Annotated in this window: 51 protein-coding genes, 1 pseudogene and 1 other annotated feature (1 of these 53 cut by a window edge); of the genes and pseudogenes, 22 read left to right on the forward strand and 30 right to left on the reverse strand. The window is 54.2% G+C overall.

Annotated elements, in window-relative coordinates:
* Positions 1 to 1,942, forward strand: the 3' portion of a protein-coding gene (gene mscK, locus OGV38_RS04845) for a mechanosensitive channel MscK (RefSeq protein WP_286472999.1). 1,424 nt of this gene lie to the left of the window's left edge; only the last 1,942 of its 3,366 coding nucleotides appear in the window; its start codon lies beyond the left edge, outside the window; it ends in the stop codon at positions 1,940 to 1,942.
* Between the two features lie 74 nt (positions 1,943 to 2,016).
* Here mscK and rsmS read toward each other — a convergent pair whose 3' ends face one another.
* On the reverse strand, positions 2,017 to 2,178 hold the full coding sequence (gene rsmS / locus OGV38_RS04850) for a pleiotropic regulatory protein RsmS (protein WP_019076177.1): 162 nt from the start codon (positions 2,176 to 2,178) through the stop codon (positions 2,017 to 2,019).
* Between the two features lie 14 nt (positions 2,179 to 2,192).
* Positions 2,193 to 2,720 (reverse strand): primosomal replication protein N'', encoded by a 528-nt coding sequence (priC, locus tag OGV38_RS04855; protein ID WP_103283557.1) that lies wholly within the window; start codon positions 2,718 to 2,720, stop codon positions 2,193 to 2,195.
* Between the two features lie 69 nt (positions 2,721 to 2,789).
* Between priC and OGV38_RS04860 the strand changes: the two genes are divergently transcribed.
* The 8 genes from OGV38_RS04860 to hemH all read left to right on the forward strand — a co-directional run bounded on the left by OGV38_RS04860 (position 2,790) and on the right by hemH (position 10,957).
* Positions 2,790 to 3,167, forward strand: a complete 378-nt coding sequence (locus OGV38_RS04860) for a DUF454 family protein (RefSeq protein WP_029139439.1) — start codon at positions 2,790 to 2,792, stop codon at positions 3,165 to 3,167.
* Between the two features lie 193 nt (positions 3,168 to 3,360).
* Entirely contained in the window at positions 3,361 to 3,912 is a 552-nt protein-coding gene (apt, locus tag OGV38_RS04865; protein WP_006685676.1) for an adenine phosphoribosyltransferase, read from the forward strand.
* Positions 3,913 to 4,030: 118 nt separating this feature from the next.
* The gene (dnaX, locus tag OGV38_RS04870; RefSeq protein ID WP_019076181.1) at positions 4,031 to 5,959 is read left to right on the forward strand and encodes a DNA polymerase III subunit gamma/tau; all 1,929 of its coding nucleotides are present in this window, start codon (positions 4,031 to 4,033) and stop codon (positions 5,957 to 5,959) included.
* Positions 5,292 to 5,356, forward strand: a sequence feature (DnaX frameshifting element). It overlaps the preceding gene by 65 nt.
* Before the next feature lie 58 nt (positions 5,960 to 6,017).
* A complete protein-coding gene (locus tag OGV38_RS04875; RefSeq protein WP_003021764.1) occupies positions 6,018 to 6,347 on the forward strand; it encodes a YbaB/EbfC family nucleoid-associated protein in 330 nt (109 codons plus the stop codon).
* Positions 6,347 to 6,952: a recombination mediator RecR gene (recR, locus tag OGV38_RS04880; RefSeq protein WP_286473000.1), complete on the forward strand. Its 606-nt coding sequence runs from the start codon at positions 6,347 to 6,349 to the stop codon at positions 6,950 to 6,952. Before OGV38_RS04875 ends, recR begins: the two co-directional genes overlap by 1 nt.
* A 110-nt stretch (positions 6,953 to 7,062) precedes the next feature.
* On the forward strand, positions 7,063 to 8,937 hold the full coding sequence (htpG, locus tag OGV38_RS04885; protein WP_016155877.1) for a molecular chaperone HtpG: 1,875 nt from the start codon (positions 7,063 to 7,065) through the stop codon (positions 8,935 to 8,937).
* Positions 8,938 to 9,169: 232 nt separating this feature from the next.
* Complete coding sequence (adk, locus tag OGV38_RS04890) at positions 9,170 to 9,814, forward strand: adenylate kinase (RefSeq protein ID WP_003021773.1); 645 nt, start codon at positions 9,170 to 9,172, stop codon at positions 9,812 to 9,814.
* Positions 9,815 to 9,994: 180 nt separating this feature from the next.
* A complete protein-coding gene (hemH, locus tag OGV38_RS04895; RefSeq protein WP_016152084.1) occupies positions 9,995 to 10,957 on the forward strand; it encodes a ferrochelatase in 963 nt (320 codons plus the stop codon).
* Here hemH and aes read toward each other — a convergent pair.
* A complete protein-coding gene (gene aes / locus OGV38_RS04900; protein WP_269518659.1) occupies positions 10,954 to 11,913 on the reverse strand; it encodes an acetyl esterase in 960 nt (319 codons plus the stop codon). The genes hemH and aes overlap by 4 nt on opposite strands.
* A gap of 152 nt (positions 11,914 to 12,065) precedes the next feature.
* On the opposite strand from aes, the gene gsk reads away from it, so the two are divergent.
* Positions 12,066 to 13,370, forward strand: coding sequence for an inosine/guanosine kinase (gsk, locus tag OGV38_RS04905; RefSeq protein WP_016152086.1), 1,305 nt, complete (start codon positions 12,066 to 12,068; stop codon positions 13,368 to 13,370).
* Between the two features lie 45 nt (positions 13,371 to 13,415).
* On the opposite strand, the gene ybaL is transcribed toward gsk, so the two are convergent.
* Positions 13,416 to 15,095 carry a YbaL family putative K(+) efflux transporter gene (ybaL, locus tag OGV38_RS04910; protein WP_016152087.1) on the reverse strand — a complete coding sequence of 560 codons (1,680 nt, stop codon included), beginning with the start codon at positions 15,093 to 15,095 and terminating at the stop codon, positions 13,416 to 13,418.
* A gap of 224 nt (positions 15,096 to 15,319) precedes the next feature.
* The gene (gene fsr / locus OGV38_RS04915; protein ID WP_016155879.1) at positions 15,320 to 16,540 is read right to left on the reverse strand and encodes a fosmidomycin MFS transporter; all 1,221 of its coding nucleotides are present in this window, start codon (positions 16,538 to 16,540) and stop codon (positions 15,320 to 15,322) included.
* Between the two features lie 297 nt (positions 16,541 to 16,837).
* Between fsr and ushA the strand changes: the two genes are divergently transcribed.
* Positions 16,838 to 18,490, forward strand: a complete 1,653-nt coding sequence (gene ushA / locus OGV38_RS04920) for a bifunctional UDP-sugar hydrolase/5'-nucleotidase UshA (RefSeq protein WP_286473002.1) — start codon at positions 16,838 to 16,840, stop codon at positions 18,488 to 18,490.
* Between the two features lie 181 nt (positions 18,491 to 18,671).
* Here ushA and ybaK read toward each other — a convergent pair whose 3' ends face one another.
* The 10 genes from ybaK to OGV38_RS04970 form a co-directional block, all read right to left on the reverse strand.
* A complete protein-coding gene (ybaK, locus tag OGV38_RS04925; RefSeq protein WP_286473003.1) occupies positions 18,672 to 19,151 on the reverse strand; it encodes a Cys-tRNA(Pro)/Cys-tRNA(Cys) deacylase YbaK in 480 nt (159 codons plus the stop codon).
* Between the two features lie 200 nt (positions 19,152 to 19,351).
* Entirely contained in the window at positions 19,352 to 20,146 is a 795-nt protein-coding gene (locus OGV38_RS04930) for a TraB/GumN family protein (protein ID WP_016155882.1), read from the reverse strand.
* A gap of 202 nt (positions 20,147 to 20,348) precedes the next feature.
* Positions 20,349 to 22,850: a copper-exporting P-type ATPase CopA gene (copA, locus tag OGV38_RS04935; RefSeq protein ID WP_016155883.1), complete on the reverse strand. Its 2,502-nt coding sequence runs from the start codon at positions 22,848 to 22,850 to the stop codon at positions 20,349 to 20,351.
* A gap of 146 nt (positions 22,851 to 22,996) precedes the next feature.
* Positions 22,997 to 23,767: a heme ABC transporter ATP-binding protein gene (locus tag OGV38_RS04940; RefSeq protein WP_019076187.1), complete on the reverse strand. Its 771-nt coding sequence runs from the start codon at positions 23,765 to 23,767 to the stop codon at positions 22,997 to 22,999.
* Positions 23,764 to 24,756 carry a FecCD family ABC transporter permease gene (locus OGV38_RS04945; protein WP_210590623.1) on the reverse strand — a complete coding sequence of 331 codons (993 nt, stop codon included), beginning with the start codon at positions 24,754 to 24,756 and terminating at the stop codon, positions 23,764 to 23,766. Before OGV38_RS04945 ends, OGV38_RS04940 begins: the two co-directional genes overlap by 4 nt.
* Before the next feature lie 51 nt (positions 24,757 to 24,807).
* The gene (gene chuY, locus OGV38_RS04950) at positions 24,808 to 25,431 is read right to left on the reverse strand and encodes an anaerobilin reductase (protein WP_049282505.1); all 624 of its coding nucleotides are present in this window, start codon (positions 25,429 to 25,431) and stop codon (positions 24,808 to 24,810) included.
* Positions 25,431 to 25,925: a heme utilization cystosolic carrier protein HutX gene (gene hutX / locus OGV38_RS04955; RefSeq protein WP_016155886.1), complete on the reverse strand. Its 495-nt coding sequence runs from the start codon at positions 25,923 to 25,925 to the stop codon at positions 25,431 to 25,433. The genes chuY and hutX overlap by 1 nt, the downstream gene beginning before the upstream one ends.
* 3 nt (positions 25,926 to 25,928) lie before the next feature.
* Positions 25,929 to 27,275 (reverse strand): heme anaerobic degradation radical SAM methyltransferase ChuW/HutW, encoded by a 1,347-nt coding sequence (hutW, locus tag OGV38_RS04960; RefSeq protein ID WP_019076190.1) that lies wholly within the window; start codon positions 27,273 to 27,275, stop codon positions 25,929 to 25,931.
* A gap of 18 nt (positions 27,276 to 27,293) precedes the next feature.
* Positions 27,294 to 28,118, reverse strand: a complete 825-nt coding sequence (locus tag OGV38_RS04965) for a heme/hemin ABC transporter substrate-binding protein (RefSeq protein WP_016155888.1) — start codon at positions 28,116 to 28,118, stop codon at positions 27,294 to 27,296.
* Positions 28,119 to 28,120: 2 nt separating this feature from the next.
* The gene (locus tag OGV38_RS04970; RefSeq protein ID WP_016155889.1) at positions 28,121 to 30,265 is read right to left on the reverse strand and encodes a TonB-dependent receptor plug domain-containing protein; all 2,145 of its coding nucleotides are present in this window, start codon (positions 30,263 to 30,265) and stop codon (positions 28,121 to 28,123) included.
* Positions 30,266 to 30,556: 291 nt separating this feature from the next.
* Here OGV38_RS04970 and cueR point away from each other — a divergent pair, with 291 nt between their 5' ends.
* Positions 30,557 to 30,967: a Cu(I)-responsive transcriptional regulator gene (gene cueR, locus OGV38_RS04975; protein WP_029139441.1), complete on the forward strand. Its 411-nt coding sequence runs from the start codon at positions 30,557 to 30,559 to the stop codon at positions 30,965 to 30,967.
* Here the strand turns inward: cueR and OGV38_RS04980 are convergent.
* The 4 genes from OGV38_RS04980 to OGV38_RS04995 are packed head-to-tail and all read right to left on the reverse strand — an operon-like array spanning position 30,964 to position 35,186.
* Positions 30,964 to 31,680 carry a DUF3142 domain-containing protein gene (locus tag OGV38_RS04980; protein ID WP_047416837.1) on the reverse strand — a complete coding sequence of 239 codons (717 nt, stop codon included), beginning with the start codon at positions 31,678 to 31,680 and terminating at the stop codon, positions 30,964 to 30,966. The two genes, cueR and OGV38_RS04980, sit on opposite strands and share 4 nt — an antisense overlap.
* The gene (locus tag OGV38_RS04985) at positions 31,650 to 33,794 is read right to left on the reverse strand and encodes a PA5441 family protein (RefSeq protein ID WP_269518647.1); all 2,145 of its coding nucleotides are present in this window, start codon (positions 33,792 to 33,794) and stop codon (positions 31,650 to 31,652) included. Before OGV38_RS04985 ends, OGV38_RS04980 begins: the two co-directional genes overlap by 31 nt.
* Positions 33,795 to 33,813: 19 nt before the next feature.
* Entirely contained in the window at positions 33,814 to 34,272 is a 459-nt protein-coding gene (locus tag OGV38_RS04990) for an NfeD family protein (protein WP_016152105.1), read from the reverse strand.
* Complete coding sequence (locus OGV38_RS04995; RefSeq protein WP_016152106.1) at positions 34,269 to 35,186, reverse strand: SPFH domain-containing protein; 918 nt, start codon at positions 35,184 to 35,186, stop codon at positions 34,269 to 34,271. The genes OGV38_RS04990 and OGV38_RS04995 overlap by 4 nt, the downstream gene beginning before the upstream one ends.
* Positions 35,187 to 35,320: 134 nt before the next feature.
* Between OGV38_RS04995 and fetA the strand changes: the two genes are divergently transcribed.
* Positions 35,321 to 35,998, forward strand: a complete 678-nt coding sequence (gene fetA, locus OGV38_RS05000) for an iron efflux ABC transporter ATP-binding subunit FetA (RefSeq protein ID WP_019076194.1) — start codon at positions 35,321 to 35,323, stop codon at positions 35,996 to 35,998.
* Positions 35,985 to 36,764, forward strand: coding sequence for an iron efflux ABC transporter permease subunit FetB (gene fetB, locus OGV38_RS05005; protein ID WP_016155894.1), 780 nt, complete (start codon positions 35,985 to 35,987; stop codon positions 36,762 to 36,764). The genes fetA and fetB overlap by 14 nt, the downstream gene beginning before the upstream one ends.
* 78 nt (positions 36,765 to 36,842) lie before the next feature.
* Here fetB and OGV38_RS05010 read toward each other — a convergent pair whose 3' ends face one another.
* The 3 genes from OGV38_RS05010 to tesA are packed head-to-tail and all read right to left on the reverse strand — an operon-like array spanning position 36,843 to position 39,178.
* On the reverse strand, positions 36,843 to 37,697 hold the full coding sequence (locus OGV38_RS05010; RefSeq protein ID WP_155574033.1) for a co-chaperone YbbN: 855 nt from the start codon (positions 37,695 to 37,697) through the stop codon (positions 36,843 to 36,845).
* Positions 37,698 to 37,755: 58 nt separating this feature from the next.
* Entirely contained in the window at positions 37,756 to 38,526 is a 771-nt protein-coding gene (locus tag OGV38_RS05015) for an SDR family oxidoreductase (RefSeq protein WP_286473005.1), read from the reverse strand.
* Between the two features lie 28 nt (positions 38,527 to 38,554).
* On the reverse strand, positions 38,555 to 39,178 hold the full coding sequence (gene tesA, locus OGV38_RS05020; RefSeq protein WP_029139446.1) for a multifunctional acyl-CoA thioesterase I/protease I/lysophospholipase L1: 624 nt from the start codon (positions 39,176 to 39,178) through the stop codon (positions 38,555 to 38,557).
* Between tesA and ybbA the strand changes: the two genes are divergently transcribed.
* From ybbA to OGV38_RS05050, 6 genes are all read left to right on the forward strand, one after another.
* Positions 39,149 to 39,835 carry a putative ABC transporter ATP-binding protein YbbA gene (gene ybbA / locus OGV38_RS05025; protein WP_016152113.1) on the forward strand — a complete coding sequence of 229 codons (687 nt, stop codon included), beginning with the start codon at positions 39,149 to 39,151 and terminating at the stop codon, positions 39,833 to 39,835. The genes tesA and ybbA overlap by 30 nt on opposite strands.
* Positions 39,832 to 42,246 carry a putative ABC transporter permease subunit YbbP gene (ybbP, locus tag OGV38_RS05030; RefSeq protein WP_269518640.1) on the forward strand — a complete coding sequence of 805 codons (2,415 nt, stop codon included), beginning with the start codon at positions 39,832 to 39,834 and terminating at the stop codon, positions 42,244 to 42,246. The genes ybbA and ybbP overlap by 4 nt, the downstream gene beginning before the upstream one ends.
* Positions 42,247 to 42,433: 187 nt before the next feature.
* Positions 42,434 to 43,567 carry a porin gene (locus OGV38_RS05035; RefSeq protein WP_016152115.1) on the forward strand — a complete coding sequence of 378 codons (1,134 nt, stop codon included), beginning with the start codon at positions 42,434 to 42,436 and terminating at the stop codon, positions 43,565 to 43,567.
* A 245-nt stretch (positions 43,568 to 43,812) separates the two neighbouring features.
* Positions 43,813 to 44,643, forward strand: coding sequence for a MetQ/NlpA family ABC transporter substrate-binding protein (locus OGV38_RS05040; RefSeq protein ID WP_016155899.1), 831 nt, complete (start codon positions 43,813 to 43,815; stop codon positions 44,641 to 44,643).
* Between the two features lie 62 nt (positions 44,644 to 44,705).
* Positions 44,706 to 45,722, forward strand: coding sequence for a virulence-associated ABC transporter ATP-binding protein SfbB (sfbB, locus tag OGV38_RS05045; RefSeq protein WP_269518637.1), 1,017 nt, complete (start codon positions 44,706 to 44,708; stop codon positions 45,720 to 45,722).
* The gene (locus OGV38_RS05050) at positions 45,715 to 46,374 is read left to right on the forward strand and encodes a methionine ABC transporter permease (RefSeq protein WP_003831085.1); all 660 of its coding nucleotides are present in this window, start codon (positions 45,715 to 45,717) and stop codon (positions 46,372 to 46,374) included. The genes sfbB and OGV38_RS05050 overlap by 8 nt, the downstream gene beginning before the upstream one ends.
* On the opposite strand, the gene mnmH is transcribed toward OGV38_RS05050, so the two are convergent.
* From mnmH to ppiB, 5 genes are all read right to left on the reverse strand, one after another.
* Positions 46,375 to 47,460 carry a tRNA 2-selenouridine(34) synthase MnmH gene (gene mnmH, locus OGV38_RS05055; RefSeq protein ID WP_016155901.1) on the reverse strand — a complete coding sequence of 362 codons (1,086 nt, stop codon included), beginning with the start codon at positions 47,458 to 47,460 and terminating at the stop codon, positions 46,375 to 46,377.
* Between the two features lie 97 nt (positions 47,461 to 47,557).
* Complete coding sequence (purK, locus tag OGV38_RS05060) at positions 47,558 to 48,625, reverse strand: 5-(carboxyamino)imidazole ribonucleotide synthase (RefSeq protein WP_016155902.1); 1,068 nt, start codon at positions 48,623 to 48,625, stop codon at positions 47,558 to 47,560.
* The gene (gene purE, locus OGV38_RS05065; RefSeq protein WP_075846830.1) at positions 48,622 to 49,131 is read right to left on the reverse strand and encodes a 5-(carboxyamino)imidazole ribonucleotide mutase; all 510 of its coding nucleotides are present in this window, start codon (positions 49,129 to 49,131) and stop codon (positions 48,622 to 48,624) included. Before purE ends, purK begins: the two co-directional genes overlap by 4 nt.
* A 173-nt stretch (positions 49,132 to 49,304) precedes the next feature.
* Positions 49,305 to 50,027 carry a UDP-2,3-diacylglucosamine diphosphatase gene (lpxH, locus tag OGV38_RS05070; protein ID WP_103283569.1) on the reverse strand — a complete coding sequence of 241 codons (723 nt, stop codon included), beginning with the start codon at positions 50,025 to 50,027 and terminating at the stop codon, positions 49,305 to 49,307.
* A gap of 2 nt (positions 50,028 to 50,029) precedes the next feature.
* Complete coding sequence (gene ppiB, locus OGV38_RS05075) at positions 50,030 to 50,524, reverse strand: peptidylprolyl isomerase B (protein ID WP_003021875.1); 495 nt, start codon at positions 50,522 to 50,524, stop codon at positions 50,030 to 50,032.
* Between the two features lie 173 nt (positions 50,525 to 50,697).
* Here ppiB and cysS point away from each other — a divergent pair, with 173 nt between their 5' ends.
* Positions 50,698 to 52,083 carry a cysteine--tRNA ligase gene (gene cysS / locus OGV38_RS05080; RefSeq protein WP_075846834.1) on the forward strand — a complete coding sequence of 462 codons (1,386 nt, stop codon included), beginning with the start codon at positions 50,698 to 50,700 and terminating at the stop codon, positions 52,081 to 52,083.
* Positions 52,084 to 52,173: 90 nt separating this feature from the next.
* Here cysS and OGV38_RS05085 read toward each other — a convergent pair whose 3' ends face one another.
* The 3 genes from OGV38_RS05085 to folD all read right to left on the reverse strand — a co-directional run bounded on the left by OGV38_RS05085 (position 52,174) and on the right by folD (position 53,902).
* Positions 52,174 to 52,698: a metal-dependent hydrolase gene (locus OGV38_RS05085; protein ID WP_019076201.1), complete on the reverse strand. Its 525-nt coding sequence runs from the start codon at positions 52,696 to 52,698 to the stop codon at positions 52,174 to 52,176.
* 123 nt (positions 52,699 to 52,821) lie between these two features.
* Positions 52,822 to 53,034 carry a ribosome-associated protein YbcJ gene (ybcJ, locus tag OGV38_RS05090; protein ID WP_016152124.1) on the reverse strand — a complete coding sequence of 71 codons (213 nt, stop codon included), beginning with the start codon at positions 53,032 to 53,034 and terminating at the stop codon, positions 52,822 to 52,824.
* 1 nt (position 53,035) lies between these two features.
* Complete coding sequence (folD, locus tag OGV38_RS05095) at positions 53,036 to 53,902, reverse strand: bifunctional methylenetetrahydrofolate dehydrogenase/methenyltetrahydrofolate cyclohydrolase FolD (protein WP_003021887.1); 867 nt, start codon at positions 53,900 to 53,902, stop codon at positions 53,036 to 53,038.
* A 516-nt stretch (positions 53,903 to 54,418) separates the two neighbouring features.
* Here folD and OGV38_RS05100 point away from each other — a divergent pair.
* Positions 54,419 to 54,753: pseudogene (locus OGV38_RS05100) on the forward strand (IS1-like element IS1B family transposase); the annotation flags it as partial.

The following is a 54,753-nucleotide window of genomic DNA, read 5'->3' on the forward strand; positions in this document are numbered from 1 at the left end:
GATCAAAGCCTTCCCGCAAACCCTAAAAGACCAGTTTAAGTCGATGAAAATCACGGTGAACTGGGAAAAAGCCTGGCCCGCCGTATTTATTGCGTTCCTGGCAGGGCTGCCGCTGCTGCTTATCGCCGGGTTAATCCGCTGGCGTTTGAAGTGGCTGAAGGATTATCAGGCAACATTAGCCGCCGCGGTGGGGAACCTGCGCAATGACAGTCAGCTTAATACGCCAAAAGCGATTCTGATCGATCTCATCAGAGCCTTGCCGGCGTGTCTGATTATCCTCGCGGTGGGTCTGATTCTGCTGACTATGCAACTGAATATTAGCGACCTGCTGTGGGCGTTCAGTAAGAAGATGACCATCTTCTGGCTGGTGTTTGGTCTGTGCTGGAAGGTGCTGGAAAAAGATGGCGTGGCGATACGTCATTTTGGCATGCCAGCGAAGCAGACCAGCCACTGGCGTCGCCAGATTGTGCGTATTAGCCTTGCGCTGTTGCCGCTTAACTTCTGGTCGGTCATTGCTGAGCTGTCGCCGCTTAATTTGATGGACGATGTGCTTGGCCAGGTGGTCATTTTCCTCAACCTGCTGCTGATCGCCTTCTTGGTATGGCCAATGTGCCGCGAAAGCTGGCGTGACAAAGAGTCGCATGGTCTGCGTCTGGTCACTATTACCGTGTTGTCTATTATTCCGATTGCATTAATGGTGCTGACGGCGACAGGGTATTTCTACACCACGCTGCGCCTGGCGGGCCGCTGGATTGAAACGGTTTATCTGGTTATCCTCTGGAATCTGCTGTACCAGACGGTGCTGCGAGGGTTGAGCGTAGCGGCTCGTCGTATCGCCTGGCGTCGTGCGTTAGCGCGTCGTCAAAACCTGGTGAAAGAAGGGGCCGAAGGCGCAGAGCCGCAGGAAGAACCGACTATTGCGCTGGAGCAGGTTAACCAGCAAACGCTGCGTATAACCATGCTGGTGATGGTTGCCCTGTTTGGTGTTCTGTTCTGGGCCATTTGGTCTGATTTGATCACCGTGTTCAGCTATCTCGACAGCATAACGCTCTGGCATTACAACGGCACCGAAGCGGGTGCGGCAGTGGTGAAAGACGTCACCATGGGCAGCCTGTTGTTTGCGATTATTGCGTCAATGGTCGCGTGGGCGCTGATCCGCAACTTACCCGGCCTGCTGGAAGTGCTGGTGCTCTCGCGACTGAAGATGCGCCAGGGGGCTTCTTATGCGATCACCACGATCCTGAATTACGCCATCATCGCCATCGGTGCGATGACGGTCTTCGGATCGCTCGGCCTTTCGTGGGATAAGCTACAGTGGCTGGCCGCTGCTCTCTCGGTTGGTCTTGGTTTCGGCTTGCAGGAAATTTTCGGTAACTTTGTTTCCGGTCTGATTATTCTGTTTGAACGCCCGGTACGCATCGGCGATACCGTGACCATCGGTACGTTCTCCGGAACGGTCAGCAAGATCCGTATCCGTGCCACCACCATTACTGACTTCGATCGTAAAGAGGTGATCATCCCGAACAAAGCATTCGTGACGGAGCGTTTGATCAACTGGTCGCTCTCCGATACCACCACGCGTCTGGTGATCCGCATTGGCGTGGCCTATGGTTCGGATCTGGACAAAGTGAAGAAGGTGCTGTTGCAGGCGGCGACAGAACACCCGAAAGTGATGCACGATCCGGAGCCTGCAGTGTTCTTTACCGCCTTCGGCGCCAGCACGCTGGATCATGAGCTGCGTTTATACGTGCGTGAATTGCGCGATCGTAGCCACACGGTTGATGAACTTAACCGGGCGGTCGATCGTTTGTGCCGTGAAAATGACATTGATATCGCCTTTAACCAGCTCGAAGTTCATCTGCATAACGCGAAAGGTGACACCGTGACCGAGGTTAAGCGTGACATCATTAAAGGTGATGATCCGACGCCTTCGGTAGGTTAACAGAAATAATCATCAGGCCTGCGAGCTTCGATTCATTCGTAGGCCTGATAAGTGCAACGCCATCAGGTTTTCAGTTACCGCTCTTTTTTAGATAAAGAGAGCAGTTTCTTCTCGTAATCCTGCTTCACAATCTCCAGTGCTTTCAGAACTGTTTCAGGCTCCATCTGATTCTCTTCAAGCAGGACAATCAAATCGACGGCCAGTTTGACTTCATCTGGGGCGTTCTCTAATGACATAAATTCTCCGGGGATTAGCGGGTTAAACGCGCCAGCATGTTATCTATTCTTGCCAGTGCATGACGACAGCGTGCCAGTCGTGCTTCGAATGCCTCTACTTCGCGATGCAGTTTTTGCTGTTCTTCAAAGCCCGTAACCTGTGCCAGGCGTTCTTTACGTTCACGCGTCATTTCAACCAGGCGGCGCTCAAACTCCTGGTGTTGAACTCGCTTACGCTGCCAGCGCGCCAGACCAGGAGAGGCGCAGTCCCACTCCCGGAGCGACCAACTGGCGGTTTCACGTGAAATCGCCTCTAACTGTGAGGCAAGGTGTTCCGTAAGCCAGGTAATTTGTGGTAGTTGTTGCTGTTCAACTGCGCGACGTAGAGCAGTGAGATTATCATCAGCTTCATCCAGACAGGCCTGTAGCAACGTGCTGCGGGTGTGAAACAGATGCCTGTCAAAGCGGGCGCTAAGCGTGGCATGGTGTGCCAGTGGGGCACAACGCTGCCGCAAGCGGTTAAGCTGGTTTTCGAGCGTCTGAAGCAGCATGACGGTTTTCACGACAACACTCCGATGAAAATGAGAACTGTTATGATAAAGTAGCGATTCTCTGTGTTAAGTATTCATATTATGCAACGCATTATTCTAATCATCATAGGCTGGATAGCGGTAGTGTTAGGAACGCTGGGCGTTGTATTGCCTCTGTTGCCGACAACGCCGTTTATCTTGCTGGCCGCCTGGTGTTTTGCTCGCTCGTCGCCGCGTTTTCACGACTGGTTGCTGTACCGTTCGTGGTTCGGCGGGTATCTGCGCCACTGGCAAAAACACCGCGCGATGCCGCCGGGAGCAAAGCCGCGCGCTATTTTGTTGATCCTGGTAACGTTTAGTATTTCACTGTGGCTGGTCAATATGATGTGGGTACGCGGCCTGCTGCTGGTTATTCTCGCCTGTTTACTGATTTTTATGTGGCGGATCCCGGTGATTGATGAAAAACAACAAAAGCAGTAAAGCGCAATAAACGCTGTTGCAATTGTCTCTCACAGCCAGTAAATTCGACCGTTTTCGAGCACAGGCGCAGGTGGTCAAAGGTTAAGCAAATATAACCTTGGCTCTTATACAGACACAAAATCATTCAAGATACGTCGAGGATGAAGTGTATAGTGCGCCGTGAAGTAATACTGTATTAATCAGGCACAAACTTATGACCGCGACTGCACAGCAGCTTGAGTTTCTCAAAAATAGCATCAAAAGCATCCACGATTACCCAAAACCGGGCATTCTTTTTCGTGATGTCACCAGTTTACTGGAAGACCCGAAAGCCTACGCCCTCAGTATTGAATTGCTGGTTGAACGCTACAAAAATGCGGGTATCACTAAAGTGGTTGGTACCGAAGCGCGTGGCTTCCTGTTTGGCGCGCCGGTAGCGTTGGGTCTGGGCGTTGGTTTTGTTCCGGTACGTAAACCCCGTAAGCTTCCGCGTGAAGTTATTGCTGAGAGCTATGAGCTGGAATACGGCACCGATCAACTGGAAATCCACGTTGATGCCATCAAACCTGGCGATAAAGTCCTGGTTGTGGACGACCTGCTGGCAACCGGCGGCACGATTGAAGCGACCGTGAAACTGATCCGCCGTCTGGGTGGCGAAGTGACCGATGCTGCATTTATCATTAACCTGTTTGATCTGGGTGGCGAGCAGCGTCTGGAAAAGCAGGGACTGACCTGTTATAGCCTGGTTCCATTCCCGGGCCACTAATTTCGGGATATCTTATCTCGGCAGATTAATACCGAGACACACAACCTCGCCGTCGCTGCGAGGTTGTGTTAGCATTATCCCCCTGTGAATCCACCCTCCAGCCTTTCAGAGCCTGCCAATGAGTTATCAGGTCTTAGCCCGAAAATGGCGCCCACAAACCTTTGCTGACGTCGTCGGCCAGGAACATGTGCTGACGGCACTGGCGAACGGCTTGTCGTTAGGGCGTATTCATCATGCTTATTTGTTTTCCGGCACCCGTGGCGTCGGGAAAACGTCAATCGCCCGTTTGCTGGCGAAGGGATTAAACTGTGAAACCGGCATCACCGCTACGCCGTGCGGCGTGTGTGATAACTGCCGTGAAATCGAGCAGGGGCGCTTTGTCGATTTGATTGAAATCGACGCCGCCTCACGCACCAAAGTCGAAGACACCCGTGACCTGCTGGATAACGTCCAGTACGCGCCAGCGCGCGGTCGCTTTAAGGTCTATTTGATTGACGAAGTGCACATGCTGTCGCGCCACAGTTTTAACGCCTTGCTGAAAACGCTCGAAGAGCCGCCCGCACACGTTAAGTTCCTGCTGGCGACCACCGATCCGCAGAAGCTGCCGGTGACTATCCTGTCGCGCTGTCTGCAATTCCATCTTAAAGCGTTGGATGTCGAACAGATTCGCCATCAGCTTGAGCATATCCTCAAAGAAGAGCATATCGCCCATGAGCCACGTGCGTTGCAACTGCTGGCTCGCGCCGCGGACGGCAGCCTGCGCGATGCGCTGAGCCTGACCGATCAAGCGATCGCCAGCGGCGATGGTCAGGTCTCGACCGACGCGGTCAGCACCATGCTTGGTACGCTGGACGACGACCAGGCGCTTTCGCTGGTTGAAGCGGTTGTGGCTGCGGACGGCGAACGCGTTATGACGCTGGTGAACGATGCCGCCGCGCGCGGTATTGAATGGGAAGCGCTACTGGTTGAGATGTCGGCTCTGCTGCATCGTATTGCCATGGTTCAGCTTTCACCTGCCGCGCTCGGCAGCGATATGGCCGCCATTGAACAGCGTATGCGCGAACTGGCGCGAATCGTCCCGCCAACCGATGTGCAGCTTTACTACCAGACCCTGTTAATCGGGCGCAAAGAACTGCCGTATGCGCCGGACAGGCGAATGGGCGTTGAAATGACGCTGCTACGTGCGCTGGCTTTTCATCCGCGCATGCCGCTCCCGGAACCTGAAGCCCCGCGACAGTCTTTTGCCCCGGTCGCCCCCACTGCGGTGATGAACCCGACGCAGGTGCCGCAGCAGCCTGCGGCAGCGCAACAGCAACAGAATGTACCGCTCTCCGATGCTACCAGCCAGGTGCTGGCGGCACGCAGCCAGCTGCAACGCGCTCAGGGAGCAACCAAACCAAAAAAGAGTGAACCGGCAGCCGCTTCCCGCGCGCGGCCGGTGAATAATGCTGCGCTGGAAAGACTGGCTTCGGTGTCGGAACGTGTTCAGGCGCGTCCAGCGGTCTCTGCGCTGGAAAAAGCGCCAGCGAAGAAAGAAGCGTATCGCTGGAAAGCGACCAATCCTGTTGCAGAAGTCAAAGAGGTCGTCGCTACGCCGAAAGCGCTGAAAAAAGCGCTTGAGCATGAAAAAACGCCAGAACTGGCGGCAAAGCTGGCGGCTGAGGCCATCGAACGCGACCCGTGGGCTGCACAGGTAAGCCAGCTCTCGCTGCCTAAACTGGTGGAGCAGGTGGCGCTTAATGCCTGGAAAGAAGAGAATGGCAACGTGGTTTGCCTGCACCTGCGTTCCACGCAGCGACACCTTAACTCCAGCGGCGCGCAGCAAAAACTGGCCGAAGCATTGAGTTCCTTAACGGGGTCAACGGTTGAATTGACCATCGTTGAAGATGATAATCCAGCGGTGCGCACGCCGCTGGAGTGGCGTCAGGCCATTTATGAAGAGAAACTCGCGCAGGCGCGTGAGTCGATTATTGCGGATAATAACATTCAGACGCTGCGTCGTTTTTTCGATGCGGACCTGGACGAAGAGAGTATTCGCCCCATTTGATCGTCAGCCATTACGGTTTGACGGTCGTCATCCCTTAACGTGATTGAGAGAGAAGCCTATGTTTGGTAAAGGCGGTCTGGGTAACCTGATGAAACAGGCCCAGCAGATGCAAGAAAAAATGCAGCAGATGCAGGAAGAAGTCGCCAAGCTGGAAGTGACCGGCGAATCTGGCGCGGGTCTGGTAAAAGTAACCATCAACGGCGCGCATAACTGCCGTCGTGTGGAGATCGATCCAAGCCTGCTGGAAGACGACAAAGAGATGCTGGAAGACTTGGTTGCTGCGGCATTCAACGACGCCGCGCGCCGTATTGAAGAGACGCAGAAAGAGAAGATGGCCTCTGTTTCCTCCGGAATGCAGCTGCCGCCTGGCTTTAAGATGCCGTTCTGATGCAAACCAGCCCGCTGTTAACTCAGCTTATGGAAGCGCTGCGCTGTCTGCCGGGCGTTGGCCCGAAGTCTGCGCAGCGCATGGCGTTCACGCTGCTTCAGCGCGATCGCAGCGGCGGGATGCGTCTGGCGCAGGCGTTAACGAAGGCGATGTCGGAAATCGGCCACTGTGCCGATTGCCGCACATTCACAGAACAGGACGTCTGCAACATCTGCTCGAACCCGTGTCGCCAGGAAAACGGTCAGATTTGCGTGGTGGAGAGTCCGGCGGACATCTACGCCATTGAGCAAACCGGGCAATTTTCCGGACGTTACTTCGTGCTGATGGGACACCTGTCGCCGCTGGACGGTATTGGTCCTGATGATATCGGGCTGGATCGTCTTGAGCAGCGGCTGGCATCTGAGCAAATCAGCGAACTGATCCTGGCGACCAATCCCACGGTCGAAGGAGAGGCGACCGCCAACTATATTGCTGAGCTTTGCATGCAATATGACGTTGAGGCCAGCCGTATCGCCCATGGCGTTCCGGTTGGTGGCGAGCTGGAAATGGTCGATGGCACCACGCTGTCGCACTCTCTGGCAGGACGACACAAGATTAAATTCTGAACAAACGGAGGCCGCGACGGCGGCTTCCGCTTGAAATCCTTTCCGCTTGTCCCCATTTCACCCTCAACCTGTTTTTACCATTGAAAATGGCATTGTTGAGGTAGACCTACATGAAAGGACAAGAAACTCGTGGTTTTCAGTCAGAAGTAAAACAGCTTCTGCACCTGATGATCCATTCTCTGTATTCCAATAAAGAAATCTTCCTGCGTGAGCTTATCTCTAACGCCTCGGATGCGGCAGACAAGCTGCGTTTTCGCGCACTGTCTAACCCGGACCTGTATGAAGGTGACGGTGAGCTGCGTGTGCGTGTTTCCTTCGATAAAGATAAGCGTACGTTGACCATTGCCGATAACGGCGTGGGGATGAACCGTGATGACGTTATCGATCATCTGGGGACCATTGCGAAATCCGGTACTAAATCTTTCCTTGAATCCATGGGATCCGATCAGGCAAAAGACAGCCAGTTGATCGGCCAGTTCGGGGTTGGCTTCTACTCTGCGTTCATCGTGGCGGATAAAGTCACCGTGCGTACCCGCGCAGCGGGCGATAAACCGGAAAACGGCGTGTTCTGGGAATCTGCGGGTGAAGGTGAGTACACCGTTGCCGACATCACCAAAGACGATCGCGGCACCGAAATCACGCTGCATCTGCGCGAAGGCGAAGACGAGTTCCTTGATGACTGGCGCGTACGTTCCATCATCAGCAAATATTCCGACCATATCGCGCTGCCGGTAGAGATCGAAAAATCCGAAGAGAAAGACGGCGAGACCGTAGTTTCCTGGGAAAAGATCAACAAGGCGCAGGCGCTGTGGACCCGTAACAAGTCGGAAATCAAAGACGACGAGTACAACGAATTCTACAAACATATCGCGCACGACTTCACTGATCCGCTGACCTGGAGTCATAACCGTGTGGAAGGTAAGCAGGAGTACACCAGCCTGCTGTACATCCCGTCTCAGGCTCCGTGGGATATGTGGAACCGCGATCACAAGCATGGTCTGAAACTGTACGTTCAGCGCGTGTTCATTATGGACGACGCCGAGCAGTTCATGCCGAATTACCTGCGCTTTGTGCGTGGCCTGATAGATTCTAACGATCTGCCGCTGAACGTTTCTCGTGAGATCCTGCAGGACAGCACCGTCACCCGTAACCTGCGTAGCGCGCTGACCAAACGCGTACTGCAGATGCTGGAAAAACTGGCGAAAGACGACGCGGAAAAATACCAGACCTTCTGGAAACAGTTCGGCCTGGTGCTGAAAGAAGGCCCGGCGGAAGACAACGCTAACCAGGAAACGATCGCTAAGCTGATGCGCTTCGCGTCCACGCACACTGACTCCTCCGCACAAACCGTGTCGCTGGAAGACTACGTGTCGCGTATGAAAGAAGGGCAGGAGAAAATCTACTACATCACCGCAGACAGCTATGCGGCGGCGAAGAGCAGCCCGCACCTGGAACTGTTGCGTAAGAAAGGCATCGAAGTGCTGCTGCTTTCTGACCGTATCGATGAGTGGATGATGAACTACCTGACCGAGTTCGACGGTAAGGCATTCCAGTCCGTAGCCAAAGCTGACGAGTCCATCGACAAGCTGGCGGATGACGTTGACGAATCGGCAAAAGAAGCGGAAAAAGCGCTGACGCCGTTCGTTGAGCGCGTGAAAATCCTGCTGGGCGATCGCGTAAAAGAAGTGCGTCTGACTCACCGTCTGACCGACACGCCGGCCATCGTTACCACCGATGCGGACGAAATGAGCACCCAGATGGCGAAACTGTTCGCAGCTGCTGGCCAGGCCGTACCGGAAGTGAAATATATCTTTGAACTCAACCCGGACCACGTGCTGGTCAAACGCACAGCGGATACCCAGGACGAAGCGCAGTTCAAAGAGTGGGTTGAACTGCTGCTGGATCAGGCGCTGTTTGCTGAACGCGGCACGCTGGAAGATCCAAACCAGTTCATTCGTCGTATGAACCAGTTGCTGGTGTCCTGATAGCCGTAAGGTAATGCCGGATGATGCTAACGCGTGTCCGGCTTACACCATCTCGTCGATCCCTGGCCGGATACGGTGTTTACACCGCGATCCGGCATTTTCTCTCCTCATTTTTAATTTTCCCATCGTTAACCGTTTCAGCGTCGGGCGTCTTCCTTGAGCCAATTGCGTGATGGTGGTATCGTTTAGCGCTTTTTAAAAAATATCGACAACCTTTAAGGGGATTTTCGTAATGCGTATCATTCTGCTTGGCGCTCCGGGCGCGGGTAAAGGAACTCAGGCTCAGTTCATCATGGAGAAGTATGGTATTCCGCAAATCTCCACCGGTGATATGCTGCGTGCTGCCGTGAAATCTGGCTCCGAGCTGGGCAAACAAGCGAAAGACATCATGGACGCCGGTAAGCTGGTGACTGATGAGCTGGTGATCGCGCTGGTAAAAGAGCGTATTGCTCAGGAAGACTGCCGTAATGGTTTCCTGCTTGATGGCTTCCCGCGTACTATTCCGCAGGCTGATGCCATGAAAGAAGCAGGTATCAACGTGGACTACGTTCTTGAATTCGACGTTCCGGACGAGCTGATCGTTGACCGTATCGTGGGTCGTCGCGTACACGCTGCTTCTGGCCGCGTTTACCACATCAAATTCAACCCGCCTAAGGTTGAAGGCAAAGACGACGTGACCGGCGAAGAGCTGACCACCCGTAAAGACGATCAGGAAGAGACCGTACGTAAGCGCCTGGTGGAATACCATCAGATGACCGCTCCGCTGATCGGCTACTACTCTAAAGAAGCGCAGGCGGGTAACACCAAATACGCGAAAGTTGACGGCACCCAGGCTGTGGCTGACGTTCGCGCAGCGCTGGAAAAAATCCTCGGTTAAGTTTTAGCGCAGTCAATGCCGGATGGCGGTGTAAACACCTTATCCGGCCTACGATTTTATGTAGGCCTGATAAGCGCAGCGCCATCAGGCAAATTCTCGTCTTACCTTTCACAGCAATTAGTTCTTCTTTATCGCTTTTCCGCTACAATTATCAACAATTTGAATCGATAAGAGGCGGTAATGCGTCAGACGAAAACCGGTATCCTGCTGGCAAACCTCGGCACTCCCGATGCCCCAACCCCCGAAGCCGTTAAGCGCTACCTGCGCCAGTTTTTAAGCGATCAACGCGTAGTCGATACGTCACCTGCGCTGTGGTGGCCGCTGCTGCGTGGTGTGATTTTGCCGCTGCGTGCGCCACGCGTGGCGAAGCTGTACCAGTCAATCTGGATGGAAGACGGTTCCCCGCTGATGGTCTACAGCAAGGCGCAACAGCAGGCGCTGGCACAACGTCTGCCAAATACGCCTGTCGCGCTGGGGATGAGCTACGGTTCACCGTCGCTTGAAAGCGCGGTCGATGAACTGCTGGCAAGCGGAGTTGAACACATGGTGGTGTTACCGCTGTACCCGCAATATTCCTGTTCTACCGTGGCGGCAGTCTGGGATGAACTGGCGCGAATCTTAGCGCGTAAACGCAGTATTCCTGGTATCTCATTTATTCGTGATTACGCTGATGACAGCAGCTACATTGATGCGCTGGCCAAGAGCGCCCGTGATTCGTTTGCTCAACATGGTGAACCCGATTTGCTGCTGCTTTCCTATCACGGCATTCCGCAGCGCTACGCCGATGAAGGCGATGACTACCCGCAGCGTTGTCGCGATACGACTCGTGAGCTGGTTTCAGCGCTTGGCTTGCCGCCGGAAAAAGTGATGATGACCTTCCAGTCTCGTTTTGGCCGTGAACCGTGGTTGACGCCATATACCGATGAAACGTTAAAAATGCTGGCGGAGAAAGGGACCCGACATATCCAGGTCATGTGTCCGGGCTTCGCGGCTGATTGTCTCGAAACGCTGGAAGAGATAGCGGTGCAAAACCGGGAGATTTTCCTTGAGGCAGGCGGTAAGCAATATGAGTATATTCCGGCGCTGAATGCCACACCGGAACATATCGAAATGATGGTTAAACTGACCGCAGCCTACCGTTAAAGCTGCGCTCTGAAGTAACGCGCGCCCTCCCGCAACGCATCGTCGGCGGTTTTCATCATCCGCGAATAGTGCAGGAAGGCGTGCAACGTACCGGGGTACATTTTGTACTGGCAGGGCTGCTGATGCGCCTGTAGCGTCTGGAACAATAAGCGGCTGTCGTCAATCAGCGGATCAAACTCCGCACCGGCGATAAAGCACGGCGGCACGTCGCGCGTCAGGTCGTTATTAAACAGGCAATAGTATGGTGATTCACGATCGTCGGCGCTACGCAGGTACGCCTTTTCGTACATCTGCAGATCCTCGCGGGTTAAACCATCCCAGGCGCCGCCCATTAGCCGTCGGCTCAGTGAATCCTGCAGGCCGTAAAGCCCATACCACAACAGCACGCCAGCCACCTTGCCGCAGGCAATTTGTTTATCCCGCAACCACAACGCGCTGGCAAGCGCCAGCATGGCCCCGGCGGAATCGCCCGCAAAACCAATATGATTCACATTAAGGGAATAATCGCCAGCGTGCTGATAAAAGTACTGACAGACGGCGACAATCTCTTCGATGGCTTGCGGGTAGCGGGCCTCTGGCGCAAGCGAATAGTCGATGCCAATTATCGTGCACTGCGTATAGCGCGCCAGTAAACGCATAATGCGATCGTGGGTATCCAGATTACCGAGAATAAAACCGCCGCCGTGCAGGTAATATAGCGTCGCCTGGCTATGGGGCAGCGGAGCGTAAATTCGTGTGGCAACGGGGCCGCATGCGGTGGAAATAACGCATTCTCGGGTATTCATCTGTGGGGCATCAGCATTCCACAACTGCCGTTCATGAATGTAGTGTTTACGCTGGGCCACAAAGTCATCGGCAGCGGGCCACGGTGGCAAATCTTCGCGATGAAAATTCACCACACTTTTCATTTCATCCGAAATGTTGTCGAGTACGGGGATCTTGTTTTCCGGCTTCATAAAGCGCTCCTTGTGAAGGTGAGTTATTGTAGAAATTCATCCCGGATAAACTGCGATCTCACCGTCCGATATTGAAACTCAGCGCCGCATCGCATGCGCAGCGGGGAATGTGCTACCATGCATCGCTCAGCTAACCACCCGTAAAATCGACCATGAAATTTCCCGGTAAACGTAAATCCAAACACTATTTCCCCGTCAGCGCGCGCGATCCGTTGCTGCAACAAATTCAGCCAGAAAATGAAACCAGCGCAGCCTGGGTGGTGGGTATTGACCAGACGCTGGTGGATATTGAAGCCAAAGTTGATGATAACTTTGTAAAACGTTATGGATTAAGCGCCGGGCACTCTCTGGTGATTGCAGATGATGTCGCTGAAGCGCTCTACCAGGAACTGGTACGTGAAAATTTGATCACCCATCAGTTTGCGGGCGGTACTATCGGTAATACGATGCACAACTACTCCGTGCTGGCGGATGACCGCTCGGTGCTGCTGGGTGTGATGTGCAGCAATATCGAGATTGGCAGCTATGCGTACCGCTATTTATGCAATACCTCCAGTCGTACCGATCTGAACTACCTGCAGGGCGTAGATGGACCGATTGGTCGCTGCTTTACGCTGATTGGCGAGTCCGGTGAGCGTACCTTTGCAATCAGCCCAGGGCATATGAACAAGCTGCGGGCGGATAGCATCCCTGAATCGGTGATTGCCGGAGCGTCCGCGCTGGTGCTGACGTCCTATCTGGTGCGCTGCGAGCCGGGCGAGCCAATGCCGGAAGCGACCATGAAGGCGATCGAATTTGCTAAAAAACACAATGTACCGGTGGTACTGACGCTGGGCACCAAATTTGTCATTGCCGATAATCCGCAGTGGTGGCAGGCATTCCTGAAAGAGCATGTCTCAATTCTGGCGATGAATGAAGAAGAGGCCGAAGCGCTGACCGGCGAAAACGATCCGCTGCTGGCGTCCGACAAGGCGCTGGATTGGGTGGATCTGGTGCTGTGCACAGCGGGTCCGGCGGGTCTTTATATGGCGGGCTTTACGGAAGAAGAAGTCAAACGTAAAACCCAGCATCCGCTGCTGCCTGGGGCCATTGCCGAATTCAACCAGTACGAGTTTAGCCGCGCCATGCGCCATAAAGATTGTACCAATCCGCTGCGTGTGTATTCGCACATCGCACCGTATATGGGCGGTCCAGAGAAGATCATGAATACCAACGGCGCTGGCGACGGCGCGCTGGCGGCATTGCTGCATGATATTACCGCTAACAGCTATCACCGCAGCAACGTGCCTAACTCCAGCAAGCACAAGTTCACCTGGCTGACCTATTCGTCGTTAGCCCAGGTGTGTAAATATGCGAATCGCGTGAGTTATCAGGTGCTGAACCAGCATTCCCCGCGCCTGACGCGCGGTTTGCCGGAACGCGAAGATAGCCTCGAAGAGTCGTACTGGGATCGTTAAATCATGCACATGCCGGATAAGCGATAGCGTCATCCGGCAACGACATCAGCCTGTAACGACCACCTCACCAGCAGGCGGCGTTTCAATCAGTTCCAGCATGGTACGGGCGATTTCACGCTCACCCATGACGACCTGATTGGCGCCGCGTTCGGTAATGTATTCCACCTCGTCGTCATAATGCGCGCGGGCGATAATTTCAATCGACGGGCACTTCTCGCGTGCTGAAGCGACAATTTCACCCGCTTCATAGCCATTGGGAATAGTCAGCAGCAGCCAGCGTGCGCAATCCAGATGCGCCAGATTCATAATTTCTTCGTTGGCGGCATTCCCCAGCACCGCGCGGATCCCGCGCTCGCGCAGTTCATCCACTCGGGTGCGTGAGGTTTCGATAACTACCAGCGGGATCCCCGCAGCCATCAATTTCTCGCCCAGCAGGCTACCGACGCGCCCAAAGCCAACCAGCAGGGCGTGATTGCAGATATCCACCGGAATTTGCTTCTCTTCTTCAATAGCCTCTTCCAGCGTCTGTTCTTCCAGCGTTTCTGTTTTGGCGAGATATTTTTCTAACACCGCGAACAGCACCGGGTTAAGCATGATGGACAGGATCGCCCCCGCCAGCACCAGATTCTGTCCGGCCTGCGGCAGCAGGTTTAACGCCATGCCCAGACCCGCCAGGATAAAGGCAAATTCACCAATCTGCGCCAGGCTGGTGGCAATGGTGAGCGCTGTGCGTTGGGAGTGACCAAACAGGCGCACCAGGAAATAGGCGGCAAGGGATTTACCAAAGATGATAATCGCCAGCGTGCCCAGTACCGCCAGCGGCTGCTGAATCAGAATCATGGGATCAAAGAGCATCCCGACGGAAACGAAGAACAGTACGGCGAACGCATCGCGCAGCGGCAGGGTGTCATGCGCCGCACGGTGACTCAGTTCAGATTCGTTCAGCACCATGCCGGCGAAGAATGCCCCCAGTGCAAAGGAGACATCGAACAGCTCCACTGCGCCAAATGCGATACCTAATGCGAGGGCGAGGACTGACAGGGTAAACAGTTCGCGTGAGCCGGTTGCGGCGCTACGGGCCATAATCCACGGTACCAGGCGACGACCGACCAGCATCATAATTGCGATAAACGCCACCACCTTACCGATGGTAATGCCCATATCTACGGCCAGCGAGGCAAAGCCGACATCTTCTTTTTCCAGCATTCCAGCGACGGCTGGCAGGAGAACCAGCGTCAGCACCATCATCAGGTCTTCGACAATCAGCCAGCCAATGGCGATTTGCCCGCGCTGACTGTCAATGAGCTGCCTTTCTTCAAGTGCACGCAATAGCACCACGGTACTGGCGGTTGAAAGACACAGACCAAACACGATCCCAACCATCAGCGACCAGCCCATCACCGCTGAAAGCGCCATGCCCAGCAGCGTTGCCACCGCTATCTGGGCAATCGCGCCGGGAATGGCGATAGACTTTACCGCCATCAAATCCTTCAGCGAAAAGTGCAGCCCCACGCCGAACATCAGCAGGATTACGCCAAGCTCGGCCAGTTCAGGCGCTAACTTGGTATCAGCAACAAAACCAGGTGTAAATGGACCGGCCAGAACGCCCGCTAACAGATATCCCACCAGAGGAGAAATACGTAGTTTATTGGCAATCATGCCTAATATAAAAGCGAGCACAAGGCCGCCGACAATGGTGGTGATAAGCGGGGTGGCGTGATGCATTCCGTCTCCTTTGGTTGCTGTGATAATCCTGAAAACTCAAACGACGAGTAATAGTTTATGACAATTTTGATGTTTTTGTTTGTGAATAATTATTGAATTTTGATGAAAATAGGATTTTAGACGTAAAAAAGCACGGATCGGAAAAGTACAGCGGTATGTGAGAGGCAAAGGCTGATGGCTACTGTAAGTCTGACGGCCAAAATTTACTTTTGGCCGTCAGGAAATCACGCTTTATGTCGGTTATCAGGTAAGAATATGGTCAGTATCCCCAGTAGTGGCAGGAAAGCACATATTTTGTAGACCAAATCGATGCTGGTATGGTCGGCAATCAGCCCTAACACCGCGGCTCCCAAGCCGCCCATGCCGAAGGCAAAACCGAAAAATAGCCCAGAAACCATGCCGATACGGCCAGGAAGCAGCTCCTGCGCGTAGACCAGAATGGCAGAAAACGCCGATGCGAGGATAAAACCAATGATCACGGTTAAAATCCCGGTCCATTCCAGCGTTGCGTAGGGTAAAAAGAGGGTAAAGGGTGCTACGCCGAGGATAGAGCCCCAAATAACATATTTTCTGCCAATTTTATCGCCCAATGGTCCACCAATCACCGTCCCGGCTGCGACGGCAAACAGGAAGGCAAACAGGTGAAACTGGGCATTTTGTACCGATAATCCGAATTTTTGCATCAGATAAAAGGTGTAATAGCTGCTGATGCTCGCCATATAGAAGTATTTGGAGAAAATCAGCACCAGCAGGATGCTTACCGCCAGTACCACTTTATTCCGTGGTAACGGATTCACGATGGCGACTTTCGGTTTTCCTTTACTCATCCGGTGCTGCGCGGCATACCAACGGCTGATTTGCGCCAGAACGACAATCGCTAATAATGCAGCCAGCACAAACCAGGCCACATTACCCTTACCATATGGCGCGATGATGACAGCCGCCAGTAATGGTCCCAGAGAGCTACCAAAGTTGCCGCCAACCTGGAAAATTGACTGGGCAAGACCGTGACGACCGCCGGAGGCCATTCGCGCCACGCGGGATGATTCCGGGTGAAATACCGAAGAGCCGGTACCAACCAGCGCTGCGGCGAGCAGGACCATATGGAAACTGCCGGCCATGGCCAGCAAAACAAGCCCACTCAGCGTGAAGCACATCCCAATGGGCAGCGACCACGGCATTGGGTATTTATCCGTCCAGTAACCCACAACCGGTTGCAGCAGTGAGGAAGCAAGCTGGAAGGTTAGGGTAATCATCCCTATCTGCATAAACGTCAGCGAGAACTCTGACTGCAATAGCGGATAAATCGCCAGGATCAGCGACTGGATCATATCGTTTAGCAGATGGGAGAGGCTGATTGCCCCTAAAATGCCAAATGAGGTGCGTGCTTTAGCAACCGACGCTGACGCGCCAGCCACTGGCTGGGTTGGTTCACTTATTGCCATAGAAAGTCACTTCTGTTTGGGTTGCGATTATGAGGGTAATCTAATTTGTTATTATTACCTGACTAACATACCTGCGGAAGGTGTTTGAAGGAAGTCTCATTTCTGAAAACATTTTCGGCTATTATTTTCAGTAGCTGTAATTTTATGCCCGAACTAATTCGACTTACAGGTAGGCGGCAAACGCGAGAGTCCCAGGAGCTTACTGCATAAGCGACAGGGGGAAGTGAGCGCAGCCAACGCACATGTAATTTGAAGGATAACGGGTATGGCGGTTGATATTGAGTCAGGGAGTGAAATATGAAGTTTTTAAAACGGGGCGTGGCGCTGGCGTTATTAGCCGCATTTGCGCTGGCAGGTCAACCTGCACAGGCGTACGAAAAAGATAAAACCTACAAAATTACCATTCTGCATACCAACGATCATCACGGTCACTTCTGGCGCAGCGAATACGGTGAATACGGGCTGGCGGCACAAAAAACGCTGGTGGACGGTATTCGTAAAGAGGTGGCTGAGGAAGGAGGCAGTGTACTGCTGCTTTCCGGTGGCGACATTAATACCGGCGTACCGGAGTCCGATCTGCAGGATGCTGAACCTGATTTTCGCGGAATGAACCTGATTGGCTATGATGCGATGGCGGTCGGAAACCACGAGTTTGATAATCCGCTTAGCGTATTGCGCCAGCAGGAAAAATGGTCCAAATTCCCGTTTCTCTCGGCCAATATCTATCAGAAAAGCACCGGCGAGCGTTTGTTTAAGCCGTGGGCCATCTTTAAGCGCCAGGATTTAAAAATTGCCGTACTCGGTTTAACCACTGACGATACGGCGAAAATTGGCAACCCAAAGTTCTTTACCGATATTGAGTTCCGTAAACCTGCTGATGAAGCCAAATTGGTTATCCAGGAACTGAATATGGGGGAAAAGCCGGACATCATTATTGCGACCACCCATATGGGACATTATGACAATGGCAATCACGGCTCGAACGCGCCTGGCGACGTAGAAATGGCGCGCAGCCTGCCGGCGGGATCGCTGGCAATGATTGTGGGTGGTCACTCGCAGGATCCGGTATGTATGGCCGCGGAAAACAAGAAGCAGGTTGATTACGTACCGGGTACGCCGTGTGCGCCAGACAAGCAAAACGGGATCTGGATTGTGCAGGCGCATGAGTGGGGGAAATACGTGGGGCGGGCGGACTTTGAGTTCCGCAATGGCGAAATGAAAATGGTTAACTACCAGCTCATCCCCGTCAACCTTAAGAAAAAAGTGACCTGGGACAACGGTAAAAGTGAGCGCGTACTCTACACCCCGGAAATTGCAGAAAATCAGCAAATGCTTTCTCTGCTGACGCCGTTCCAGAATAAAGGTAAAGCGCAGCTCGACGTGAAAATTGGTAGCGTCAATGCGCGCCTCGAAGGCGACCGTAGCAAAGTCCGTTTCGTACAGACCAACATGGGGCATTTACTGCTGGCTGCGCAAATGGCGCGAACCAGCGCTGATTTTGGCGTGATGAGCGGCGGCGGTATCCGTGACTCCATCGAAGGCGGTGATATCACCTATAAGAGCGTGCTGAAAGTGCAGCCGTTCGGTAACATCGTGGTGTACGCCGACATGAGCGGGAAAGAGGTGATTGACTATCTGACCGCCGTGGCACAAATGAAGCCGGATTCCGGGGCCTATCCGCAGTTTGCCAACGTCAGCTTCGTGGCGAAAGACGGCAAGCTTAACGATTTGAAAATTAAAGGCGAACCCGTTGATCCAGCCAAAACCTATCGCATGGCAACGCTGAGCTTCAATGCCACCGGCGGCGATGGCTATCCGCGAATTGATAACAAGCCTGGCTATGTGAATACCGGGTTTATTGATGCGGAGGTGCTGAAAGAGTACGTGCAGAAGAACTCACCGCTCGATGCCGGTGCGTATGAGCCGAAGGGTGAGGTAAGCTGGCAGTAACAGGGCAATTTGGGGCATCATTTTATCCGCTCCTCCGGGCCGCCCTTCATGGCGGCCCAATAATCCTACTTATTACCTCTATGCTCCGGTTCCTGCACGCTGGCCGAGTCCAAACTGTCTTCACCAATCACACCCTGTAATCGCAGTAGGCTCAATCGCCGTATCACCGGGCAAAAGACAATTAATTACGGCGTGCGATATCGGCGAATTTCGCATCCAGAATTTTCGCCAAATCGCCCGCTGCCAGTTCAATATCCAGCCCGCGTTTGCCGCCGGACACATAAATGGTGTCAAACGTCTGGGCGGGAGCGTCGATGAGCGTCGGCAATCTTTTTTTCTGCCCCAGCGGGCTGATGCCGCCTACCAGATACCCGGTGGTTCGCTGCGCGATCATCGGATCGGCCATATCGACCTTTTTGGCTCCCAACGCCCTGGCGACTTTTTTGAGATCCAGTTGACCGGCTACCGGCGTAACGGCAACCGCCAGGTGCTTCATATCGCCATTCACGGCAACCAGTAGCGTTTTGTAGACCTGGTCCGCATTCAGACCTAACTTGCGTACCACTTCGTCACCAAAGTTCGTCTCGGACGGATCGTGATCGTAGGTGTGGATCTGGAAAGAAATTTTGTTTTTTTCGAGTAATTTAACGGCGGGTGTCATAGCAATTTTCCTGGCCCAGACAAAATACGACACAAGCATACGCCTGATGTCTGTCTAAAAAATAGTACCATCTTGCGCAATAGTGTTGGCAGGATGATGACTTTGAGCGACAATCGAACTACACCGATGCTTTAAGCGTCGGGATCATAATAATGATGAAATTCCTCTTTGACGGGCCAATAGCAATATTGGCCATTTTTTTACCGTAACATCTCCGGCAAATTTCCTTCTCCATACAAATGCAGCGCGCCAACGGCCACGACATAGTGCCCGGCAGGCATCGCCCTGAGTCGATCGCGCCAGGCCACATTACGCTGATGCATCAAAACGTCATACAGCGACTGGCTAAAAGTATTGGGTAGAGTGAGTTCGCTATTGCGTGGCGGCGTTTTAAGCCACCAGCCCATCATCTGTTGTAGCAGTCTGGCATTGGTATGCCAGTGCGTCAGGGTATCGTCCAGTAGAGCCAGTCCGTTATCGGGTAACTGACACAACAGCTCGATTTGGCTGGATGCGCCTTCCAGCTCGATTATGGGTTTATGCACCTGTTTTGCCGCATTCAGAAGTTGGTAATCAATGCCGTATTCTGCCCGCAACCCCAACTGCTGCGCCTGCGTTGCCTGCAAGACCATGGCGATTTGCCACAGCGGCTGGGTAGACAGCAGGGAAGAGGAAATACCCAGCTCGTCGGTGACTTTGTGCAGATTATCTAGCAGCTCTGGGCTGATGCGCTCTTCCAGTGCGGCAAAGGTCGGAAGGTTGGCAAACGGCGCGTCGTCGCCGGAAACATCGGCTTCGACAATGAGCGCATCGGCACGCTGGAGCTTTTTGAGTAATTTGGCAGGCAGAGGCGCCATATCGCGGCTGCCCATGTGAATACTGCCAATCAGATGAAAATGGCGGTTTCCGGGCAAGGAGATGTCGATGGCAGGCCAGGTATAGTGGTTGCCGCGTAGCGCGGTGAAAAATGATTTTACCCGGTACAACAGATCCATACGGCCTCCCTAAGTAGACTTCCATGCTAGCGCGTGGTCCTGGAAGGTGCAAATACACTTCATCATTCGCTCAGCCTCTTTATTGGCAGCGAGCAAAAACCCCAGTCACATAGTTGGCTATGCTCCTGGGGTTTTTATACTTGCCGCCTTGAGGCAACGCGAATGATTTGGGGCTCCGTTCAGAGCGCCATCCGGTAAAGGCTTACTCTTTAGGTTTGAAGCGCAGCAGTCGATTAGCGTTGCTCACCACGGTAATGGAGGAGAGCGCCATCGCCGCCCCGGCAACGACCGGGTTGAGCAGTGTTCCGGTGAACGGCCACAAAATCCCGGCGGCAACGGGGATACCGATGCTGTTATAGATAAACGCGCCGAGCAGGTTCTGCTTCATATTGCGCAGCGTTGCCCGGGAGATAGACAGCGCATCTGCAACGCCCATCAGGCTATGGCGCATCAGCGTAATCGCGGCGGTTTCAATCGCCACATCGCTGCCGCCACCCATGGCAATCCCTACGTCAGCCTGAGCCAGCGCAGGCGCATCGTTGATACCGTCACCGACCATGGCAACCTGACGCCCCTGGCTCTGCAGACGTTTAATTGCCTCGGCTTTACCGTCCGGCAGAACGCCAGCAATCACCTCATCAATACCCGCCTCTTTGGCAATGGCGTTGGCGGTCGTTGGGTTGTCGCCGGTGAGCATCACCAGACGATACCCGGCGCGGTGCAGACGCTGGAGCGCTGCCACGCTGTCGCTACGCAGAGGATCACGTACCGCTAACAGCGCTGCTGCTTTACCGTCAATCGCTAACAGTACCGGGGTTGAGCCTTGGGAAGCCTGAGCGGTGATTTCAGCCTCCATTTCAGTGGTATCTACCTGCTGTTCATTGAGCAGCGCCTGGTTTCCCAGCAGCAGCGAATGACCTTCCGTTTCGCCACTGACGCCTAAACCGCGCAGCGTACGGAAACCGTTGACCTGCGGCAGCGTGACATCACCTGCTTTGTCCAGAATCGCCCTGGCTAACGGGTGGCTGGAACCCTGTTCAAGGGCCGCTGCCAGACGAATTGCCAGCGCTTCGTCGGTATTGCCAAACGTTTTGATGGCGACAACCTGTGGTTTGCCTTCAGTTAGCGTCCCGGTTTTATCAAACACGATGGTATCGAGCGTGCTGGCGCGCTGCAGCGCATCGGCATCACGTACCAGCACCCCAAATTCAGCGGCACGCCCGACGCCGGAAATAATCGACATCGGCGTTGCCAGACCCAGTGCACAAGGGCAGGCAATAATCAGGACGGTGGTGGCGATTACCAGCGTATAGACAATCTGCGGCGCCGGTCCAAAGAAATACCAGATAGCCGCACTGACCAGCGCAATGGCGACCACGACCGGAACGAACACCGACGAGATGCGGTCGGCCAGTTTGCCAATTTCCGGTTTGCTGCTTTGCGCCTGGCGCACCATACGAATAATGCGCGACAGCGTGGTGTGACTGCCAACAGCGCTGGCGCGGAACAGCACGCTACCGTCCTGTACGACCGTACCGGCGTGGACGCTATCGCCTGCACCTTTTTGCTGTGGAATCGGCTCCCCGGTCAGCATGGCCTCATCCAGCCAGGCTTCACCCTGAGTGATTTCGCCATCAACCGGAACGCGGTCACCGGTGGTCAGGCGCAGCAACATTCCAGCCTGCACCTCTGCCAGCGGCACGTTCTTTTCACCTTCGTCAGTGACGACGCGTGCGGTCGGCGGTGTCAGATCGAGCAGTTTTTCCAGTGCTTTAGACGAGCGTTGGCGAGCCCGCGCTTCCAGCATGTGTCCGAGGTTAATCAGACCGATAATCATGGCACTGGCTTCATAATAGAGGTGTCGCGCTTCCATCGGGAACCATTGTGGCCAGAGGTTGACGCTCATGGAATAGAGCCATGCCACCCCCGTACCCAGCGCCACCAGCGTATCCATGGTCGCGGTGCCGTTCATCAGGCTTTTCCACGCATTGCGGTAAAAGTGACCGCCCGCGAAAACCATCACGGCAAGCGTTGCCAGACCAATCATCAGCCACAGGCTGCGGTTGTCGTCGCTCACCATCATGTTGTCGCCAATCATGCCCCATACCATGACCGGGATACCCAGGAGCAGCGCGACGGCTGCCTGCCAGCGAAAACGTTTCATGGTTGCCACGGCGGTTTCTTGCTGACGTTCGCGACGCTTAGCATCATCTTCAATCGCTTCTGCGCCGTAGCCCGCTTTTTCAACCGCCTGTACTAAGTCTGCGGCGGAGGCACTGCCCATTACCAGCGCAGTGCGTTCCGCCAGGTTTACCCGTGCCTGCGTGACGCCCGGTACACTTTGCAATGCATTTTGTACGCGGGTCACACAACTGGCGCAGCTCATGCCGTTTAACAGCAACTGTTGGCTGTCATCATCAGCCGTAGCTGCCGGAAGCTCGGAAGGGACCGCTGCCAGTGCTTCCGACGGGATTGATGACTCCGTCAGCGGTTTAGCCTTTGGGTGGCTTAACTCCGCGCCGTAACCGGCTTGTTTAATGGTTTCAATCAGCGCTTCTGCGCTGGCGCTCCCGGTAACATGCGCTTCTGTCACGGTGACATCCGCTTGCTCAACGTCCGGACGTTGTTCCAGACTTTCTTTAACGCGTTTTACGCAGTGACCACAGGACAGGCCGTCCAGGGTTAGATCGATTGTTTGAGACATAACCAACTCCTTTTTTGCAGGATTAACTGACTGTGATAAAGGTTAAACCTTCCAGCAAGGGGAAGGTCAAGGGCGTTTTTAGAAAAGGTGAAAAAAGGGTGTAAAGGGAGAAAAACGGGAACGCCACGCCAGGGGTTCCCGGTCTGTTATTGATTGAGGACGATAATCGGCGTTCGATGCTCCGGTTCATTTATGACCGTGAGATCGGCACCGTACAGCGCGTTCAGCGACCGTTGCTTCAGGACATCCTGCGGATATCCGTTATCAACTATCCTGCCGCGCTCCATCAATACCACGCGGTCGGCATAGCGCGCCGCGAGGTTGAGATCGTGCAGGACGCAGCAGACGTTAAACTGCCGTTCACGCACCAGACGACGTAGCAGACGAAAAAGGTGCTGCTGGTGGTGAATATCCAGCGCGGAGGTGGGTTCATCAAGAAACAGCCATTTCGGCCCAGGCTCGGGCTCCCAAAGCTGAACCAGCAGGCGCGCCAGCTGTACCCGTTGTTGTTCTCCTCCCGAGAGATGCCGGTAATCGCGTGCGGCCAGCGCCTGGCAATCACACAATGCCATGATGTACTCCGTTTCATCGCCCGTGTTGCGCGTACGATACGGATGTCTGCCCATGCGAATGACCTCCTGAACGCTAAACGGGAAGGCCATATGACTATTCTGGCGCATCACGGCACGGGTTTTTGCCAGCTCGGTGATTGACCACTTGTCCAGCGGCTTGCCAAACATGCTACAACGCCCACTGTGGGGCTGCAGATATCCCGTAAGCTGGCGTAGCAGCGTCGATTTCCCGGCTCCGTTCGGGCCAAGAATCGCGATGATCTCTCCATCAGGTAGCGTCAGGGAAACGTCGTCGGTCAGTCGTCTTCCCTGAATGTGGTAGACCAGATTTTCAGCGACGATCATGACACCCTCCGGCTACGCAGTATTAACCACAGGAAATACGGTCCACCGATCAGGCTGGTTAACAGGCCAACGGGCATTTCGGCTGGCTGAACAAGTGTGCGGGCCAACGTGTCGGCAATCAGGAGTAAACAGGCACCGGCCAGCGTAGAGCAGGGAATCAACCAGCGATGATCGGCACCGGTCGTCATTCTGATCAGATGTGGGATCACCAGGCCAATAAAACCAATTACGCCGCTGACGGAAACCGCAGCGCCAACCAGGAGCGAACTGAGTAACAGTAACTGCTGACGCTTACGTTTGACGTTTACGCCGAGGTAATGCGCCTCTTCATCACCCAACTGCAGTAAATTAAGCGTTCCCGCCATGCAGACGGTTACAACAATGGCTGGAAGAACAAACGTGCTGGCAACCAACAGCGTTGGCCACTGGGCCTGGCCGAGATTTCCCATCATCCACAATGTAAGTTGACGTAGCTGCTGCTCGTCGCCCACATAGCTCAGTACGCCAATAGCCGAACCGCACAGGGCATTGATAGCGATACCGGCTAACAGCAGTTGCATCATTCCACCGTGGTTATGACGCTGGCTTATCAGGAAAATAATCGTGCAGACCACCATGCTGCCTACGACGGCAAAAATCATCTGCTCATACAGCACCAGCACTACGGGGAACGAAAATGGGATAACTATCGCGATGCCGACCATCAGCGCGGAGCCGCTGCTGACGCCAAGCAGGCCAGGATCGGCCATCGGATTGCGAAAAAGTCCCTGCATGATGACCCCTGCCGTCGCCAGCGCAGCACCGACCAAAACGGCCAGCAGCACGCGAGGCAGGCGGATGTTTAACCAGATATCACGATATTCGTCGTTGAACAGAGCGCTGAAGCTAATGTTTAGCGCCCCCTGGCTGGCACCGAAGAGCATCAGAGCAACCAGCAAAAGAGAAAGACCCGTCAGGATGCTGACGGAAGAAAGCGAGTCCTTAAGCACGTAACGCTCCATAACGTCTTTGCGGCGCGGAGTTCCCGCGCCGTGAGGGGTTTACGCGGGTTTCAGTCCCGGCTCAACCAAACTGTAAATCTGGTTATTAAGTGCTGGCGCAGTGGCCAGTTCGTGAATATGCTTCGCAACATCTGCACGCATCACAAAGCCGTGACACTCCTGAGCCTGTATTCGTTGCGCCTGGCCGGTGGCTGCACCGTTCAGCAAACCGCCGGGGCGGAGAATGGCGTAGTCCAGTCGACTGGTTTGTAGCCAGCTTTCAGCCAGCGATTTTTCCCGTACAGCCTGACCAAATGCGGCCTTTGCGCGTGAAGAAAGAAAAGGCCAACTGTCACCGCAGCCGAGTGAGGTCACCAGAATCATGCGCTTGATCTCCGCTTTTTCTGCTTCATCAATGACGGTTCTGTGCGCCAGATAATCTTGGGCGCCGCCCATGGAGGAGATCACCGTGGCATGTTGACCCGCTGCGCGACAGGCACAGGCGGTGATCTGACTATCGCAGGCGTCGCCGATGAAGACCTGTACACCTTTTTCCTGCAACCCAGCAGCGACCTGTGCGTTGCGAACGACGGCAATTACCGGACGTTGTTCCGCCAGTGCGAGTTCAAGCGTTTTCGCACCGACGCCGCTACCACCCGCACCAAAAATGAGCCATGGAGCCATCAGGCATGTTCCTTTAAAGATGAAGACAACGCGTGAAAGGCGCTGACCTGTTCGGCCAGTAACTGTCGATGCTCATCCCGACCGAGGAAAATTTTGAACATCGCGCTACCCGCCTGGTTAAAGAAGAGAATGGACGCGGTGTCCATTCCCATAAATTTGCGTTCAATCAGGGCAATATGCGTACAGTTTTCTGCCTTGATATGACCGGTCATGCCTTTTTTGCCGCGCAGGTTGAAGTAGCCATGACGGTGGAATCCGGAAGGTAATTCACCGGTGAATTCCAGAATGACATCAGCAGTATGGACCAGGGTGGTGACTTTGCCCCATTCGCTGACGGTTTCCCAGACGGTATCAAATTGATCGCCGGAAACCAGCGTCGGGGAGGGGAGGTTTTTCACCACCTCCAGCAGCGTGGTGTTGTACTGGGCAGCGATAGCTTCCAGCGTACCGTCCGGTTCAGTTTTCAAAAAATCCTGTAAAGAAACATGGCTCATAATTCACTCCTGGTATGGTTGTTCTACCGCAATGCGCGGCGCGTTAAGTGCCTGAATAAGTTCATCAAGAGACTGCAAAATATTGCTCGCCCAAAAACGCCCTTCATTGGTCAGGCGCACACAGGTGCTGGCATCTCGCGTCAGTCCTGCGTGATGCCATTGGGTCAGTAGCGGGGTCAGTTTTTGTGCATGAGGCGTCAGTTCATCCAGCGGAACGCGGGCCGTTTCAATGCCCGCCTGGAGAGTGTGTCGCCACTGGAAACCACGCTCGGCGGTACGCATCATCATCATTAGCGGTTTTTTCCCGGCGGCGATAGATTCATGCCATGTTGTCAGATTGCGCTCGACCATCCAGGAATAGCCATTGACTGATCCCCCGGCGCCTGAGCCGAATGCCAGACAGTCCGCTCCCTGTTTAATCAGCAGGTTGTACAGATTGCGTTCACGCGTGGTACGCGCCCAGTGGCTGTTGCTGATGCAGCGCCAGCCAGCGCTGTCCATGAAATCGCAACCCTGAAGATAGAGATCGCGACGTTCGGCGGGAGAGGGAACGGTTGTGCGCCCGGTTTCAACTGCTTTGCCAAGCGGTGTATTGGGGATCAGGTTCAGCGCATAAAGATCTACGCCGTCGAGGCCGATGTCACGGGCAATCGCCAGATCGTCGCCCCACAGTTTTGCATCTTGTCCTGGCAGACCAAACAACAGATCGCATACCACGGCGGCACGATCCCGTTTTACCAGCCCCTGCATAAAGGCAATTGCGGTTGGGCCGTCCGAGGTGCGCGCCATTTTCTTGCGGATCCGGCTGTTAAAAGATTGAATACCGATCGAAAACCGATTGGCACCAGCGTCAAGGCAGGCATCAATTCGCGCATCGTCAAAATTGAGCACTCGTCCCTCAATGGTAATTTCGCAGTCCGGTGCCAGCGGTAACTTTTCACGCAGCGCGGTGATGATTCTGCCCAGATCCCGTGCTGACAGCGCTGAAGGCGTACCGCCGCCAAAATAGACGGCGTGAATTGGGGCTGACTGATGTAATGCGCTATCGGCTTCCATCTCGATTTCGCGCAACAGCGCGTTGGTGTAGCGGGCGCAGTGATCTTCTTCGAACCGGTTTTGATAAAAACCGCAGAAAGTACAATGCGTTGCACAAAAAGGGATATGCAAGTACACCAGCCGTTTACGCGGCGGGGTAGGCTGGCTGATAACATCCTGCCAGGTTTGTGACAATAGCTCTTTGGCAATCGGGATCGCCCCGCGCCATGGCATTGTGGCGCGGCGATCCTTAAAGGGCTGACTTCCCTCAAGCGCAAAATGCGCGGTGAGATCCAGGGAGTGTTCAGTTTTCATTCTTTTTTATAAATCCAGTTAGTGAGGCCAGAATTGCTGGTGCAGGGCTTCAACCGCATCGGCGACGCGAGGCCCCATTCCCAGAATCAGCGCCTGGTCTACCGCCACAATGCGCTGGTTTTTCCAGGCCGCAGTGTGGGTAATACCGGCAATCGCGCTCAGACGAGCCAGATCGCCATCCACCATTTGCGACGTCACCACGATCACCTCCGGGTTGGCGGCGATCAGCGACTCCGCGCTGTAACTTTTATACTGCACGTGGGTGGCGACATTTTGTGCGCCTGCAAGGGTCATAATGGCATCGGCAACGCTGCCCTTGCCGGCGACCTGCGGCGCGCTGCCGCCAGCGGAGAGAATGAACATGGCTTTGACCGGCGCATTTTTCGCCGCCACGCTGTGCTGAACACGATCCAGACGTTGATGCAGGCGATTGACCAGCGCTTCACCTTGTTCAGGAATGCGCAGCGTTTGAGCCAACTCCCGAATGTTGGCGTACATCTGCTCGACGGTGGCCGGTACGCGCGGCAATGTAACGACGTTAACTTTCTGCGCCCGGAGCTGATCCAAAACGATTTGAGGGCCTGCATCCTGCCAGGTGATAAAGCTGTCTGGGTGCAGCGATAAAATGCCCTCGCTGCTTAACTGCTTCCAGTAGCCGATATGCGGGAGTGCGGCAGTTTCAGGTGGGTACGAGGTGGTTTCATCGACGCCAACCACCCGGTTGCCGACGCCCATGGCGTAAATCAGTTCGCTAAGCGAACCGCCCGCCACCACCAGGCGGTCAGCGGACTGGGCGCTGAAAACACAGGCGAGGCTCAGTAAGCCAATCATGAGTTTTTTCATCGTCAGAAATTCCACGCAAAGCCAACAGCGGCATTGAAACCAGCGTCTGGGATAGATTCATGCGCGGTTCTGTAACGCTTGTCGGTCAGGTTGTTGAGCGCGAGGTTGACCTGATACTGGTCCTGCGGACCAAACTCGGTGTTGAATGCGAGGTTAAGCGTGGCCCAGCCTGGATAGTTTATTTCCGTGGTGCCGGTATTATCTTTGGCGCGGGACGCCGCGCGAATAAAGACATCGGACGTCACGTTAGCGGCATTCATCAACCAGGTATGTTTCAGGCCAACGCGCCCGGTCAGCGTGGGTTCGCCGGTATCCCAGGTTTTTATGGTGTTGCCTTCGTATTGACGGCGAATGAGATTACCGCTCAGGTAGGGTGAAACCGCCCAGCCGTTGTATTCTGCAGTTAATTCCATGCCCCAGGTTTTGGCACGATCGATGTTGTCGTAGTAGTAATAGCCGCCGCGGGAAGAGGTGGTGTTGCCGTTGCAAACGGGTTGGCCTGAACAGGCCAGACTGGCGATATAGTCTTTGGCTTCGGAGTAATAAATAGCGCCGTCAATCAGCCACATATTCCCTTTATACCGCGCGCCCAACTCATAGTTATTTGAGTGTTCCGCCTTCAGGTTTGGGTTGCCGTAGGTAACGCTGCCGCCGGCGGATGTCTGCATGAACAACTGAGTAAGCGTGGGGAAGACGTAGCCCTGGGCGTATGCAGCCCGAAGTTCAAGATCTTCAAAGCCGGAATAGCGCAGGCTGGTCGAGGTCACCAGTTCATCATCGTGAACGGAATTTCCCCCGGTGGATTGCCAGGTGGTGCCGCTGCTTTGGATGGTTTGCGTATCGTTGCGATTGAGTTTCGAAGACAGCCAGTACTGGCGTGCGCCCACGGTCCACGTCCAGTCATCGGCAAAGCGCCAGTCGTTTTGCGCGAACAGTGAGGTGTTGCTTTGTTCCGCTTCGTTATATGACAGGGTACGGGTTTGCGTATCGAAGAAGCCGGTAGCCGCGGTCTGGCGTGTACTGCCGTCCGTGTCCTGTTTTATTTTGTCATGCTGATACTGGGTGCCAATCACCAGCGTGTTGTTAGCCGGAAGGGAGATATTGCCCTGCAGCGTTACACCCTGGGTATATTGTTTGTCGTTGGTATTGGTTTGATTGCTTACCGTCAGCGCTTTAATCATCGGGCTGGGGATAATCTGGGTCGTTTTGACCCGGTTTTCAAATTTGCGCTCTATTGTCTGGGTGTATGCGTCAAAATGGATGTTCCTCAGGTAATCCCCGTCGGCCGCGTAGTCGTAGAAAAGACCGATTTTTTCGCGTTCCAGCTTAGGAATTTTGACGCTAAAGTCGTCGAACTGACCTTCGGGATCGTCAAACCAGGTTTGAGTGGAAAGCTTATAACGGTCGAGTGAGAGTCCAATTTTGTGGCGATCGAGGTTGTAGCCAAGCCACACTCCCTGACCGTTATTACGGAAGTTGGTGTCGGGCAATCTTCCGTCAGGTGTATCGCGATCCCCCTGGTCGGAATAGCTGCCATTGATGCGGTAGTCAAAGTTACCGATGCTTCCCCAGGCTGCCGCTGACTCTTCCCATCCTGCCGTTGCGGAGTTATAAACAGCCTTAACGCTACCACCCAGAGGCTTATCGCCGCCTTTTTTGGTTATAAAGTTCACGACGCCGCCAATTGCCTGCGAACCGTAGAGGACAGAATAAGGGCCTTTGACCACTTCAATACGTTCCAGCGCGGATTCGTCAATCAGTAAACCGGCTCCGTAGTTTTGTCCGGCACGTTGGTAGCTGACGACCTGGCCGTCTATCAAAATCAGCACCCGCGAAGAAGCTTCGCCACGGATACGAATTTGTTTCCGACCTGCGAGAGCGTTATCGGTAACTTCGACGCCGGGGATATCTTGTAAATCATCAGCAAGAGAAACGCTGGTGGAGTTTTGTAGCGTCTGGCGATCGATAACCTGAATGGTTGCCGGGCTATCCCAGAGACTACTTTCTGTGCGGTTAGCCGTAACGATCACCGTATCTTCGTCGGACGTTGAACCGTGTGTTGGAGAGGTCGCTGCAAAAGTAGCGCCGGACATGCATAATGTCAGGGCTGAAAGAATAAATGGCCTTTGGTTAATCCGTGGCAACATAAGAGAACCTTTATTGAATGTAAATGATCATCATTATCATTCGCGTTTGTATATAAAATTGTTTCCCTTTGTTCAAGATGAAAGGTGCAGAACCGATACATCTTTTGATTTGAGTCAATTTTGCGTGGTCAATAAATGCTGAAATGTGATCTGAATCGGATATAACAATGTGAATTAAAAGGATTTGTGCATCGCTGTGATGGTGGAAGATGCGCGGGGTTCTTGGGTAAAGGATTACGGCAATGTGGGCTATAATGTGGCTCAGTACCAACAAGATCAGCGGGGGGAAATGTGAATATTAGCGATGTTGCGAAAAAAACCGGTTTAACCAGCAAAGCGATACGCTTTTATGAAGAAAAGGGGTTAGTGACGCCGCCGCTGCGTAGCGAAAATGGCTATCGCACATACAACCAACAGCATCTGAATGAGCTTACGCTGTTACGACAGGCACGACAGGTTGGTTTTAACCTGGAAGAGTGCGGCGAGTTGGTGAACCTGTTTAACGATCCGGCGCGTCACAGCGCAGATGTGAAAAAGCGTACGTTAGAAAAGGTGGCGGACATTGAGCGCCATATCAGCGAGCTGCAGGCTATGCGCTTGCATTTGTTGGCGCTGGCGGAGAGTTGCCCTGGCGATGACAGCGCTGAATGCCCGATTATTGATAATCTCTCCGGCTGCTGCCACCATAAAGCGAAGGCTTAACGGGGTGGCGGATTAAGCATAAACACCACAGTGCCGCGGTACCACGGTGATTTCTCAAGCTGCGCTTCAGCCTGCGGGTCCCGGCTACCGTTTTGTACCAGCCCCAGCTTAAATGGAATGCGCAGACGACTGAGGGCGGGCAGATACGCCTGATAATTCGGTACCGTGTGACGTCCCTGATAGCTCTGGACCACCAGTTCATCGACCGCCAGCGCGTTCAGCGTGGCGACGTCGCCCGTTTTTGCCCAATCCAGTAGTCCGGTTACGCCAAGTGCAAACTCGGTCGGTAGCCGTTGGCGTAACTGCTGCAGAAAGTGGGCGTAATCGGCAAGCTGATGGGTCGCCGCGTCAAAATCAACCTGCAGGCCGATGACGTGATTTCCGGCCGCCTGCCAGCGTTGCATCAAGCGTATGATGCGCGCCGGGATCTCCTCCGGTACGTCGAGTGTGGTAAAGCGCACGGTCAACCAGATAGAGGGGAAAGTCAGGCGATTAACCGGCAGTCCTAGACGCTGGAACACCACGTTACCTGAACGAACCAGGACTTCGCCCTGATGCAGATAGACTGTTTGTGCGTTTTTCAGCTCGTCACTGGCCTTCACTCCGGACCATAGCCAGAAGGCCGGATGTTCACGGGCGGCGACGATTTCCGCCGCCTGTGCCTGGCCGAGTAGCAGCGCAGTTACCAGTAGTATTTGAGTTTTTGCGCCCACGGACTTCCCGGATACTGCGTTTTCAGTTGGGTGAACCAGCCTTTACGCTGTAGTTTATCCACTTCCTCACCGCCGCACTCGTTAGAGCCTGACGGCGCATAGCACATGATGGCGCGATACAGCGCAAAGCTCTTATCTTCAACCTCTGCTTTTGGCGATGTGATCACCTGCTGGTAGTAGCTTTGCCTGTCGAACTGGCCGAACGGTTTCTTGCGCGAGATTGCTGATTCAAGCACATCGTTGCCGGAACTGTTTTTCCATAAATCAACGTGGGTTTGCGTAGTGCGGAAAAATTCGCCTAAGCAGTTCAGGGCGTGGGCATCATGCGCTTGTTTGCTCAGAACTGTTACCGTTTCATTGAGGCTGCGACAGGTATAACCGCTCTCGGCAGAGTCTCCGTTCCAGTCGAAAATACTCAGATTAACGTCATCAAACGCTTCGCCAATGACCGGCGGCGTAATGGCGTTGGCCAGTTTTCTGTCATTCAGCCAGTCGTCAAAGCGATGCTCAGTAAGATCCCGCACCAGCAGCGTATGCAGGGCGATGGTACGCTCTTCGTTATTAGGACCCTGGACGGCTTGCTGTCGCAGTAGTTCAGGCGTGGCCTGGGTTTTCAGCACCTGCGAGCGAAAGCGCAGGTTAGTTACTGCGCTTTCTGGGGCGAAAATTGCCGCCACGTCGCCGCTATAAACCAGCGTCGCGGCTAGCTTAGCCTGCACATACTGCTGCTGTTCATTGTCCTGGCTGAGCTTCAGCAATGTCTGCCAGAAATCACGTGCCGTGGTCCATTTCTGCTGGCCCATCAGCGCTTCGCCGTACAGCACCTGTTCGCTGAAGGCCAGCGTATCGTGGGCCGGAAGTTTCTGCGCTGGGGTAACTGCCGAAATAATCGCCGCGTAGTTGCCCATTGCCAGCCACAGATTCAGCTGCAGATCGCGCCATAGCGGCAGTTTTTGGCTCTGCTCAAACACCGGTTTGCTGGCGTCAAGCTGGGCCTGCGTCAGCGTTGGTTTGTTGTTGTTATTCAGGCGCAACGCGCGCAGCAGTTCGATATAGCTGACAAGCGGCGCATCGGGGAAAGCCTCCACCACGGACTGTTCGTAGAACGCCATGCCGTAGACATTATCGTATTCGATGACGATCTCACGCAGTTGCTGTGCGTCAGCCGATTGCTGAAGCGTCTGCTCATACAACCCCGCCAATTGCGGCCACGCCTGTAAATACCAGTTGATACGACGCAGCATACCGTGCGAGGAAGCGGCGTACAGGCCTTGTGGGTAGTGTTGCAGATAGGCTTGCGCCAGCGTCTGAGCCTGAGAAGCGTCCTCGCGGTTAATTTTTGCGATATCAAAATCGCCGTACTCGCCCACGCTGTTCTGGCTGCTTTTGTTCAACGCCGCACGTATCAGCATGTATTGCGCGGTCTCAGCCAGCCACGGACGATCGCTTTTGGCTAGCTGAGCGAAATCCTGTTCGGCGCTGGCATAATCACCGGCATAAAAACTGGCGGCCGCTGCCAGATAGCTTTTGTAGGACTGAGCTGGAGAATCTGCCGGGAGAGTGGCAAGCGATGACTCAATCTGCTCGCGGGTTGCCCCGGATAACAGTCCTGTGCGCGCCTGGGCCAGGGCCTGACGCTGATTTGCCGTTAACGTTGAGTCGGCCAGCAGTGCGGCAAAAAACGCGCTGACGCTCGCGGTATTGTTCGAAACATGACGGTTCTCAAGCTCAGCGTCGTTGACGTTTATTTCGTCTGCGCTAATGTTCAGTTCGGCTATCTGTCGGGACAGGGGGCTGTCTTCGGCAGATACCTGCGCTGCGGCTGGCTGCGGGGCAATGTCATCCCACTGCGGATGATACGCAAAATAGAAATCGCGGGAGCGGGTGATGTCTGCCGGCATCGACTGCACCGGCAGAGCAAATGATTTCTCCTGGCTCAGCAGCCGCAGCAGGTTATCGCGGCTGTCGTTTTCCGGGTTGAAGGTGGGCGTGCCTTTCAGCAGGCAGCTGTCGTCGCTCCATTTGCAGTCTTCCATATCGAAAGAGGCGAATACCTGCGGGGCGGCGACCAATAATGAGCAAAGGGCAAAGGCAAGGGGTGTCTTCCTGACCATAGTCTTATTTCCTGTCTTTTTAGTGTGATACCGCTGTAATAATCAGGGTAATTCCCTCAACGGCAATAACTTCAACCTGCGTTCCGGCGCTCAAATCGTCGCGGGCGCTGACGGGCCATGAGCTGTCGCCGACGCGCATGTGTCCGCGGCCATTGACCAGGGCGGTTTCCAGAATAAATCGACGGCCAACCAACTGCTGCCCGCGCTGGTTAAGATGGCTGTCGGCGGGTTTCTGATCTTGTACACGCCTTGCCAGCCACTTCCACCACAGCCAGGCCGCCAGCAGGGTGAGTACGGCGAACATCGCCCCCTGCCACGCCCAGTCAAGCGGGATGAGCCACACCACCAGGCCGGTAATCACCGCCGCCACGCCGCTCCACAGCAGATAGCCGTTACCGCCCAGCATCTCGGCGGCGAGTAGCAGACCGCCGAGGCTGAGCCAGAAGATGTGCGGGTGCACCAGAATCATCGCTATCATGATTTTTTCCGTTCGCTGGCGCTGTCTTTCACCAGTTCGGCTATCCCGGCAATGGACCCCATCAGGCTGCTGGCATCCAGCGGCATCATCACCACTTTGCTGTTATTCGACGAACCGATGTGCTGCAGCGCTTCGGTGTATTTCTGCGCCACGAAGTAGTTCACGGCCTGAATATCCCCGGCGGCAATGGCCTCCGAAACCATCTGCGTCGCGCGGGCCTCGGCTTCTGCGGAACGTTCACGCGCTTCAGCCTGTAAAAATGCCGACTGGCGTTCACCTTCCGCTTTGAGGATTTTCGACTGTTTCTCACCTTCGGCCTTGACGATTTCTGCCTGACGGATCCCTTCCGCTTCAAGAATATAGGCGCGCTTGGTACGTTCGGCTTTCATCTGCGCGTTCATGGCGTCGATAAGTTCCGCCGGCGGACGCACATCGCGGATTTCAATACGGGTGATTTTGATGCCCCAGGGATTCGTGGCCTCATCAACGATATGCAGCAGGCGCGTGTTGATGTTGTCGCGCTGGGAGAGCATTTCATCGAGTTCCATCGAGCCGAGAACGGTACGAATGTTGGTCATGGTCAGGTTAATGATCGCCAGTTCCAGGTTGCTGACCTCATAAGCCGCTTTTGGCGCGTCGATCACCTGAATAAAGCAGACGGCATCGATCGCGACGTTGGCGTTGTCTTTGGAGATGACTTCCTGAGAGGGGATATCAAGCACCTGTTCCATCATGTTGATCTTACGACCGATGCGGTCCATGAACGGTACAACAAGGTTTAAACCCGGTTGCAGGGTTTTGGTGTAACGGCCAAAACGCTCGACCGTCCACTGATATCCCTGCGGGACGATTTTGACGCCAGCACCGACGATGACCAGCGCGACAAAAATGAGAATAGGAATAAAAATGAGCATTGATGAAACCTCCTGTTGTGTTGTCCTTTACTGCCTCATTAGTCAAATTATACCCGATTTATCAGGGTGGGCTCCCCTATAATAAATTACAGGGATAGACTGTCTGCACGAAAGAGGTAAAAAAGGGATTGGTAATGGAAGAAAGCAGCATTCTGCTTCAGTTAAAAAATGTCGCATGGCAGGCAGGGGCGACGCAGGTTCTCAATAACATCTGTTTTAATCTCCGGGCCGGAGAATTTAAGCTGATTACCGGCCAGTCTGGTTGCGGTAAAAGTACGTTACTCAAGATAGTGGCGTCATTAATTAGCCCGACTGCCGGTGAAATTCTCTTTGAGGGCAAGGAGATAAACACTCTTAAGCCTGAAACATATCGCCAGCAGGTTTCTTATTGTGCGCAAACGCCCGCGTTGTTTGGTGACACCGTTTACGACAACCTCATTTTCCCCTGGCAAATCCGCGATAAACGTCCGGATCCGGATGTGTTTCTTGCCGATCTGGCCCGTTTTGAGCTACCCGAAACGATCCTCAAAAAAAACATCAATGAGCTGTCTGGCGGCGAAAAGCAACGCGTCTCATTAATTCGTAATTTACAGTTTCTGCCAAAAATCCTGCTGCTTGATGAAATTACCAGCGCGCTGGATGAAGCCAATAAACGGAATGTGAACGAATTAATTCACCACTATGTCCGCGATAAGAATATTGCTGTGCTGTGGGTGACGCACGACAAAGATGAAATTAATCATGCGGATAATGTCATAACCCTTCAACCGCACGCCGGGGAAATGCAGGAAGTAAGCAATGAACGAGCATAATATTACCAATGAATCACTGGCGTTAGCGATGATGCTGGTGGTGGTCGCGATACTGATCAGCAACAAAGAAAAACTGGCGCTGGAAAAAGATATTCTCTGGAGCGTTTGCCGGGCGGTGGTTCAGCTTATTATCGTTGGTTATGTTCTGAAATATATTTTCGGCGTTAACCACAGCATTCTGACCTTATTGATGGTGCTGTTTATCTGTTTCAACGCGGCCTATAACGCGCAAAAGCGCAGTAAATATATTGATAAAGCTTTTCTCTCGTCATTTATCGCCATCACGGCGGGGGCGGGGTTAACGCTGGCGGTGCTGGTTCTGTCAGGCTCTATCGAGTTTACCCCAATGCAGGTGATCCCAATTTCCGGCATGATTGCAGGCAATGCGATGGTTGCGGTAGGGCTGTGTTACAACAATCTGGGGCAGCGGTTTAACAGCGAACAGCAGCAAATTCAGGAAAAACTCAGCCTCGGTGCGACGCCGAAAGTGGCCTCCGCGCCGCTGATTCGCGACAGTATTCGCGCTTCGCTGATCCCGACGATCGATTCAGCGAAGACCGTGGGACTGGTGAGTTTACCGGGGATGATGTCCGGGTTGATCTTTGCAGGTATTGATCCGGTAAAAGCGATTAAGTATCAGATTATGGTGACGTTTATGCTGCTTTCGACCGCCAGTCTGTCAACCATTATCGCCTGCTACCTGACCTATCGGAAGTTCTATAATTCACGTCACCAACTGGTGGTGACGCATTTGAAAAAAAACTAATGGAGTACCGGATGGCGCGGGCCTACGGGGAGATTGTAGGCCCGATTAGCACAAGCGCCATCAGGCAAATGCAGCGGATTAGTACAACAGCGCGTACAGCTGGCGGCGGTATTTCGAGGCCAGCGCATCGCCGGTGCCCAGTGCGGCAAGGATCTCCTGGAAGGTTTTACGCGCCTGACCGTCGGCTGCAGTGAGATCTTTCTTCAGGTGACTGAACAGCAATTCCAGCGATTCCTCGTTACGTCCAACCTGGTGTAACTGAATGGCCAGTTGAGTTGCCAGCGCCGCATCCTGTGGATTGCTGGCGACCTGCTGCTGCAACTGTTGGATTTCAGGCGTATCAGCCGCCTGCTTCAGCAGTTCGATCTGTGCCACCAGGCCCTGATAACGGGTGTCCTGATCCTGCAACGGGATAGTTTTCAGCACCGCTTCGGCTTCGTCTGGACGGTTCAGGGCGATTTGCGTTTCCGCCAGCAGCAGGCCAATTTCGCTGCTCTGATTGGAGATCTGCCAGGCTTCTTTCAGCAGCGGCAGCGCATCAGCGTGATTGCCGGCTTCGATGAACTCGATCGCCTGGCGCGCTTTCAACTCTTCTTCGCTCGGTAACACTTTCTCCAGCAGCGCGCGAATAACTTCTTCCGGCTGCGGGCCCTGGAATCCATCTACCGGCTGACCGTTCTGGAACAGATAAACCGTGGGGATCGCGCGCAGACCAAACTGGGAGGCGATCATCTGCTCGGCGTCGCAGTCTAACTTGGCGAGAATAAACTGACCGTTGTACTGAGCAACAAGGCTCTCCAGTACCGGCGTTAATTGCAGACAATGCTGGCTGCGCTCAGACCAAAAATAGAACAGGACCGGCGTGGTCATCGACTGTTCAAGGGTCTGCTGGAGGTTCGATTCGTTAATGTTAACAATATTCTGTGTGGACATGGAGTTACTCTCTTTTGTCGATTTCTTGTTACATGGGGGCTGACGCGCGTGCTTCAACTCAACCGTGTAAAATTTTGTCCATTATGCGGCCTGGCAACAGGCGCTTCAGTAGCATAACTGCCCAGGTCACCAGCGTAACCGGATAACGCAGCTTTGGTTTGTCGCTCTCAAACGCATGACGCACTTTGGCGACAACCGCTTGTGGCCCCAGCGTAAAACGCGCGGCAATTCCGGGGTTTTCCACGGGAGCATCGCTCTGGGTCTGGTTGACGTTTTCGGTAAAGCGGGTGCGAATAGGGCCAGGCTCAATCAGGCTGACCTTAATCCCGCTGTGGCGCAGCTCCATACGCAGCGCGTCGGACCAGGCTTCCAGCGCATATTTGCTGGCGGCATAGGCCCCGCGCCCCGGCGTTGAGATCAATCCCATTACCGACGAGGTCATCACAATTCGTCCTTCGCCGTGGGGTAGCATGGCAGGTAACAGGCGCATGGTAAGCTGATGTGCGCCAAAGAAGTTGGCGGAAAACTGCTGTTCCATCTGCTCGCGGCTGATGGTGGGCAGTGGGCCATAGACGCCGTATCCGGCGTTGTTAAAGATCCCATACAAACGATTATCGGTCAGGGCGATCACCTCATCAGCCGCGCGATCTATGCTCTCGGGTGAATCCAGATCCAGCAATATGCCGGTGAATCCCATGCTGTTCATACGCGCCACATCGTCAGGTTTGCGACAGCCTGCCAGAATTTGAAAACCCTGGCGCTTTAGCTCAAGCGCGCTTTCCAGACCGATTCCGCTGGAACATCCTGTTATTAAGACCGATTTTTGCATAACTTTACCTGTCAGGATCTCCGTTGTTTTACGAGTCGTGATTTACTAGAGGAGTGAGATGTTGCGCCATCCAGTCGGCAATAAACGGCTGGGCGTCACGGTTAGGATGAATACCATCATCCTGCATCCACTGGGGTTTCAGATAAACCTCTTCCATAAAAAAGGGCAGCAGAGGTATATCAAACTCTTTGGCGAGTTTTGGATAAATCGCGCTAAAGCTTTCATTATAACGGCGACCGTAGTTTGCCGGCAGACGAATTTGCATCAGCAGCGGTTCGGCATTTGCTGCTTTCACATCCTGCAGAATCGTGCGCAGGGTTTGTTCGGTTTGCGCAGGCGCAAAACCGCGCAGACCGTCGTTGCCGCCAAGTTCGACCAGCACCCAGCGCGGCTGGTGCTGCTTCAGTAATGCAGGCAGACGGGCCAGACCCTGCTGCGAGGTGTCGCCGCTAATACTGGCATTCACCACCGGCGTTTTGGTTTGCCATTTATCATTAAGTAGCGCAGGCCATGCGGCGCTGGCGGACATACGGTATCCGGCGCTCAGGCTGTCACCCAGAATTAATAACGTGTCCGCTGCGGCGGCGCGGAAAGTTAACAGGACCAGGAACAGGAAAGGCCAATGCCAGCGGAAAACATTGTTGAAGTTCATCATCTTAAGAAATCCGTCGGTCAGGGTGATCATGAGCTATCCATCCTTACCGGAGTTGAACTGGTTGTCAAACGCGCCGAGACCATTGCGCTGATTGGCGAGTCGGGTTCAGGAAAATCCACACTGCTGGCGATCCTCGCCGGGCTGGACGATGGCACCAGCGGTGAAGTCAGCCTGGTGGGGCAGGCGCTGCACACCATGGATGAAGAAGCCCGGGCACAGCTGCGGGCGCGACACGTGGGTTTTGTCTTCCAGTCATTCATGTTAATTCCGACCCTAAACGCGCTGGAAAACGTCGAGTTGCCCGCGTTGTTGCGCGGCGAAAACAGCGGAAAAAGTCGCGACGGGGCAAAAACGTTGCTGGAGCAACTGGGGCTGGGAAAACGTCTTGATCATCTTCCGGCCCAGCTTTCCGGCGGGGAGCAGCAGCGCGTAGCGCTGGCGCGGGCGTTTAACGGTCGTCCTGACGTACTGTTTGCCGATGAACCGACGGGCAATCTGGACCGCCAGACCGGAGACAAAATCGCCGACCTGCTGTTTTCTCTGAACCGGGAACATGGCACCACCCTGATTCTGGTGACCCATGATTCTCAACTGGCGGCGCGTTGCGATCGGCGTTTACGTCTGGTGAACGGACAGTTGCAGGAGGAGGCATGATTGCACGCTGGTTCTGGCGCGAATGGCGCTCGCCTTCATTACTGATTGTCTGGCTGGCGCTGAGTCTGGCCGTGGCCTGCGTGCTGGCGCTGGGCAATATCAGCGATCGTATGGAAAAAGGGCTGAGCCAGCAAAGCCGTGAGTTTATGGCGGGAGATCGGTCGCTGCAAAGTTCGCGTACCGTGCCGAAAGCGTGGATTGACGAGGCGCGACAGCGTGGCCTGAAAGTGGGCGAACAGCTGACCTTTGCCACTATGACCTTTGCCCGGGATACGCCGCAGTTGGCGAACGTCAAAGCGGTGGATGATGTGTATCCGATGTATGGCACGTTGCAAACCAATCCGCCGGGACTGAAACCTCAGCCAGGCTCGGTGCTGCTGGCTCCGCGTCTGATGGCGTTGCTGAACTTAAAAATCGGTGATTCCATCGACGTGGGTGATGCCACGCTGCGCATCGCCGGGGAAGTGGTGCAGGAGCCGGACGCCGGTTTCAATCCGTTTCAGATAGCGCCGCGCCTGATGATGAACATGGCGGATGTCGAAAAAACGGCGGCGGTCCAGCCGGGGAGCCGGGTGACCTGGCGCTATAAATTTGGCGGGACACCGCAGCAACTGGAAGCCTATGAAAAATGGCTGCTCCCGCAGTTAAAGCCTGAACAGCGCTGGTATGGGCTGGAGCAGGATGAAGGGGCGCTGGGGAAATCACTGGAGCGTTCGCAACAGTTCCTGCTGCTGTCGGCGCTGCTAACGCTGCTGCTGGCGGTCGCTGCGGTTGCCGTGGCGATGAGCCATTACTGCCGCAGTCGTTACGATCTGGTGGCTATTCTGAAAACCCTTGGCGCGGGCAGAGCACAGTTGCGCAGGCTAATTGTTGGTCAATGGCTGATGGTGCTGGCGCTGTCTGGCGTGACCGGAGGGTTATTCGGGCTGTTGTTTGAACGTGTGCTGGTGGTATTACTTAAGCCGGTACTGCCCGGCGAACTGCCGCCTGCCAGTCCCTGGCCGTGGCTATGGGCATTAGGCACTATGACGGTCATTTCTCTGCTGGTGGGGTTACGCCCTTACCGTTTGCTGCTGGCGACTCAGCCACTGCGGGTACTGCGCCGTGACGTGGTGGCAAACGTCTGGCCGCTGAAGTTTTATTTGCCGGTGGTATTGATAGTCGTGATTGCCCTGCTCGCCGGACTGATGGGCGGAAGTCCGCTGCTGTGGGCCGTGCTGGCCGGAGCGGTAGTGCTGGCGCTTTTGTGCGGGGTGCTCGGCTGGATGCTGCTCAACGTGCTGCGTGGCCTGACGCTCACCTCGCTGCCGCTGCGTTTAGCTGTCAGTCGGCTGTTGCGCCAGCCGTGGTCAACGCTCAGTCAGCTGTCGGCATTTTCGCTTTCCTTTATGTTGCTGGCGCTGCTGCTGGTACTGCGTGGTGACCTGCTCGACCGCTGGCAGCAGCAAATGCCGCCGGAAAGCCCGAACTATTTTCTCATCAACATTGCCACCGAACAGGTGGTTCCACTCAAGGCTTTCCTGGCTGAGCATCAGGTGATCCCGGAATCGTTCTATCCGATTGTGCGGGCGCGTCTGACGGCGATCAATGAGAAGCCGACCGAAGGCAATCACGATGAGGCGCTGAACCGTGAGCTTAATCTGACCTGGCAGGATACCCGACCGGATCATAACCCGATCGTTGCCGGAAGCTGGCCGCCAAAAGCGGGCGAAGTCTCGATGGAAGAGGGGCTGGCGAAACGGCTGAACGTCAAACTTGGCGATCGGGTGACCTTTATGGGCGATACCCAGGATTTCAGCGCCACGGTTAGCAGTCTGCGCAAAGTGGACTGGGAAAGCCTGCGCCCCAACTTCTTCTTTATCTTTCCCTCCGGCGCGCTGGACGCTCAGCCGCAAAGCTGGTTAACCAGCTTTCGCTGGGAGAACGGCAACGGCATGCTGACGCAGCTTAACCGCGAATTCCCGACTATCAGCCTGCTGGATATTTGCGCAATCCTCAAACAGGTGAGCCAGGTGCTGGAGCAGGTGAGCCGGGCACTGGAGGTGATGGTGGTGCTGGTTACCGCTTGCGGTATGTTGCTGCTATTGGCGCAGGTCCAGGTCGGAATGCGTCAGCGTCATCAGGAACTGGTGGTCTGGCGCACGCTGGGCGCGGGTAAGAAGCTATTGCGTACCACGCTATGGTGCGAGTTCGCCATGCTCGGAATGGTCGCCGGACTGGTGGCTGCCATCGGTGCGGAAACCGCACTGGCGGTGCTGCAAACCCGAGTGTTTGATTTTCCGTGGGAGCCAGACTGGCGACTGTGGGTCGTGTTGCCGCTTTGTGGGGCATTGTTGCTCTCGCTATGCGGCGGATGGCTCGGTTCACGTCTGCTAAAAGGCAAAGCGCTGTTCCGTCAGTTCAGTAGTTAATTCATATTCGTGATGATTACGCACCGGTTTTTTAAATCGGTGCGTTTTTTTATCTATGTAGCACAAATTGATAACTCATTGATATTTAACAGCACAGAACAATAAAAACCCGACAACACGAGTGTATTAATAAACGTTAATATTTGTATGCTGAATAATTGGCAGGCTATCTATCAAGGTACAAATAATGACTATAAAAAAAACGGCGCTGGCGGTATCGATCGGCGCAGCAGTGGCATTAACGACGTTCGCCTCCCAGGCGGAAATCACGGTCCTGAAACAAGATCCACAGGCGGGCAACCCGCTGAGCCGTCTTAACTTCACCGTCGGCGGGAGTATTCGTCCGCAGTTCCAGAATATGGCCGGTGACGATGGTAAGAATGGCTACAAACGTAATGGTTTCGACGGCGGGACGCGTTTTCGCTTCGCCGCTGATTACTATCTGTTTGATGACATCAGCTGGGTGAGTTATTACGAGCTGGGCGTAAACTTCCCGGCAATGTTCAACTGGGATAATCACTATGCTAACGGCGCCAACGATACCACGCGTCGTATGTTGTACACCGGTCTGAAGAGCGCGACCTGGGGTACGCTGACCTTCGGTCAACAGAACAGCATTTACTATGATGTGGTTGGTGCGAAAACGGATATCTGGGACTACGACATGATCGGTCAGGCACCAGGTAACGGTATCAATGGCGACTATGACGGTTCCTATCGTACGCGTAAGTCACTGAAGTATAAGAAAACGGTTGGCGATGTTGATCTCTACGCATCTTATCTGTTCAGCGATGATTACAACCCGAACAACGGTCTGCGCTACAAGCGTAAAGGCGGTGGCTCGCTGGGTGTGGATTATCACATCACCGATGACCTGACCTGGGGTACGGCGTGGAACTACACCCGCGCGGAAATGCGTGGCGACACCAGCAAAACCTACGATCAAAACATCGTCGGTACCGCGCTGAGCTGGAAACCGGACAACTGGACCTTCTCGATGGGCGGCGGTTGGTATCAAAACTTCATGACCACCAAAAAAGTCTCTGTTAACGATTACTTTGCCGGTGATGCCTGGGGTCTGGAATACTTCGCGGGTTACACCTTCCCGGTTGGTCAGTATGCGCTGAAATCCGTTCAACCCTACGTTATGGGCGACCGTATTGAATACGTGAATGGTCGTAACTACCTGCGTACCGACAATGGTGTGGGTATCAGCTTCCAGCTGGACTACGGTTTCCGTGTGGATTACGAACACGTCTTCACCTCCAGCACCGACAATCTGGGTGATATGAACCTGGTTCGTCTGCGTTACGATTTCTAAGTCAATTTCCCTGCCAAAACCGGGTAACCAGAAGGTTATCCGGTTTTTTACTATCCTTTGCTGAAAAACGCATTAGTACCTTCAACGTACATTCAACGACATATCCCGCAACATCATGAAATAATTTCAAGGACAGCAGGTTGTGATCTGTGTCATGTTAACAATCAGCCTGTTAACAGGCCAACAAGAACAACGCCGCAAGAACGGCGTGAGACATGACACCACAACGTTAAAATGGAGAAATTATGGGATTGCGTCAGAGTTTACGCGTCGCGACCGGAGCGCTGTTACTGGCCTGTGGATTACAACTTGCTCATGCGAACAGTGACCCGCATACCATCGTGTTTGGCGTCGCACCTGGGCCGTACGGCGATATGGTGAAACAGGCCATTGCCCCTACGCTGAAAGAGAAAGGCTATAAGGTAGTGGTGCGCGAATTCAGCGACTACGTGCAGCCGAACATGGCGCTTTCCAACGGCAGTATTGATGCCAACTTGTTCCAGCACTCGCTCTACTTTGACAAATTCACCGCTGATAAAGGACTGAAGCTGAGCAAGCTGATTGTGGTCCCGACGGCCGGGATGGGTTTTTACTCACATAAAATCAAAAGCCTGGATGAGTTAAAAAAAGGGGATGTGATCACGCTTTCCAATGATCCAACCAATCTGGCTCGCGGTCTGCGTTTCCTGCAGTCTATTGACCTTATTACCATCAAAGACACTATCGATCCGACTAAAGCCTCTGAGCGCGATATCGCCAGCAACCCGAAAGGGCTGGTGTTTAAACCGCTGGAAGCGGCACAACTGCCGCGTACCCTGGACGGTGTGACCGGCGCGCTGGTCAACGGTAACTTTGCCGTGGCGGCGAAACTGGATCTCGCCAGTGCCATCAAGCAAGAGCATCTGGACGAAAATCTGAAAAATATCATAGCGGTTCGCAGTGAAGATGCGGATAAACCGTTCGCGAAAGATATTGTGGCGGCGGTGAAATCTCCGGCGTATCGCGCGGTGATCGACGATCCGCAAAATATCTACAGCGCCTTCCAGAAACCGGAATGGATGTCGGCAGCCCAATAATCGCTGCGCACAAGGTTAACAGGGGCAGCGGCGACTGCCCTTTTCGCATTTCTGAGGTGGCTATGATTGAGATAGAAAAGGTTTGCGTGGATTTTAGCGCAGGCCGTGGACCATCAACCCGGGCGGTTGATGACGTCAGCTTGCGCATAGGCGCAGGCGAGATATTTGGCATTGTCGGGACCAGCGGCGCGGGGAAAAGTACGCTGCTGCGCACCCTGAACGCCTTAACGCGACCAAGCCTGGGAAGCGTAAAGGTTAACGGCGTAGAAATTTCCGCGCTGGAAGGGGCGCAACTACGTAAAGCCCGTCAGCGTATTGGGATGATTTTTCAGCATTTTAATCTGATGCATACCCGTACCGTGGCGCAAAACGTCGCTTTCAGCCTGAAGGCTGCCGGATGGGAGCGCAGTAAAATTGGCCCACGCGTCAGCGAAATCCTGACGCTGGTGGGGCTGTCTGACAAGGCGAACCGCTTTCCTGTGCAGCTCAGCGGCGGGCAAAAGCAGCGCGTTGGTATTGCCCGTGCGATTGCCAATCACCCCGATGTGCTGCTGTGTGATGAACCGACCTCTGCGCTGGATCTGGAAACATCGGCCACTATTCTGGCATTGCTTAAGCAGATCAACCAACAGCTGGGGATCACGATCGTGCTGATCACTCACGAGATGAACGTGATCAAATCGATTTGCGATCGTGTGGCGGTGATGTCCGGCGGCAAGGTGGTGGAGTCCGGTGAGGTGTTTGACGTTTTTGCTCACCCGCAGCACGCTTTCACGAAGCAACTGGTGTCGCATACCCTCAATCTGACGCTACCCGAACGCTTGCGCCAGCATTTGCCTGGCCAGTTGCTGAAAATTCTGTTCATCGGCGATTCGGCGGAACAGCCAGTGTTGTCAGAAGTCGCGATTAAATTTGGTGTGGCGGTGAACATTCTGCACGGCAAAATTGAATATATCGGCGAGCGTGCGCTGGGGATTCTGGTGGTGCAACTGACCGCGCCGCATAACCCTTCTGCGGTGGATGTCGCCGTGGAGCATATTCGTCAACGCACGGCACAGGTGGAGGTGATTCGTGGATGATTTATTGCCTGATTTGACGCTGGCGTTTAATGAAACCTTTCAGATGCTAAGTATCTCTACGGTGCTGGCGATTATTGGCGGTCTGCCGCTCGGTTTTCTTATTTTTGTCACCGACCGGCATTTATTCTGGCAAAACCGTTTTGTGTATCTGCTCAGCTCCGTGCTGGTGAATATCATCCGTTCGGTGCCGTTTGTGATCTTGCTGGTGCTGCTGCTGCCGCTCACACAGTTTTTACTCGGAAATACCATTGGGCCGATTGCGGCGTCTGTCCCGCTCTCGGTGGCGGCAATCGCTTTTTATGCTCGTCTGGTCGACAGCGCACTGCGCGAAGTCGATAAAGGCATTATTGAAGCGGCGGAAGCCTTTGGCGCCAGCCCGATGCGCATCATCTGCACCGTTCTGTTACCTGAAGCGAGCGCGGGTCTGCTGCGTGGGTTGACGATAACGCTGGTGAGTCTGATCGGTTACTCCGCGATGGCCGGAATTGTTGGCGGCGGTGGGGTAGGCGACCTGGCGATTCGCTTTGGTTATTACCGCTACGAAACCCAGGTCATGATCGTCACCGTGGTGGCGCTGATTATTCTGGTGCAGGTCGTTCAGGTGCTGGGCGACTGGCTGGCGAAACGCGCGGATAAGCGCGACAGACACTGATCACTGTGCGTTAAGCCATCCGGCAACGTCCTGCCATGTGCCGCGAAAGACGATTTTCGCGGCTTTCTTTTCCAGCTGATAGCGATACATCGGGTCGTAATACTCGTTGAGCAACGGCACCAGCCAGCCCATATGGGCGTCGGTACTGCCCGTTGCTTGCTGTTCGCGCAGAGCCACGTCGAGCAGGGCGGTCAGCTCGGCAAAACGTTGTAAACCCAGACGGCGGCGAATAGCAAACAGGCCGTGGTGCAGATACTCGCTATACTCCTGCCAGCCCTGACTCTCGCCATAAGCATGGGTAAAATCGTGGTGCATCCGCACGAAATACTCTTCGCGCAGTCGCTCCAGACGACGCTCAAAAGGATCGTCCACCACTGCAATAGATGCCTGGGTCATGCGTTCGCGCAGGCACTCAGGCAGATGATTAGCCCCTATCATGCGGCCTTCATCTTCCAGTACCCACAGACGCAGATCCTGACGGCTGTCGGTTCTGAGCATTTCGACCGCCAGCAGGTTTTCAAAACTCGCCTGACTCAGCTGCGGTTCAACGGTGCGACCAAACGAGGAACCGCGATGGTGCGCCAGACCTTCGAGATCCACGCCGTTCGGCTGCTGTTGCACCAGCTGCGTTTTCCCGTTCCCGGTACAGCCGCCAATTAAGACGATCGGCTTTTGCACTAATTCTTCAGTCAGTTGAATCGCCGCCTGACGCAGGGCTTTGTAGCCGCCGTGTATCAGCGGGTAGTCAATCCCGGACTCGTGCAGCCACTGTTGCACAATGTGCGAACGCTGACCGCCGCGCGCGCAGCATAAATAACCCGCAGGATTTTGACGACAGGCATCCAGCCAGGCCTTCATACGTTGTTGGCGAGTCTCGCCGCAGACCAGTTGATGACCGAGCGTGAGGGCTGCCTCGGGTCCCTGACGTTTATAACAGGTACCCACGGCGGCACGTTCGTCATCGTTCATTAGGGGAAGGTTGATTGCGCCCGGCATTGCGCCTTGCAGAAATTCGACGGGGGCGCGTACATCGATTATAGGCGTACCAGCGAGCAAAATTGCGCGATAGTCCGTTCCATCGTTCATGTGTGATCCTGAAAATACAAAAACAGCAATGGAGGGGATTTTACGCGCCAGAGGAGGGGCCGGGGAAGGATAAAATCAAATCCCCGGCATTAATGGCTTATTTCAGCGTTGACTGCGCCCAGATAATACCGCTGGCATATTCCGGCGGCAGCAGGGGGATAAGCGCTTCCAGCGTCGCGCTAAGACGCGCGGTATCGCTGTCGCTCAGGTTCAGGTGTCCCACCTTACGCCCTTCACGCACCTCTTTGTCATACCAGTGCAGATGCACCAGCGGCAGCTTCAGCCAGTCATAGTTCAGGTCGCTACCAATCAGATTTACCATCACCGAAGGAGTGTTCACTATCGGCGTGGGTAACGGCAGGTTGGTAATGGCGCGCAGGTGCAGCTCAAACTGGCTGATGCTGGCACCGTTTTGCGTCCAGTGCCCGCTGTTGTGCACGCGTGGAGCCAGTTCGTTAATCAGCAGACCTTCCGGGGTGATGAAACATTCCATCGCCATCACGCCGACATAGCCCAGCTCCTGCATGATGGCAGAGAGCATCGCTTCGGCCTGTTTCTGCTGTTTGCCGTTAGCCTGCGGGAAGACCACGCTGGTGCGCAGAATGCCGTCCTGGTGCAGGTTATGGGTCAGCGGATAGAAGACGGTGCTACCGTCGTGCGCACGAGCGCCAACCAGTGAGACTTCACCAGAGAAGTTGATTCCCCGCTCAACGATGCACTCGCCGTAGCAGTCGTCCGGCAGTTGTTCGGTTTCATTTGCGCGCAAACGCCACTGCCCACGACCGTCGTAACCGCCGACGCGACGTTTCACGATCGCCAGCTCACCGAGTTTGTCGAATACTGCAGGCCATTCGCTTTTATCCGCCAGCAACTGCCACGGCGCAGTTGCCAGGCCGAGCTTGTCAAAAAGCTGCTTTTGCGTCAGACGGTCGGCAATAATTGGGAAAACGTCGCGGTTGACAAATGCCGGATGGCGCGCGAGCTCGCGGGTGAGCGCCGTTTCCGGCCAGCGCTCAATCTCAGCGGTGATCACGCTTTGCTGAAAAGGGACCGCTGCTGGTTCGGCATCCAGCCCGACGGGCCAGACCGCAATGCCCAGCGGCTCACCGGCCTGGCGCAGCATGCGCCCTAACTGACCGTTACCGAGTACGCAGACCTGCTTCATGCCGCACCTCGCGGGTCCGGATTCTCCAGCACCTCGTCGGTTTGTACTTTGCGCCAGTCGTTCAGACGCTGGTGTAATGCTTTGTCGTGTGTTGCCAGAATTTGTGCTGCCAGCAGGGCCGCATTTGCCGCGCCCGCTTTGCCGATAGCCAGCGTTCCGACCGGAATACCGCGCGGCATCTGTACGATGGAGTAAAGGCTATCTACGCCGCTCAGCGCCGCGCTTTGCACCGGGACGCCTAAAACAGGCACCAGCGTTTTCGCCGCAATCATGCCCGGCAGATGCGCAGCGCCACCCGCACCGGCAATGATCACCTGATAGCCGTTCTCTTCTGCGCTTTCGGCGAAGCTAAACAGCTTGTCAGGGGTGCGGTGGGCGGAGACGACTTCAACATGATGCGGCACGTTCAGAATTTCGAAGATTTCGGCGGCGAACTGCATGGTAGCCCAGTCGCTTTTGGACCCCATCACGATGGCGACACGCGCCGGGTTATTGCGGGAAGACATGCGTCTGAAAACTCCTGTGATGCACTACACTCGACTTTTGAGGCCACAGAGAATAGCATAATTCGCCGTCAAGGAAAACGATTGCGCGCTTTACACTTCACCCTTCAGGCAGCCTCTGTAGTTGGCTACATCTCAATGAGTTTTGTGTAAAGAGGAACTGGATATCTGCGGAATTAAAACGGAAATGCGATCAGTTCAACGTCATTTGGCGTGACTTTGATCATCGACCCTTCGGTGTGCCATGCGCCTAATACCACGCGGAAAGCGGGTTGCTCATTGGCCGTAAGTTCGTGGACTGCCGGGCGGTGGGTGTGGCCGTGAATTAACCACTGGACCTGATGCTTTTCCATCTCGGTGATGACGGCCTGCGGATTCACATCCATGATCGCCAGTGACTTGCTGCTGTTGGCCGCTTTGCTGTTGGCGCGCATTTTCGCGGCGATACGTTGGCGAACGAACAGAGGTAGGGAGAGGAACAGCTTCTGTAGCCAGGGTTGATGTACTTTGGCGCGAAACGCCTGATAGCCTGCATCGTCTGTACACAAAGTGTCGCCATGCATGATCAATACCTTGCGGCCATACAGGTTGAGTACTTTTTTCTCAGGCAGCAAGCTCATGCCGCTTTCACGGGCAAAACGTTTGCCGAGCAGAAAATCTCGGTTGCCGTGAATAAAAAAGCAGGGAACGCCGGAATCAACCAGTGATTTTATCGCCGCGGCTATTTCATGATGCAGTGGGGTTGGGTCGTCGTCGCCAATCCAGGCTTCAAACAGGTCGCCGAGAATGTACAGTGCATCAGCTTTTCGCGCATCACCGGCTAAAAAACGCAGAAAACCGGCGGTGATCGCCGGTTCTTCTGTGCAGAGGTGAAGATCTGCAATAAACAGTGTCGTCACGATTACTCGCTGACGGTCACGTTTTCGATGATGACGTCTTCTTTTGGCACATCCTGGTGCATACCGCTGCGACCAGTGGAAACGCCTTTGATTTTATCAACCACGTCCATGCCTTCAACAACTTCAGCAAACACGCAATAACCCCAACCCTGCATGCTTTCGCCGGAGAAGTTCAGGAAGTCGTTATCTGCAACGTTGATGAAGAACTGTGCGGTTGCGGAGTGCGGAGCCTGAGTACGCGCCATCGCCAGCGTACCACGGGTGTTTTTCAGACCGTTGTTCGCTTCGTTTTTGATCGCTTCTTTCGTGGCTTTTTGCTTCATGCCAGGTTCGAAACCGCCGCCCTGGATCATGAAACCGTTAATAACACGGTGGAAAATGGTGTTGTTGTAAAAACCTTCGCGGCAGTAGTCCAGGAAGTTTTTAACTGTTTCAGGCGCTTTATCATCAAACGTTTTGATTACGATATCGCCGTGATTAGTGTGGAAAGTAACCATTTTTGCATCCTGTTCCGATAGATTGGTGCTTCGACCCCGTGAAGGGTCAGAGTTAGGGGTGTGTTATAGCATAACCGCAAGCTGCGATCACCTCGCAAAGTGTGCTGCTTCCGGTCTAAATTATGGGTATTATACAGACTTTACTATCCACACACGTCTACACGGAATCTTCGATGTTAAAAATCTTTAATACACTGACGCGCCAAAAAGAGGAATTCAAACCTATTCATGCCGGGGAAGTCGGCATGTACGTGTGTGGTATTACCGTTTACGATCTCTGTCATATTGGCCACGGACGTACCTTCGTTTCTTTCGACGTTGTCGCTCGCTATCTGCGCTTCCTCGGCTATAAGCTGAAGTATGTGCGCAATATTACTGATATCGATGACAAAATCATCAAGCGCGCGAATGAAAACGGTGAGAGCTTTGTGGCGTTGGTCGACAGAATGATCGCGGAAATGCATAGCGATTTCGACGCGCTGAATATTCTGCGTCCGGATCTGGAGCCGCGCGCTACGCACCATATCGCTGAGATTATTGAAATCACTGAACAGCTGATTGCCAAAGGTCACGCTTATGTCGCTGATAACGGCGACGTGATGTTCGACGTGCCGACTGACCCGAACTATGGTCAGCTGTCACGCCAGGATCTGGATCAGCTGCAGGCGGGCGCACGCGTTGATGTGGTTGATGTGAAGCGCAACCCGATGGACTTCGTGCTGTGGAAAATGTCCAAAGAAGGCGAGCCGAGCTGGCCGTCTCCGTGGGGTGCGGGTCGTCCTGGCTGGCACATCGAATGTTCGGCGATGAACTGCAAACAGTTGGGCAACCATTTTGATATTCATGGCGGTGGTTCGGATCTGATGTTCCCGCACCATGAAAACGAAATCGCTCAGTCCACCTGTGCGCATGACGGTGAATACGTTAATTACTGGATGCACTCCGGGATGGTGATGGTTGACCGGGAGAAAATGTCCAAATCGTTGGGCAACTTCTTTACCGTGCGTGACGTGCTGAAATACTACGACGCCGAAACCATTCGCTACTTCCTGATGTCTGGTCATTACCGTAGCCAGTTAAACTACAGCGAAGAGAACCTGAAGCAGGCGCGCTCTGCACTGGAGCGTCTGTATACCGCGCTGCGCGGCACCGATAAGTCCGTTGCCCCAGCCGGTGGCGAAGCCTTTGAAGCACGCTTCATTGAAGCGATGGACGATGACTTCAATACGCCGGAAGCCTACTCCGTGCTGTTTGATATGGCGCGTGAGGTTAACCGCCTGAAGGGTGAAGATATGGCGGTGGCTAACGGTATGGCTTCGCATCTGCGTAAGCTTTCCAGCGTGCTGGGCCTGCTGGAACAGGAGCCCGAAGCATTCCTGCAAAGCGGTGCGCAGGCGGATGACGGTGAAGTTGCTGAAATTGAAGCGTTAATCCAGCAGCGTCTGGATGCCCGTAAAGCCAAAGACTGGGCGGCAGCTGACGCCGCGCGTGACCGTCTCAATGAGATGGGTATCGTGCTGGAAGATGGCCCGCAGGGCACTACCTGGCGCCGTAAGTAATGATATTGATTGCCGGATGGCGGCTCGCGCCCTGTCCGGCAATCAATGTACGAATGTCGGTCGGATAAGACGCTTGTCGTATCCGGCAAATTAATATTTCCGATACCACCACAGCACACCCATCATCATAACTCCCGGTAGCCATACCCATATCAACTCCGAAATTATCACCTGGTGCCCGTATGGTGTGGCGTAGCGTGATAGCGCAAACGGGGCGACTTTAATCACCTGCCACGGTGCAAAGAAGCGTTCATCCGACCACGGCCACAGCCAGCCGACGCCTTTGCCGCCAGTGGTGACCGAATCCAACAGGCTGTGCGACAGCAGTGAAACCGTCAGGAATAGCCAGCAGCGAATTAAGCCTGCCTTAAACCATCGTCGACCCATCCATACGCCGAGCAGCGGCACCACGAAGGCGAACAGCAGCGAATGGGTAAAACCGCGGTGACCAAACACGTTGCCGTAGGCGACGCCAAGCTTAAACGACAGTACGTCGGCATCCGGCAACATAGCCAGAATGACGCCAGTAAACAGTAATTGCGGGGGGATGACTTTACGCCCGAGACCTAATCCTAAACAGAGAGGAACGGCAGCGTGGGTAACGATTGTTGGCATGATGATCGCTTCATGTGGAAAAACAACATGCTAACAGTTCACTGTGAAGTGGTGATGAAGTCATTATCTGAAAAGGAGAGAGGAAGTGGCCGGACAGGGGTTAACCTCATCCGGCACCTGGGATCACGCCACGACGTTAATGCTGTGGCCTTCAAAGCTGACGGTCTGTCCGGCAACGATTTTGCAGCGTTTACGCGTTTCTACAGCACCATCGACCTTCACTAACCCTTCGCCAATAGCAATTTTTGCCTGGGCGCCGCTTTCGCTCCAGCCTTCCAGCTTCAGTAAATCGCAGAGTTCAACGTGTGGGTGTTTACCCAGTGAAAATGTCGCCATCTTAAACGTCCTTTACATCATGATATTCAACACACGCCTGCAGCGTGTTTTCGATAAGTGTGGCGACCGTCATTGGGCCTACGCCGCCGGGTACCGGCGTGATGTATGACGCGCGTGCGGCAGCATCTTCAAAGACCACATCGCCAACAACCTTACCATTCTCCAGACGGTTGATGCCGACATCAATCACAATCGCACCTTCTTTGATCCACTCGCCGGGAATAAAGCCAGGTTTGCCGACGGCAACAATCAGCAGGTCTGCATGCTCTACATGGCGACGCAGATCTTTGGTGAACCGGTGGGTGACGGTGGTGGTGCAGCCAGCCAGCAGCAGCTCCATGCTCATCGGGCGGCCAACAATATTCGACGCGCCAATAACGACCGCATTCAGACCGTAGGTGTCGATATTGTAACGCTCAAGCAGAGTCACAATACCGCGCGGAGTACATGGGCGCAGGCGCGGCGCACGCTGGCACAGGCGACCAACGTTATACGGGTGGAAACCGTCAACGTCTTTATCCGGCGCAATACGCTCGAGAACTTTAACGTTGTCGATACCCGCAGGTAACGGCAGCTGGACCAGAATACCGTCGATGGTGGTATCTGCATTGAGCGTATCGATCAGCTCGAGCAGCTCCGCCTCGCTGGTGGTTTCAGGCAGGTCATAGGAGCGGGAGACAAACCCCACCTCGTCACAGGCTTTGCGTTTACTCGCGACATAAATCTGCGAAGCCGGGTTGCTACCTACCAGCACAACAGCCAGGCCTGGGGCGCGTAATCCAGCCGCTAAACGCGCCTGAACTTTTTGAGCAACCTCAGAGCGCACCTGCTGCGCAATCGTTTTACCGTCAATAATCTTTGCTGCCATCAGAGAGAGGATTCCGTCTGTTACGTTAAATCGAAGGGGATGCCGCTATTTTGTCAGAAGCGGGACGTGCTGTCAGTTTTCGTTTGCATTTTTACGTGCGCCAGGGGGCGTCACGATCTGCGAATGGGATCAGGACAAAGGCATAAGCCTTGCGGATAATTAATGAGCATGCTAATCAAAATTAACGTGAATGAAACAACTCATCACCCTGGTATTTTCAGGGGTAATGCGCCACAAACCAGTCTGTTACGGTTAATTATGAGGGATTTTACCTCATTCTCACCCAGATTTTTCCTGGGTCCCATTAAGAATTAGCCAGGGTCATTAAAAGGATTTGCAGGTATTTTTCATTAATTGAAATGTTTAATTTATCGCTGTGACGAATAGTCATATTCGCGAGGAATAATTAGTGAATCAAATACTCAGGAGAGTTGGGGTAAAAGGTTAGCTAATTCTCATGCGGTGATGCTGCCAACTTACTGATTTAGTGTATGATGGTGTTTTTGAGGTGCTCCAGTGGCTTCTGTTTCTATCAGCTGTCCCTCCTGTTCAGCTACTGACGGGGTGGTGCGTAACGGCAAAAGCACTGCCGGACATCAGCGCTATCTCTGCTCTCACTGCCGTAAAACATGGCAACTGCAGTTCACTTACACCGCTTCTCAACCCGGTACGCACCAGAAAATCATTGATATGGCCATGAATGGCGTTGGATGCCGGGCAACCGCCCGCATTATGGGCGTTGGCCTCAACACGATTTTCCGCCATTTAAAAAACTCAGGCCGCAGTCGGTAACCTCGCGCATACAGCCGGGCAGTGACGTCATCGTCTGCGCGGAAATGGACGAACAGTGG

The organism is Citrobacter sp. Cb080 (genome assembly GCF_030334745.1).
Lineage (GTDB): Bacteria > Pseudomonadota > Gammaproteobacteria > Enterobacterales > Enterobacteriaceae > Citrobacter > Citrobacter braakii.

What these genes read in the sequence shown, in the direction of transcription:
- rsmS (WP_019076177.1), bottom strand. Translation starts at nt 2,178, where the DNA reads ATGTCATTAGAGAACGCCCCAGATGAAGTCAAACTGGCCGTCGATTTG.
- OGV38_RS04860 (WP_029139439.1), top strand. Translation starts at nt 2,790, where the DNA reads ATGCAACGCATTATTCTAATCATCATAGGCTGGATAGCGGTAGTGTTA.
- apt (WP_006685676.1), top strand. Translation starts at nt 3,361, where the DNA reads ATGACCGCGACTGCACAGCAGCTTGAGTTTCTCAAAAATAGCATCAAA.
- dnaX (WP_019076181.1), top strand. Translation starts at nt 4,031, where the DNA reads ATGAGTTATCAGGTCTTAGCCCGAAAATGGCGCCCACAAACCTTTGCT.
- OGV38_RS04875 (WP_003021764.1), top strand. Translation starts at nt 6,018, where the DNA reads ATGTTTGGTAAAGGCGGTCTGGGTAACCTGATGAAACAGGCCCAGCAG.
- recR (WP_286473000.1), top strand. Translation starts at nt 6,347, where the DNA reads ATGCAAACCAGCCCGCTGTTAACTCAGCTTATGGAAGCGCTGCGCTGT.
- htpG (WP_016155877.1), top strand. Translation starts at nt 7,063, where the DNA reads ATGAAAGGACAAGAAACTCGTGGTTTTCAGTCAGAAGTAAAACAGCTT.
- adk (WP_003021773.1), top strand. Translation starts at nt 9,170, where the DNA reads ATGCGTATCATTCTGCTTGGCGCTCCGGGCGCGGGTAAAGGAACTCAG.
- hemH (WP_016152084.1), top strand. Translation starts at nt 9,995, where the DNA reads ATGCGTCAGACGAAAACCGGTATCCTGCTGGCAAACCTCGGCACTCCC.
- aes (WP_269518659.1), bottom strand. Translation starts at nt 11,913, where the DNA reads ATGAAGCCGGAAAACAAGATCCCCGTACTCGACAACATTTCGGATGAA.
- gsk (WP_016152086.1), top strand. Translation starts at nt 12,066, where the DNA reads ATGAAATTTCCCGGTAAACGTAAATCCAAACACTATTTCCCCGTCAGC.
- ybaL (WP_016152087.1), bottom strand. Translation starts at nt 15,095, where the DNA reads ATGCATCACGCCACCCCGCTTATCACCACCATTGTCGGCGGCCTTGTG.
- fsr (WP_016155879.1), bottom strand. Translation starts at nt 16,540, where the DNA reads ATGGCAATAAGTGAACCAACCCAGCCAGTGGCTGGCGCGTCAGCGTCG.
- ushA (WP_286473002.1), top strand. Translation starts at nt 16,838, where the DNA reads ATGAAGTTTTTAAAACGGGGCGTGGCGCTGGCGTTATTAGCCGCATTT.
- ybaK (WP_286473003.1), bottom strand. Translation starts at nt 19,151, where the DNA reads ATGACACCCGCCGTTAAATTACTCGAAAAAAACAAAATTTCTTTCCAG.
- OGV38_RS04930 (WP_016155882.1), bottom strand. Translation starts at nt 20,146, where the DNA reads ATGGATCTGTTGTACCGGGTAAAATCATTTTTCACCGCGCTACGCGGC.
- copA (WP_016155883.1), bottom strand. Translation starts at nt 22,850, where the DNA reads ATGTCTCAAACAATCGATCTAACCCTGGACGGCCTGTCCTGTGGTCAC.
- OGV38_RS04940 (WP_019076187.1), bottom strand. Translation starts at nt 23,767, where the DNA reads ATGATCGTCGCTGAAAATCTGGTCTACCACATTCAGGGAAGACGACTG.
- chuY (WP_049282505.1), bottom strand. Translation starts at nt 25,431, where the DNA reads ATGGCTCCATGGCTCATTTTTGGTGCGGGTGGTAGCGGCGTCGGTGCG.
- hutX (WP_016155886.1), bottom strand. Translation starts at nt 25,925, where the DNA reads ATGAGCCATGTTTCTTTACAGGATTTTTTGAAAACTGAACCGGACGGT.
- hutW (WP_019076190.1), bottom strand. Translation starts at nt 27,275, where the DNA reads ATGAAAACTGAACACTCCCTGGATCTCACCGCGCATTTTGCGCTTGAG.
- OGV38_RS04965 (WP_016155888.1), bottom strand. Translation starts at nt 28,118, where the DNA reads ATGAAAAAACTCATGATTGGCTTACTGAGCCTCGCCTGTGTTTTCAGC.
- OGV38_RS04970 (WP_016155889.1), bottom strand. Translation starts at nt 30,265, where the DNA reads ATGTTGCCACGGATTAACCAAAGGCCATTTATTCTTTCAGCCCTGACA.
- OGV38_RS04985 (WP_269518647.1), bottom strand. Translation starts at nt 33,794, where the DNA reads ATGGTCAGGAAGACACCCCTTGCCTTTGCCCTTTGCTCATTATTGGTC.
- OGV38_RS04990 (WP_016152105.1), bottom strand. Translation starts at nt 34,272, where the DNA reads ATGATAGCGATGATTCTGGTGCACCCGCACATCTTCTGGCTCAGCCTC.
- OGV38_RS04995 (WP_016152106.1), bottom strand. Translation starts at nt 35,186, where the DNA reads ATGCTCATTTTTATTCCTATTCTCATTTTTGTCGCGCTGGTCATCGTC.
- fetA (WP_019076194.1), top strand. Translation starts at nt 35,321, where the DNA reads ATGGAAGAAAGCAGCATTCTGCTTCAGTTAAAAAATGTCGCATGGCAG.
- fetB (WP_016155894.1), top strand. Translation starts at nt 35,985, where the DNA reads ATGAACGAGCATAATATTACCAATGAATCACTGGCGTTAGCGATGATG.
- OGV38_RS05010 (WP_155574033.1), bottom strand. Translation starts at nt 37,697, where the DNA reads ATGTCCACACAGAATATTGTTAACATTAACGAATCGAACCTCCAGCAG.
- OGV38_RS05015 (WP_286473005.1), bottom strand. Translation starts at nt 38,526, where the DNA reads ATGCAAAAATCGGTCTTAATAACAGGATGTTCCAGCGGAATCGGTCTG.
- ybbA (WP_016152113.1), top strand. Translation starts at nt 39,149, where the DNA reads ATGCCAGCGGAAAACATTGTTGAAGTTCATCATCTTAAGAAATCCGTC.
- tesA (WP_029139446.1), bottom strand. Translation starts at nt 39,178, where the DNA reads ATGAACTTCAACAATGTTTTCCGCTGGCATTGGCCTTTCCTGTTCCTG.
- ybbP (WP_269518640.1), top strand. Translation starts at nt 39,832, where the DNA reads ATGATTGCACGCTGGTTCTGGCGCGAATGGCGCTCGCCTTCATTACTG.
- OGV38_RS05035 (WP_016152115.1), top strand. Translation starts at nt 42,434, where the DNA reads ATGACTATAAAAAAAACGGCGCTGGCGGTATCGATCGGCGCAGCAGTG.
- OGV38_RS05040 (WP_016155899.1), top strand. Translation starts at nt 43,813, where the DNA reads ATGGGATTGCGTCAGAGTTTACGCGTCGCGACCGGAGCGCTGTTACTG.
- sfbB (WP_269518637.1), top strand. Translation starts at nt 44,706, where the DNA reads ATGATTGAGATAGAAAAGGTTTGCGTGGATTTTAGCGCAGGCCGTGGA.
- mnmH (WP_016155901.1), bottom strand. Translation starts at nt 47,460, where the DNA reads ATGAACGATGGAACGGACTATCGCGCAATTTTGCTCGCTGGTACGCCT.
- purK (WP_016155902.1), bottom strand. Translation starts at nt 48,625, where the DNA reads ATGAAGCAGGTCTGCGTACTCGGTAACGGTCAGTTAGGGCGCATGCTG.
- purE (WP_075846830.1), bottom strand. Translation starts at nt 49,131, where the DNA reads ATGTCTTCCCGCAATAACCCGGCGCGTGTCGCCATCGTGATGGGGTCC.
- ppiB (WP_003021875.1), bottom strand. Translation starts at nt 50,524, where the DNA reads ATGGTTACTTTCCACACTAATCACGGCGATATCGTAATCAAAACGTTT.
- cysS (WP_075846834.1), top strand. Translation starts at nt 50,698, where the DNA reads ATGTTAAAAATCTTTAATACACTGACGCGCCAAAAAGAGGAATTCAAA.
- OGV38_RS05085 (WP_019076201.1), bottom strand. Translation starts at nt 52,698, where the DNA reads ATGCCAACAATCGTTACCCACGCTGCCGTTCCTCTCTGTTTAGGATTA.
- ybcJ (WP_016152124.1), bottom strand. Translation starts at nt 53,034, where the DNA reads ATGGCGACATTTTCACTGGGTAAACACCCACACGTTGAACTCTGCGAT.
- folD (WP_003021887.1), bottom strand. Translation starts at nt 53,902, where the DNA reads ATGGCAGCAAAGATTATTGACGGTAAAACGATTGCGCAGCAGGTGCGC.